The following is a 57,671-nucleotide window of genomic DNA, read 5'->3' on the forward strand; positions in this document are numbered from 1 at the left end:
GCGTTGTCCCCATCCGGCATCATGCTCGCGATCATCAAAAACCCGTTGATTATTGCTGTATTCCTGGCGCTCCCCTTTTCCTATTTTGGCTTCTTTTTGCCTGAAGTCATCGAAAAAACCGGGCGCTATTTTGCTAATCTCACATTACCCTTAGCACTCTTAACCATCGGCGCCACGCTCAATCTAAAGAGCCTGAAACACTCCTCCATTCAAGCATTTTGGGCAACAGCCACTAAGTTACTGATTCTTCCAGTACTACTTACTTACGGCGCCTGGCTGCTAGGCTTTAAAGGCCAGGATCTGGCATTGATGTTTGTTCTGTTTGGCTGCCCAACAGCAGCGGCCAGTTTTGTCATGGCAAAAGCCATGAAGGGGAACGCTCAACTGGCGGCCAATATAATATTAACGACCACTCTTGGCTCTATTTTTACGCTAAGCACTGGAATTTACCTGTTGAAAATGCTGGAGATTATTTAAAGATGTCTGCTTTGATACTTGATTACTTCAAAAAACAAAAGAAAAACAAGCTGATTAAGGTGATTGAGTCGGGCGACCTGACATCCCTCTCTAAACGCTTAAAAGCGCTTGATCCTGCAGTATTGGAGGCATCCGACAATATTCACCTGTCAGCCATAGAAGTGGCTATCAGGGCAGGTCAGGCGAAAGCAATGGAGCTTATTATTAGCGCCGGAGCTGATATAAAAAAACTCGCCTCAAGTCACGAACCATATCTATTGCTGGCCCTGCAACAAAAACAAAGCCTGGCATTAATTAGCGTACTGTTACAATCTGGCACGAACTCTGAACAGATCATTAATGAAACGGATACGCATGTCGTCACCGCCTGTTTCCGACATTGTTCCCCGGCAGAGCTAATATTGCATCTTGGTCGTTTCCTACAATATGGTATGGATCTGAACCAACCCGATTCTCATGGTTTGACCGCACTTGATCATGCTCTGAAAACAGAGAATAAAGAACTGCTGAATTTTCTGATTACCTCAGGTGCTCAGCCACCTGAGGTATGGCCGGAATCGCTACCCGATAACCTGCGCTCACATCTGCAACGCTGTGTTGATGATATCCGGATTCGGCAGATGTTTTTAGAGCAGTAGATTTTTTATCAAGCGCCTGGCAGCCTATCTGACCTAACGCTGCTCTATATACGTGCTGAAAAATGCCATTCGGAATCACCCATCACATTACGTACCGCCGACTTAATAGATTCTTCAATCGCCTCATCCTGCAATTCATAAAGCCCACACAAGCCTAACGCTTTACGCAAATCCACCTGCAAGCCTAGGTATTCCATCACCACGCGAGCACAACTCGGCGTTCGCACACCGCTGGCGGGTACGCCGATTCTCAAGCCATTCAAACGGCTGATACGGTTTTTATAATTGGGAATAAGAATAGTTTCAGTCACCTCATTGGTTGCCAGCGCTTCATAATCCATCATAAAGATGCGATCCGTCAAAAACAGCGCCGTTCCCAGATACTTGCTATGAAATACAGCTTCCCCTGCATTTTCTTTCAAACGCTCGGTACGTTGATAATAATATCCTTGATCGCGTTTTTCGATACAGATCAAGTTTCTCAGAATCATGCCCGGGCACGCCATCGACATATAATATTCAAAATAATAACCCAGATATTTTCCCATCTGAGACGAACCTGCATTGTTTAGCATCTGTAAATGACGATCTTCTATTCGCGGCTGTCCCGACGTAGTCACCACTCTTGGCCGCACCTGTATCAAACGCTCAAACTGAGCCGCAGGTAACAATAATTCATATTCCTCCACACCAAAAAAATCGCAGAGTTTCCGCATCGTTTTGGGCGATGGTTTATACCGCCCGCTGAGGTAACGGTTGAACTGCGTTCGGTTAAGAGCCAAACGACGGCACACGTCCGCAATCGAATCATAATAACTACAAAGTAATTTCAGGTTGCTGGATAGATCCTGATACATACATAAACCCATTGATATCGACGCTTGAGTATAGTGATGCTATATGGCGCACTGCAAGCAGCAAATAGCATCATAAACTGCATCGCTGCCTAATCGTTAGAGACTACTTAAGTGTGATTCAATGTCACACATAAATATAACTAAGGGCGCAGACCTAATGACAAACAGAATTGAGCACGATCTATTAGGCGATGAGACGCTTCCCGACAATGCCTGGTATGGTATTCAAACACTGCGTGCATTACGCAACTTCAATATAACCGGCGTGCCGATCCATCATTTTTACGATCTGATCAATACGCTGGCGATGGTCAAAGAGGCATCCGCCGAGGCCAATCATGAACTGGGGATTCTCAGCAGCAAAAAAACTAACGCGATACGCCAGGCCTGCATGCGCATCCGTGAGGGCGAATTACATAATCAATTTGTTGTCGATCTGATTCAGGGCGGCGCGGGCACGTCGACTAACATGAATGCCAACGAGGTTATCGCTAACCTGTCACTCTCCATCATGGGCCATGAAAAAGGCGAATATCAGTATTTACATCCTAATAATGACGTCAACAAATCACAATCGACCAATGATGCTTATCCAACAGCCGCACGCTTAGCCATTGTGTTAAGCACCCAAACACTGATTTACGCGCTGTCTTCAATCAAAAAAAGCTTAGAAAAAAAATCTGAAGAATTCTCAGGCATTCTGAAGATGGGACGCACACAACTGCAAGACGCTGTACCCATGACACTGGGACAGGAATTTAAAGCATTTGCCGTCACGCTGGGGGAAGACATCCAGCGCATAGAGGAAACCAGCAAACTCTTATGTGAAGTAAACCTGGGCGGCACAGCGATTGGCACCGGTATTAATACACATAAAGACTATGCAAAATCAGCTATCAGCCACCTCGCGCGTATATCATCATTACCTGTGGTTGCCGCAGAGCACCTAATAGAAGCCACGTCTGATATGGGCGCTTTTGTTAGCATGTCCAGTATCCAGAAACGCCTGGCTATTAAACTATCAAAAATATGTAATGACTTACGTCTTCTTTCCAGCGGACCACGCGCAGGATTCAATGAGATCAACTTGCCTGCGATGCAAGCCGGTTCATCAATAATGCCGGGGAAAGTGAACCCTGTGATTCCTGAAGCCGTTAACCAAACAGCTTTTCAAGTGATCGGTCATGATCTGACTGTTACAATGGCAGCAGAAGCAGGACAACTTCAACTCAACGCGATGGAGCCGGTCATCATTTATAATATTCTAAACTCCATGAAAATGCTGAGTTCTGCCATTTATATGCTGGATCATCGCTGTATACGAGGCATTACCGCTAACAAAGAACATTGTCACCATCAGGTAAAAGACAGCATCGGCATGATTACGGCGCTGGTACCTTATATCGGCTACGATAACGCTTCTCGCATAGCCCGTAATGCGTTGCTCAGTCGCTCAACCGTCGGCGAGCTGATTCTTAAAGAGAGTCTACTGGATGCCGCAACGCTGGATCGCCTGATGTCCCCGCAAGCAATGCTCAATCCAATGGAAACGCCGTATGAGGCTGCGATATGAATAAGCCCCGCGTTTTAATTATTTACACCGGTGGCACGATTGGTATGTGGCCATCACCCGATGGCTATGCACCTCAGGGAGGCTTTAGCGGATTACTGGAACAAAGACTCAACCAGGTCTCTATTTCCGCACTGCAACCTTTTGATATTATCGAGCTGGATAAGCTGATCGACAGTTCCAATATTGTGCCTGACGATTGGACAACTTTGGCCAAACTGATTATCCAGAATTATGACGAATATGACGGTTTTGTGGTATTACATGGTACAGACACCATGGCTTACACCGCCTCAGCTCTGTCTTTCATACTGGCAGGGCTAACCAAGCCGGTCATACTCACAGGCTCGCAGATCCCGCTGGCACAACCTCGTACGGATGCTACCAACAACCTGCTGAATGCAATTGAATTTGCCCGCGAGCCCAGCAATCAGGAAGTATGCATCTGCTTCGACAGCCAACTACTGCGGGGCAATCGTGCCAAAAAAGTGCATACATCCGCTCTGCGTGCCTTTGCATCCCCCAATTTTTCTTCACTGGGCCACTCCGGAATTCAGGTTGAACTCTACGCTACATCCGTACAGAGCTTAGATAAGAGCGATACTGACCATCATTTCAATATATCCGACTTTCAACAACCGACGCTTAGCCATCAGGTTGCTCAGCTGCACTTATACCCTGGTATCAGTGATGCTCAGCTGGATGCAGTGTTAGATAATGAAGCGACTCGGGGTGTTGTAATGCTAAGCTTTGGCGCAGGCAACCCTCCCGATAGCAACCAACATTTAATGACGTTATTGGATAAGGCAAACCAACGCGGCGTTGTTATCGTCAATCTGACGTTATGCCATTCGGGGCAGGTAATACAGGGCTCTTATGCAACGGGTGCTAAGCTGAATAAATTGGGGGTTATTCCTGGGTCAGACATGACGGTTGAAGCGGCTTTTACTAAACTGATTTTCTTATTAGCAACACAAACAGATATATCCCGCGTGAAAGCGTTGATGGCAACATCGCTGTGCGGAGAACTGACAAGCTAACCGTTTAAGCGGAGCGTATCCCAAGCCGTCGAATTTCAATAGCAGGGCAGCGGTCCATCACCACATCTAACCCTGCCGCTACAGCACGCTGAGCTGCCGACTGATTAATCACACCCAGCTGCATCCAAACAGCGCGGGCGCCAATGCTAATTGCCTCATCCACAACCTCCCCCGCCGCTTCAGAGTTACGGAATATATCCACCAAATCAACTGACTCATTGATCTCATGTAGGGACGCTACAATCGTTTGATCCAGAATTGACTGGCCTGCCTTAATCGGATTAACAGGGATAACCTGATATCCCTGACTCAATAAAAAAGCCATCACCCGGTAACTGGCACGCTCTGGTTTGGGGCTGGCACCGACTAATGCAATAACCCGACTATTTTCAAGTATGCGCTTAACTGTTTCTATCTCATTGATACGGCTCTCATTCATATAAGGTTCAATCACAGAAAGCCTCCTTATCTCCACAGACAGGGCACGCAGGGTCTTGCTTTAGTTTAAGCGAACGCCATTCCATATGTTTTGCATCCAGCAGCAACAGACGGCCCGTGAGCGTAGTACCAATATCAGCCAGTACTTTGAGCGCTTCCAATGCCTGCATCGATCCAATGATACCGACCAGAGGCGAGAGCACGCCTGATTCAGAACAGGTCAGGGTTTCATCTTCTCCTTCTTTGTACAAACATTGGTAACAGGGACTCCCTTCAACGCCTGGCTGGAACACGGCAATCTGACCTTCCATACGAATGGCAGCACCCGACACTAAAGGTTTTTTATGGGCCACACATGCCCGGTTAACCGCAAAGCGCGTAGAAAAGTTATCGGTACAATCGAGCACCAGATCAACGTCAGCAACCAGCGCCTGTAATGTTTCTTCATCCAACCGCTCAGCCCGCGTCACGATCCTGATATCGGGATTAATGTCGCGTAACATCTGTGCCGCCGAATCGACTTTATTCATGCCGATACGTGCGGTGGTATGTACAATCTGACGCTGCAAGTTGGACAGGTCTACCTGATCATCGTCCACTAGCACTAATTCACCGATACCAGCGGCGGCCAGATAAAGTCCAACAGGACTCCCCAAGCCTCCTAATCCTAAAATAAGAACCTTAGCGCCTAACCAGCGCTCCTGACCATCAATATCCACATCCGTGAGCATAATCTGGCGACTGTAGCGCAGTAGTTGTTCATCAGTCAGCATTGCTATTTCTCCAACATCCTAACGTTACCCGGTCGTTTCCGGCATAATCCTGGTAGGTAACCACGTCGCTATAACCTTCTTCTGAGAAGAGAGACCTTACCGCTGTTGCCTGTTGATAACCGTGCTCGAACAATAACCAGCCGCCCTCCGCCAGATACTGACATGATGCGGTAATAATATGCCGGATATCAGATAAGCCATCCTCGCCAGCAACTAAAGCACTGAGCGGTTCAAAGCGAACATCACCTTGCTGCAGATGTTCATCTGCCTGATCAATATAAGGAGGATTACTAACAATCATATCAAAACGGCCTTCAAGCGGTTCCAGCCAACTGCCCTGCACGAACGTCACATGAGCTAAACCGAGTCTGGTTTGATTGCGCTTAGCGAGCTCAACAGCACCAATAATACGATCACAGCCCCAGACATCCCAGGCAGATCGCTCGCTCGCCAGCGCCAAGGCAATAGCACCGGTTCCCGTGCCTAAATCAGCCACGCGTAATGGGATATTCGGAAGGAGGTTTAATGCCGTTTCTACCAGCACTTCAGTGTCGGCGCGAGGAATCAGCGTATCCGCAGATACCTCAAGATCCAGCGTCCAGAATGCCTGCATTCCCAGAATGTAAGCGACCGGCTCACCTCTTTGGCGACGTTCGAGACATTGATAAAAGCGCTGTACTTTCGCTTCGGTTAGCTCTTTTTCAGGCCAGGTCATTAGGTAACTGGAGGGTTTTTCCAATACATGGCATAAAAACAGCTCGGTATCCAAGCGTGGCGAATCACTAACGTCCTCAAGCCTTTGCGCTAACTTCAGCACCTCAGCAATTCGCATACTCTACTCTCCGGTTATTCTGACAAAGCGCCTAACAGCTCTGCCTGATATTCATGCATCAGCGGATTAATCACTTCTTCGAGCTTGCCTTCCATGATCTCATCCAGCTTGTAAAGCGTCAGGTTAATGCGATGATCAGTCACTCGCCCCTGTGGATAATTATAGGTACGGATACGTTCCGATCGATCGCCACTACCCACCAGACTCTTACGGGTCGTTGCTTGTTCTGCCTCATGCTTTTCCAACTCGGCCGCTTGCAGCCGTGACGCCAGCAATGCCATCGCTTTTGCACGGTTCTTATGTTGCGAGCGTTCTTCCTGACACTCGACAACCACCCCCGTCGGTATATGCGTCAAACGGATAGCTGAGTCTGTTTTGTTGATATGCTGCCCACCCGCACCTGAGGCACGATAGGTATCAACCCGCAAGTCAGATTTGTTAATCTGGATTTTTTCAACATCATCCAGTTCCGGCATGACGGCCACGGTGCAAGCCGAAGTATGAATACGGCCCTGTGATTCAGTTTCAGGCACACGCTGTACGCGATGCGCACCTGATTCAAATTTCATACGCGAGTAGACATCCTGACCAACGATGCGGGCAACCAGCTCTTTATAGCCACCGTGGTCGCCTTCATTACTACTGACCACTTCAATACGCCAACCCTGCACTTCCGCAAACTTAGAGTACATTCTGAAAAGATTTCCCGAGAAAATAGCCGCTTCATCGCCACCGGTACCAGCACGAATCTCAAGAAAAACGTTACTACCATCATTAGGATCTTTAGGTAACAGATGCACCTGAAGCTCTTCTTCAAGCGTAACGATACGCGCCTGAGCATCCAACCACTCATCTTTGGCCATCTCACGCATATCCGGATCGCTGTCTTGCATCATCAGCTGCGCTTCGTCAACATCACTCACTGCCTGCTGATAAGCAGCATATGCCTGAACCACAGGTTCCAGTTCAGAATACTCTTTAGAATAATCCCGAAATTTGTTTTGATCTGAAATAACACCCGCATCACTTAACAGTGCGGACAATTCTTCAAAGCGATCTGCCAGCTTATCCAGCTTGGCTTGAATAGACTCTTTCATGTATCAATTTTCGTCCGAATCAGACAACTGGAAAAGTGTTTGCGCCATAGTAACGACGTCAGATTGACCTTCGGCGCTCGCTTTTCTAAGTTGAATTGTGGGGTGGTGAAGTACTTTATTAGTTAAACGTCGTGCCATCTGGGTAAGCACTTCTTCTGGATCTGTACCTTTTCTAAGCTGTTTCAAGGCGGCTTCAACCTCCTTATCCCTTAGCGACTCATAATGCCCACGTAACTGAGTGACAGTATCAACGGCATCTAATGAGCGTAACCGGCGCATAAAATCATGCGCTCCGACTTCTATAATAGCTTCAGCTTCTTTTGCTGCGCTCTGTCGACTGCGCTGGTTTTCTTCAATCACTTCACGCAAATCATCAACCGTATATAAATACACATCATCCAAATCAGCAACTTGCGGTTCAATATCCCGGGGGACGGCAATATCAACCATAAAAATAGGACGATGTTTGCGTTTTTTCAATGCATTTTCGACAGCACCTTTACCAAGAATAGGCAGCTGGCTCGCTGTTGAAGAAATAATAATATCTGCTCGGGCCAATGCATCAGGAATATCACCCAAGATGATAGCCTTACCATTGAACGTTTCAGCCAAGTGTAAAGCACGGCTTAATGTCCGGTTAGCCACGGTAATATCGCTTACACCCGCGTTTACCAAATGCTGAGCAACCAGTTCAATGGTCTCACCCGCACCAATCAACAGCGCGCGACTGTCTTTAAGATCAGAAAATATATGCTGTGCTAAATTAACGGCAGCGTACGCCACTGACACTGGGTTTTCACCGATAGCCGTATCCGTACGGACTTTTTTAGCAACGGAGAAGGTCTGTTGAAATAAGCGCCCTAACTCAGCCCCGACAAAACCACATTCCTGCGAGACTGAATACGCGGACTTAAGCTGCCCGAGAATCTGAGGCTCGCCCAACACTAATGAATCGAGCCCACTGGCGACGCGCATCATATGCTTCGCCGCTGACTCATCCCAATACGCATAGGAACAGGCTTCCAACTCACTTAACTCAAGGCCATGATACTCCCCAAGCCACTCAAGCACGGCGCGCGTCCCCGGCAGATCGGTGGAGCAGTAGAGCTCCGTACGGTTACAGGTTGACAGAATGGCAATTTCTTTTAGCTGTGCGAAACCATGGGCCTGCTTAAGAGCATCCCCTAATTTATCCGGACTAAATGCCACCCGTTCGCGAACGGAAACAGAAGCCGTTTTATGATTAATGCCTAAAGCGAGAAGAGACATGGAACGATTAACTACACCAAACGACTAAACAAGCGGGCAATGATACACCCGTTTAATGCAAAACATAAAACTACCAGAGATTGAAAGTGTATTAAATGGAACCTATTACGGCTGTATTACACTAATCTGAGTATGCTTTAGCGCTGACAAGCCCTATCAATATTCACTTATACTGGTAATAGTAGTGACATCAGTGGTAATAATAATGACAACTGCTCGCGTGACATCAACCTTGGATCGATCATATATTGTGCTAAAAAAATTACTTTGCTTGATTGTTAGTACAGGAATACTGACAGGATGTGCTACATCGTTGGTTTCCAAAGAAACAGTGGCTCTCGCTCCTGCATGGGATAGCACGTATGTGGCGGGCGAATTAAACGGGGAATCACTTTACGATCTGTTAATTGCAGAACTGGCAGGACATCAACAACAGTACGACGTATCTCTTGAGAAGTACCTCAAACAAGCAGAACTGACGGGCGACCCTGGCATTATCAGACGCGCAGCACGCATTGCTCAATTCACCGAAAACCCTGATGCCCTCGAGAAAGCGGCACGCATCTGGATTCAGTACGAACCGGCAAGCAACGAGCCTCAGGCATTACTGGCGGGACTTCTGATTCATAGAAAAGAGTTTAAAGCAGCGCTGCCTTTCGTTAAAAAAACGTTTTCTACGGAAAATCATCAAATATTAGCGTTATTGAATGCCAGCGCGGGAAAAATTCCACCTGATGCAACACAGATGTATCTGGAGATGCTAATTCAGCAACTAAAAATCTCACCTAGATACGCTGATCTTTGGTTAACCCGTGGGATTTTTGAACGCCATCAGGCCAATCCAGAAGCTGCACTAAAGAGCTTTTCAAAAGCAATCAGATTCAATCCTGATGCAGAAATAGCAGTGCTCCAAAAGGCAGATCTACTGAAAGAGATGGGGCGCTACAATGACGCTCTCAAAATAACGTCCTCCTGGCTTAAAAATAATCCTGAGAACAAACAATTAATACTTATCAAAATCCAAACGCTCTATAAAGCGGACAAGTCCAAAAGCGCCACACAGGAAAGTTATAAGCTCATCTCTGATTTCAGCGAAGACGACCAACTGCACCTGTATCTTGCGCTGCTTGCCCTGGACTTTAATCGCCTGGACGACAGCAAGGCAATGCTTCAAACGCTTCTTAAGCGCACCGGAGACAGCGCTTTGTATTTTTACTTAGGCCTGATAGCAGAACAGAGCAACCAACCAGAACAAGCTATAGAGCATTACCTACAGGTCAATAGCGGCAGCAATATATTGCAATCGTATACAAGATCGATCGCCTTATTGAACGGTGCAACCAACGAGCAGAGAATTGCCGGCATCCTGGACCAGGCGATAGTAGATCACCCGGAACTCGGCCCTGATCTGGTGAACCTGCATGCAGACTGGCTCAGAAGCTCAAACTTAACGCAGAGCGCTATTCGACGCATCAGCGAAGGACTAGCAACCTACCCTGATAACCTGCCGCTTCGTTATTCCCGGGCAATGCTGCGTCCACCTGAGGACTTTTCGCAGTCTGAAGAAGACTTTCGTTTCATTCTGAAAAAAGATCCTGATAACGCCATGGCGCTTAACGCTCTTGGCTACACATTATCTCTATATACCCAACGTTATGATGAGGCCTACGCGCTACTTAACAAAGCGATTCAGATAAAGCCAGAGGACCCGGCCATCATGGACTCTATAGGCTGGGTTTTATTTAAGTTACAACGGCATGAAGAAGCGCTGAATTTTTTGAAAAAAGCGTATGAAATTTATCCGGATGCAGAGGTCGGCAGCCATCTTATTAGTGTTTTAATCACTTTAAATAAAAGAGATAAAGCCCAGGAAATTTTCGCAGAAATATCTTCTAAATTTCCCGATAACCCACATGTAACGACTGCGCAAAACGTCATAAACGCTCAAAAATAAATCAACGGACAACCATGAAAAAGTTAATCCTGCTACTAACATTCTCGCTTATTATTTCAGGCTGTAGTCTTTCGCCATCAATAGAGAAACCTGCACCCATTATTGAGAGCTGGCAAGAACATCAAGCAAATGTGACTAAAATAGAGCGCTGGGTCGCCACCGGAAAAATAGGCATTCGTACCGCCGAGGACTCGCAATCAGCCGCGTTGACATGGAAGCAAGATCAACAAGCTTATGATATCAGCTTAAAAGGACCTCTCGGCCAAGGCGGAGCAACTATTAGTGGTGATCAGCATTACGCCACGCTGGAAATACCGGGAGAGCAACCTCTGGCAGCAGGTTCGCCAGAAGAGTTATTAGAACTACGATTAGGCTGGCAACTACCCGTAAAAGAGGCCCAGTTTTGGATCAAAGGTATCCCTTCGCCCAACTCACCTTATGAAACTGTACTTTCTGACAACCTCTTAGCCAAACTGACTCAGCAAGGCTGGGAAATTGAATATCAGAATTACATCGAAACAGATAGCACCACCCTGCCAGGAAAGCTAACGCTAACGAGAGAAGCGTTAAAGCTGACATTTATTATCAATAGCTGGCGAAAAATTGATTAAAAAGCATACCATTTTCAATTTAACTTGACCGTTACGGCTGTTTTTAAGAGAATAGCGCACTCTTTTTGAGGGGAATAGCCTTCAGAGAACATACTGGGGTGTCGCCAAGTGGTAAGGCACTGGATTCTGATTCCAGCATCCGTAGGTTCGAATCCTGCCACCCCAACCAATTGCAATGAAGAATTCCCACTCAATAATGAATTCCAACGACGAACAGTCCACAAAGGTGCTCACCATGTCTGAAATGATGGTTTTCACTGGCAATGCAAACCCGGCGCTCGCGCTTAAAGTTGTCGAACGTCTCGACATACCGATGGGTAAAGCACACGTTGCTCGTTTTAGCGATGGTGAAGTCAGTGTCGAAATTCAGGAAAACGTCCGCGGTAGAGATGTTTTTATTATCCAATCTACCTGCGCACCGACCAATGACAACCTCATGGAATTGATTGTCCTGGCTGATGCCTTACGTCGCGCATCAGCTGCGCGTATTACCGCAGTTGTTCCTTATTTTGGCTACGCCCGACAGGATCGTCGTCCACGTTCTGCACGTGTTGCCATCACCGCCAAAGTGGTTGCCGATATGATGACAACGATTGGCGTCGATCGCGTTTTAACGGTTGACCTACACGCTGACCAGATACAGGGGTTTTTCTCCGTACCGGTAGACAACGTATACGGTTCCCCCGTACTGCTTGATGACATCATTGATCAGCATTACGAAAACCCGATGGTTGTTTCTCCCGATGTTGGCGGCGTAGTACGTGCCCGCGCTGTAGCAAAACAACTTGATTGTGACCTGGCGATTATCGACAAACGTCGTGAACGCGCCAACGAAGCACAAGTCATGAATATTATCGGTGATGTTAAAAACCGCACCTGTATTCTGGTTGATGACATGTGTGACACGGCTGGCACTTTGTGCAAAGCGGCACAAGCATTGAAAGAAAATGGCGCTGCACGTGTCGTTGCTTACGCCACTCACGCTGTACTGTCTGGCCCGGCAATCAACAACATTAATAATTCTATGCTGGATGAACTGGTGGTTACTGACACCATTCCTCTGACTAAAGACGCGCAGAACTGCACTAAGATTCGCCAGCTAACACTGGCACCTTTGCTAGCTGAAGCTGTTCGACGTGTCTGCAATGAAGAATCAATCAGTGCCATGTTCCGTTAATAGCGAAACCGTTAATAACTAAGCTTTTATTAACGAAACTGCTCATACGAAACACGGCCTGAAAGAAGCCCGCTACCGGGCAACACGAAGCTCTATAAAGAGCTATTTAAAATCACTTCAAAACCTTGGTCGCGTGGTTTTGGGGATTTTTACTAAATAGGTAATAAAATGTCTAAATTTGTAGTTGAAGCTATTGCTCGTGATGATCAGGGGAAAGGTGCGAGCCGCCGCCTGCGTCTCACAGGCCTGGTACCTGGTGTGGTTTACGGTGGTGAAACACCTGTTTCCATTTCTATGGTTAACAAAGATCTGGCCAAATTGATCACTGATGACTCTTTTTTCTCTTCTATCCTTACCCTTAAAATTGACGGTAAAGAAGAATTGGTTATCATCAAAGATTTACAGCGTCACCCTGCTAAGCCAGCGATTCTGCATGTTGATTTCCAGCGCGTTATCGAAACAAGCAAAATTAAAATCATCGTTCCTCTTCACTTTGCAAACTTTGAGCAATCAACAGCTTCTAAAGAATCTGGTAAATTTGCAGTTGAAAGCAACTCTGTTGAGATTCTATGTTTGCCAGCCAGCCTGCCTGAAACACTGACTGTTGACATGTCTGAAGTTGAAGGTGGCCAGACGCTTCATATGTCTGATATTGTGCTGCCAGAAGGCATTGAAATTGTTGCTCTGCGTCGCGGTGAAAAGCATAATCAAAGTATCGGTTATGTCTATTCTCCACGTAGCGCTAAATAAGCAGAAAAACGTTTTAGGACGCTAGTTCCGACATGAAAGACCCGATTCAGCTCATTGTCGGCCTGGGAAATCCAGGCAATCAATACGCTAAGACCCGTCATAATGTCGGGGCAGAGTTTGTCGAGCAGCTTGCTGCTCGACAACTCATTTCCCTGCAACCCGATCGAAAATTTTTCGGGTTATATGGCAAAACCAGTTTGAACAACCAGACTGTACATTTACTGATACCGACAACATTCATGAATTTGAGCGGCCAATCAGTAGCAGCACTTTCCAACTTCTATAAAATTCCTCCAGAAAGCATTCTTGTTGTTCATGATGAACTCGATCTACCTCCCGGCATTGCGCGCTTAAAAAAAGGCGGCGGACATGGCGGACACAACGGCCTGCGAGACATTATCAGCAAGCTGGGGAATAATAAGAATTTTTATAGACTACGCCTCGGCATCGGGCATCCGGGCCATGCAAGCGTAGTCGCTGACTATGTATTAAGTAAAGCCTCCGCCAGCGATCGAGACAAAACCCAGACAGCCATTGAAGAAGCCATCCACTATCTTCCTGATGCAGTCTGTGGCGAGTGGGCCAAAGCAATGAATAAACTCCACAGCTTTAAAGGCTAACGAAAGGTAATAAATTATGGGTTTTAAATGCGGAATCGTTGGCCTGCCAAACGTAGGCAAATCAACACTTTTTAACGCACTCACCAAAGCAGGCATAGATGCAGCTAACTTCCCTTTCTGCACAATAGAACCCAATTCGGGTGTTGTTCCTATGCCAGACACTCGTCTTGACCATCTCGCAGAGATCGTTAAGCCCGAACGAATCCTGCCGACAACAATGGACTTCGTGGATATTGCAGGCTTAGTGGCAGGTGCGTCAAAAGGCGAAGGACTCGGTAATAAATTTCTTGCCAACATCCGTGAAACCGATGCGATTGCACACGTGGTACGCTGCTTTGATAATGACAATGTCATACATGTTGCCAACAAGATCGATCCTATTGCTGATATTGAAATCATCAATATGGAACTGGCATTAGCCGATCTGGATTCTGTCGAGAAGCAATTATTTAAAGTCCAGAAACAAGCCAAGGGCGGCGACAAAGACTCTATTAAGGCTAAAGAACTACTGGAACGCCTTAAACCTCATCTCGAAGAAGGTCTTTCTGCACGCGAACTTGACTTTAGCCCTGAAGAACTAAAAATAATCAAAGCCTTCCATTTGATCAGCATCAAACCCATGATGTATATCGCCAATGTGGATGAAGATGGTTTTGAAGACAATCCTCATCTGAACAAGGTCATCGAATTCGCTACCGCTGAAGGCGCTCAGGTTGTTGCTATCTGCAATAAACTCGAAGCTGAAATTGCTGAACTCGATGACGATGAGAAAAACGAGTTCCTGCAAGATATCGGCATGGAAGAACCAGGGCTAGATCGCCTGATACGCGCCGGGTATGAGCTACTAGGCCTCCAAACCTACTTCACGGCGGGCGTCAAAGAAGTGCGTGCCTGGACCATCCCTATCGGCGCAACAGCGCCTCAGGCGGCGGGTGTGATTCATACTGACTTTGAAAAAGGCTTTATTCGCGCAGAAGTTATCCGCTATGAAGACTTCATCCAGTTCAAAGGCGAACAAGGTGCAAAAGACGCTGGAAAGTGGCGCCTCGAAGGTAAAGACTACGTACTGAGCGATGGCGACGTAGTACACTTTCGATTTAACGTATAGCAGCACATTATATGACAGACATCAAAGCCGGCTTTATTGCCGGCTTTTTCATATAAATCAACGCTATTTTAATTTTTAAGCTTTTACCTGTTGACACAATTTTAAAAAAAGAGAATAATGCGCGCCACGAATGACTACGGCGATGTAGCTCAGTTGGTTAGAGCAACGCATTCATAATGCGTGGGTCGCAGGTTCAAATCCCGCCATCGCCACCATTCGTAGAGATAGGGGTATAGCCAAGCGGTAAGGCAACGGGTTTTGATCCCGTCATGCGTAGGTTCAAATCCTGCTACCCCTACCATCTCTTTTGAATTCTTAATTTTGTACAATTGAGCAATTCACATCCTTCTACAGGGGTATCGCCAAGCGGTAAGGCACTGGATTCTGATTCCAGCATGCGTAGGTTCAAATCCTGCTACCCCTACCAACTCCCTCCTTTTTTCTGACAAACCCCCACAAAGCAGCTAGACTTTAAATAATTGTTTTATCGCATCACCGGCTTTTGCTGATAAGGGATTTTTTAAATGAAGGAAGCGATAACCACTTCAGACGCACTTTTACAGCGCCTATCCAATCAACGCCGTCAAAGACTCCGCAAAAATGTATACATACTTTTTTTAGGTCTACGAGCAGAAGAATCAGGCCCCATTATTTCTTTATTGCGTGGCGCCAGATTTGCACCTCGCGGTAGACAACTCAACACTGAAAGTGAGTTTTCAGAAGCCCTCAGCGAACGCTCCTGGGATGTGATCATCTGCGCATCCGAACATGAAGACTTCGCCATTAAACAGGCTATGCATCACTTAAAGCGCCTCGACAAAGACATTCCTGTTATTCAATTAGTACCTCACGCAAACAGCCACATTTTACTACAGGGCTTCAAAGCCAATATGCAGGCTGTTGTTCCTGTGGAGGAAAAAGAACTACTGCTGGCCACTATTCGCCGAGAGCTTGAGCATCTTGAGAATCGCAGACGCATGCGACAAGCGGAGTCGCTGTTAACAGAAGCAGAAAAGCGGGGCCACTTGCTAATGGAGTGCTCAACACTCGCTATTGCCTACTTTGATGCGGAACGCTTGCTACTGGCTAATAACGCCTTTGCTATGCTCTTTGGTTATGACGACGCTGAAAAGCTGGAAGGCAAATCAATTGACCAATTTGTCACCCAACAAGACACGAACGAACTCTACGAGCAGGTTCGCCACTTCGCTGAAAAAAACCTGACAGAGCTGATTTTTCAGCTAACAGGTCGTCGCGCAGACGACTCCAACTTTAAAGCCCAGATTGAACTTAAAGAGACACGCATAAACAGAAAATCCTGCGTACAAGTCATTGTGCGGCCGGGAAATCAACATCAAACGAAAAACTCATTTACTGAACACGACCCTATTACCGGGCTGTATAACTCAGAACTTTTACAACGTCGACTAGACGCAACGATCCAAGCAGCCCTGCCTGGAGGGAATGACTGTCATCTCTTTTACCTCAGCCTGAACAACTTTACACAGATTCGTTCTGAATATGGCAATGATAGTTGTGACCATATAGTACGAGATTTAACGGACATTCTGAAAGCACAGATAAATCCGGTACACACCAAGGGCAGACTCTCCGATGACTGCTTTGCAGTTATTTTTCAAGACCCACGTCCAGAGATGGCTGTTAGCGTTGCTGAGGACCTCTGTAAAGCGATTACGAAGCATACGTCGACTGTGAACAGTCTACATATCAACATCACCTGCTCTATCGGTATTACTACTATCACAGATACATCACCAGGAACGCCTGAGCTGATAGCGCGTGCGAAAACAGCCGCAGATACTGTTCGATCCAAACATAAAGATGGCGTCTTATTTTATACGCCTGACAGCCCCCCTTCTGAGCAGGCTGATAGCGAAGCACTTCAATCTCTGAGGAGCGCAATAGAACAACAACAATTCAAATTATTATTTCAACCGATCGTTCCATTGTCTTACAACAGTACAATCAACCACTATGAGGCGCTACTAAGACTCCTGGACGCCAATAGAAAGGAGCTCCTTCCGTCTCTATTTTTAGAGACTATGGAATCTGCAGAGTTGGGCGTTATCATGGATCGCTGGGTTATTCTTGACAGTATTCGCCACCTGCACGATGAGCTTAAAAAAAGCTGCAAACATCGGCTGTTTATCAGTGTAACCAAACAAACATGGAGGGATCCGGACATCCTTTCTTTGCTCTCTGAGCAATTAAGAAAATTCCGTATACCCGCCGATCATCTGGTATTCCAGATCAGCGAAAGCGACTGCGCCAGCAACCTTGCAGATGCCCGGGCATTTGCTGAAGGCCTGAAAAAACTACATTGCCTGATTTGTATCAAACATTACGGCTGCTCAAATAACGCCAACCACATCCTTCGTAAAATAGGCGCTGACTACGTAAAATTGGATGGATCTTTTGTTCAGGAACTAGGCAGCGCGCACGCGCTGGATGTTTCGTTTGAAGAGATGGCTGAAGAATTAAAATCACAAGGCAAAATAACCATCGCTCCTCTGGTCGAAGACACGAAAGTCATGAGCCGTTTATGGAAATCGGGGATTGGACTGATACAAGGCTATTATCTACAGCCGCCCAGAGAAAAAATGGATTACGATTTTTTCGACAACCAATAAAAATGCCAGCCAGGGAGACCTGGCTGGCATTTTTATCTAATTCTTTTTATCCAATTTGCCCATCTGACACAAATGCATATTTTTAAAGGATAGAGTCCCTATCTCTAAAGCCGATAAGATACAGGATACCGTCAAGCCCTAATGTCGATATAGCTTGCTTAGCGCTCTGTCGCACCAAAGGCTTGGCTCTGAAGGCAATCCCTAATCCGGCAATAGATAACATCGGCAAATCGTTCGCGCCGTCACCCACTGCTATGGTTTGCTCAAGACGCACTCCTTCACGTTCCGCTATTTCTCTAAGCAGCTCAGCCTTACGATTACCATTAACAATATCGCCTACCACTTCACCCGTGACAACACCCTCGCAGATGTCTAGCTGATTTGCATACACATAATCAAAGCCCAGCTGTTTCTGTAATTTTTCAGCGAAATAGGTAAAGCCTCCAGAGAGAATTGCCGTTTTAAAACCTAATGCTTTCAGATTAGACACCAGATTCTCTGCTCCTTCGGTCAAGGGTAAACGCTGCGCAACCGATTCCAGAACACTGGCATCCAGTCCTTTCAGCAATGCCACCCGACGCCGGAAGCTTTCGTTAAAATCCAGTTCTCCGCGCATGGCCGCTTCGGTAATGGCCGCCACTTGCTCACCAACGCCCGCTTCTTTGGCTAACTCATCTATTACTTCAGCCTCAATCAACGTGGAATCCATATCAAAGACCACCAGGCGCCGTGTTCTCCGGAAAATATTATCTTCCTGGAAGGCAATATCAACATCAAGATCGTTGGCGGCACGCAGAAACTCTTCCTGTAACAGGGAAGTATCAGCAAAAGCGCCTCGTACCGAAAACTCGACACACGCTTTTGTATGCGGCTGGATCTCCTCTTGTAAAGACAACCTTCCGGACAAGCGCGTAATCTTATCAATATTCAAATCATGGCGTGCTGCGATCTCAGCCACCGCCGCAATATGCTCAGCGGTAATTTTACGCGCCAGCAAGGTAATAATATGGCGTGGTTTTCCCTGACCCGCGACCCACTGCTCGTATTCATCTTCACCAATGGGCTGAAAACGAACTTTCATATCCATGGCATGTGTTTTAAACAACAAATCACGCAATATAGGTGATGACTCAGAGACCTGAGGCACTTCTATCAGGATACCCAGCGACAGGGTGTTATGAATAACAGCTTGGCCAATATCCAGGATATTGACCTGAAAGCCAGCCAGAATTGACGTTATAGTCGACGTCACTCCCGGTTTATCTTCACCGGAGATGGTCAGCAGGATAATCTCTTTCATCAGGTTTTTCCGTTCAGTTGAGCTTAGCTAACTATCATTGCAATTGATGTTAGGCGGATGATCGCAAAGGATATCCGCCTGTCATCACTCTCTTACTTTGGCTTATTCGCTGCGGCAGGATTTTTACTCTTTCTGCGACGCTTCTTAGCTTTTTTGCTTTTACCATCAGCACCCTTTGAAACAGCGGCTACCTCTCTTTCAGCAGCAGATAGCGGCGCTTTCTTATGCACCGAACCCTGATGCCCGGCTTGCGCTTTCGACTGACCACGGCCTTTACGTGCCCTGGGCTTAGCATCGGTACGCTCAGCAGCACCTTTTTCGACACCCGCACCAATCTTTCCCTCTGCCAGCAACTGACGTTGGCTGACTTTCGCTTTAACTTCACGACCGCTACTCAGCACCTCAACCAGCTCGAAATCAATTTTACGATCATCAAGATCTACTCGGGCTACCCGCACACTTAAACGATCACCAAGCTTGAAAACCTTACGGGTACGCTCTCCTACAAGGCGCTGTTTAGCAGCATCAAAGTGGTAGTAGTCACTCGGCAAACCGGTAATATGAAGCAGCCCTTCAATAAAGACCGATTCCAATTCAATAAACAGCCCAAAACCAGTGACTGCCGCTACGACACCATCGTAGTCATGCCCAACCTGATCCTGCATAAATTCGCATTTCAGCCAGGCCACAACATCACGCGTGGCATCATCTGCGCGTCTCTCAGTCATGGAACAATGCTCACCTAGCTGCAACACTTGCTCGATGGTATAGCGGTAACTAAAATCAGGATTAAGTGTAAAGCCTTCTGGGCGACGAATCGTAGACGCCTGCGAATCCGAATGAATCAAGGAACGGATAGCGCGATGCACCAAAAGATCCGGGTAACGTCGAATAGGTGATGTGAAATGTGTATACGCCGGATAGGCCAGCCCAAAATGCCCGTGATTTTCCGGGCTGTAGACGGCCTGAGACATTGAGCGAAGCATCATCGTTTGTATCACATGGCGATCAGGACGATCCTCGATCCATTCAGCCAACTGTTGATAATCTGATGGCTCTGGCTCATCACCACCTCCAAGATTAAGCCCAAGCTCACCCAAATAAGCCCTCAGGCTTTCTAAACGCCCGACCTTCGGACCATCATGAACACGATAGAGCGTCGGAATATCAGCACTGCTAAGAAAGCGAGCGGTCGCCACATTGGCACACAACATACATTCTTCAATTAGCTTATGTGCATCGTTACGTACCACGGGTACAATTTGATCAATTTTTCTATTTTCACCAAAAATGATACGGCTTTCTGTTGTATCAAAATCGATTGCCCCCCTCTTTTCCCGTGAGCTTCTTAGCGCAAAATAGAGGGAATATAAATGTTCCAAATGAGCAACCACATGTGAGTACTCACTTCGCAGGGCAACGCCGTCATCCGAAACAGGCTTCATCAACATCGCACCCACTTTGGTGTATGTCAGACGTGCCTGTGAGTTAATGATCGCCTCGAAAAACTGATAACCGGATAGCTCTCCGGCAGCACTGACTGTCATTTCACAGACCATCGCCAAGCGGTCAGTATTGGGGTTCAGCGAGCACAAGCCATTCGACAACAGTTCTGGCAACATAGGCACCACAAACTCAGGAAAGTAAACCGAGTTACCGCGCTTATGCGCTTCTTGGTCAAGCGGTGTTCCAGCCCTTACGTACCAGGACACATCGGCAATCGCGACCCACAAACGCCAGCCACCACCGGCTTGCTCTTCCGCATACACAGCATCATCGAAATCTCTGGCATCTTCACCATCGATGGTAACAAAAGGCAGGTGCCGTAAATCAATACGATTAAGCTTCGCTGACTCTTCTACTTCAGGCGTTAAATCGCCAATCTGCTCATGAACAGCAGCCGGCCATTCATCAGGAATATCGTAATTATAAATGGCGACCTTAATCTCCATACCTGCCGCCATGTGATCGCCAAGTACTTCGATGACCCGCCCCTGCGGCATATTACGTTTACCGGGTTGCTGAGTGAGTTCGACGACAACCAACTGATCATCTTCGTACACTAAGGTATTTTCCGGATCAGCAATGACCATCACCTGCTGGGTAATACGCTGATTCTCCGGACGCAGATGACCGAACCCTGCAGCACCCTTAAAACGACCCACCAGCTTGTGAGTACAGTGCTCCAGCACCTCAACAATTTTACCTTCACGACGTCCTTTGCGGTCTAATCCGATCTCTTGTACGATCACTCGATCGCCATCAAAAACCTGACGCATCTGACGTGGGCTGATAAACAAATCATTACCCTCTTCATCAGGTTTTACGAAACCGAAGCCATCACGATGGCCGATCACTCGTCCTGAAATCAGATCCATTTTCTTGATCAGGCCAAACTCATTCTTGCGGTTACTCATCAACTGACCATCGCGACACATCGCTTTAAGTCGACGCGATAACGCCTCTACCGAATCTTCATCAGCAACCTTTAACTCTGTACACAGCTGCCCATGACTGATTGGAGCCCCCCAACTATGCAGAAAATCAAGAATATATTCGCGGCTCGGCACCGGGTTCTGATATTTATCAGCTTCGCGCTGAGCTTCTGGGTCGTTCTGGGTCCAATCTTTACTCATGAGTATTTCCCCTCCAAGAGAACATCTATATTTTTACAGTATGGCGTATAAACAAATAAGCCGGCAAGATGCCGGCCTATTTTTGGTCGCATTAAGGAAGGTTGTCGATCGCTTCCTGATCTTCTTTAGGCGGGGGTATTAAATCTTCTTTACAGATGCCCATCATAATCAGAGCATTGGCTGCCACATAGATAGATGAATAAGTACCCACAGTCACACCTACCAAGAGCGCTATCGCAAAACCATGGATCATTTCGCCACCAAAAACAGCCAGCGCCACGAGGACTAATAACGTCGTGAGGGAGGTCATCAAGGTTCGGCTTAATGTTTGGCTTAGCGATATATTCATTATTTCCATAGGCAATTCATGACGTAACTTTCTAAAGTTTTCACGAATCCTGTCCGCCACCACGATAGTATCGTTCAACGAATAACCAATCACCGCCAGTATTGCGGCCAACACCGTCAGATCAAACTCGAACTGAAACAATGAGAAGAAGCCCACAACAATCAAAACATCGTGTATTAGTGCAACAACAGCACCAACCGAGAATTTCAACTGAAAGCGAAATGCTACGTACAGCATAATCATAAAGAGAGCCAGTAACAGGCCAAGACCGCCCTGCTCACGCAGTTCGTCACCTACCTGAGCCCCCACAAATTCGTTACGACGCAGTTCAATATTCTGCGTTTCACCTTGCTGCAACGCCGCCAGCACTTTATCACCCAACTTCGGATCATGAGCAGATCCAAGACGAATCATAATGTCATTTGAAGAACCAAAGGTTTGAACGGTGGCACCTTCAAAACCTGCACTTTGCAGCTGCAGACGAATATTATTAAGATCAGCCTCTTTCTCATAGCCAACTTCAACCAGACTGCCGCCGGTGAAATCAAGCCCAAAATTCAGGCCACGAACCGCGAGCGAACCGATCGACACTAACAATAAAATTATTGAAAATATCGTAGCCAACTTTCGCAAGCCCATGAAGTTGTAAGTTTTTACTTGATTAGACATCTTCATGTACCTCAGATGGACAGCGATTTAAGCTTACGGCCGCCATAGGTTAAATTAACCAACGCCCGCGTGACCAGAATCGCGGTAAACATTGACGTCAGAATACCGACCGATAATGTGATCGCAAACCCTTTCACCGGCCCCGTACCCATCGCAAACAAAATAACAGCGGCGATAAGCGTCGTAATATTGGCATCAAGAATGGTAGTAAAGGCTCGATCAAAGCCTGCACTAATAGCAGACTGCGGCGGAAGACCGTTTTTCAACTCTTCCTTAATACGCGCAAAGATCAACACGTTGGCATCTACCGCCATACCCACCGTCAGAACGATACCCGCAATGCCGGGCAAGGTTAACGTGGCCGACAGTAATGACATGACCGCCACCAGTAGCACTAAATTGACACACAGCGCGATATTGGCCAGCAATCCAAAGGTTCGATAAACCACCAGCATAAAGATCAGCACCAGCGCAAAACCGATTTGAACCGAGGTAACCCCCTGTTGAATATTTTCTGCACCGAGACTAGGCCCGACTGTGCGCTCTTCCACAAAATAGACAGGCGCAGCTAGCGCACCCGCTCGCAGTAAAAGAGCCAGCTCGGAGGATTCCCCCGCACCATCTAAACCGGTAATACGGAACTGATTACCCAGCACTGACTGAATAGTCGCCAGCGAGATGATTTTTTTCTCAATATAAGGAATACGTCGCTCGACCTGCACACCATCAACCGTTTCAACCAGAGTACGCGCCTTGTACTCAACAAACAGCACGGCCATACGGCGCTTAATCGCATTACGGGTGGTGCGCCCCATCAACTGGCCGCCTTTATTATCCAGCGTAATGGACACCTGTGGCTGACCATTTTCGTCAAACGTGGACTGCGCATTAGAAACGCTGGAGCCCGTGATGATGATATCTTTTTCCAACACGCCTTTACGGCCAGGCTCATTGCGGAATTCGTAGGTTTCGGTCAATCCGCGACTATCATCGGGTTTCGCTTCTAAGCGAAATTCCAGATTAGCCGTTTTACCGATAATACGTTTAGCGGCCGCCGTATCCTGCACACCAGGTAGCTGCACAACAATACGATTACGCCCCTGACGCTGCACCAAAGGCTCAGCCACACCCAACTCGTTGACACGATTACGCAGGGTCGTCAGATTCTGTTTGATGGCATAATCTTCAATCGCGCGGGTTGTCCTTTCGGTCAGCGTAATCGTTAGAAAATTAGCGTTTTCAACATCATCTGTCTGAAAAACAAATTCATTATAGTCTTTACGCAGTAGCACAGCGGCGCTATCACGTGTTGCCGCATCGGCAAATTTAACAGCCAGACTTCCGTCTTCACGGTGATCCACCGAACGATAGCGTAACTTATCTTCACGCAGCTTAACTTTAATTTCAGAAACATAGACATCAAGACGCTGAGCTACCGCCGTTGCCATGTCAACTTCCAATAAGAAGTGCACACCGCCACGCAGATCCAACCCTAGTTTCATAGGGCCTGCGCCGATATTCTCGAGCCATTCAGGCGTTGTCGGCGCAAGATTCAACGCAACAATATAATTTTCGCCCAGTACAGTACTGATAACCTTTTTAGCCCGTAATTGCGTTTCGCCATCGGCAAAACGAATCAGGCCACTTTTATCCACCAGCTCAGCCGCCTTAAAAGACAAGCCTTCGCGTGTTAGTGCAGAGGTCACTTTATCCATCAGAGGTTGATCTACCTGATGAATGTCACGATTCCCTGACAGCTGCACAGCATAATCTTCAGGATACAGATTGGGCGATGCGTATAAAGCACCAATCAGCAATATAAAGATGATAAGTAGATTTTTCCACAGAGGGTAGCGGTTGAGCATGGTGCCCGTTCCTTTATACAAACGAAAACGCCACTAGAAGAGTGGCGTTTCAGACAAACATAAGTATTAGATACTTTTCAGGGTGCCTTTAGGCAAAGCAGCTGCAACATGAACTTTCTGGAAAGTCATTTCTGTACCTTCACAGACTTCCAAAACAACATAGCTATCGTTCAGCTTAACGACTTTACCTAAGATACCACCAGCGGTGAGCACTTCATCACCTTTAGACAGATCATTGATCAGTGCTTTATGATCTTTGGCACGCTTAGCTTGTGGACGCCACATGAAAAAATAGAAGATTAAACCAAAGCCCAACAGAAAAATAATGTTGAAAAAACCCGGGTCCATTCCGCCTACAGCATCTGCTGCTTCAGCTGAGGAAATAAAGAAGCTCATTGTTACTCCTAACGTTATGATATTAAAATTAATTTTCGACCAACTATTCGACCAACTATTCGGCCAACTATTCGGCCAACTATTCGGCCAACTGTTCGGCTAACGAAGGTACTTCCATACCCCGGCTGCTGTAAAACTCTGCCACAAAGTCGCTCAATTTACCTTGTTCAATGGCCCCACGCAAACCAGCCATCAATGTCTGATAATAACGCAGATTATGAATGGTATTAAGTTGCGATCCCAGTATTTCCTTACACTTATCTAAATGATGCAGATAAGCGCGGCTGAAATTCTGACAGGTATAACAATCACAAGTTTCATCCAACGGGCGTATATCTGTTTTATTGGAGGCGTTTCTCAGTTTTACAACCCCTGTTGAAACAAACAGATGCGCGTTACGGGCATTGCGCGTAGGCATAACACAGTCGAACATATCGATACCACGACGCACCCCTTCCACCAGGTCTTCGGGTTTACCGACACCCATCAGATAACGCGGCTTATCTTCCGGCATTTTATAGGCCAGATGATCCAGCACCTTAACCATCTCATCTTTAGGCTCGCCCACCGACAAACCGCCAATCGCATAACCATCAAAGTCGATATCCGTCAATCCTGCCAACGACTCATCACGAAGGTTTTCATACATCCCTCCCTGAATAATGCCGAATAGCGCAGACGGGCTATCACCATGCGCATCTTTAGAACGTTTCGCCCAGCGCAGCGACAAACGCATCGACTCTGCCGCTTCCAGCTCAGTTGCCGGATAAGGAGTGCATTCATCAAAAATCATGACGACGTCAGAACCCAATTCACGCTGCACCTGCATCGACCGCTCTGGATCAATAAACACTTTTGAGCCATTAACCGGCGACTGGAACGTCACCCCCAGCTCGGTAATTTTGCGCATCTTGCCTAAACTAAACACCTGAAAACCACCGGAGTCAGTCAAAATAGGACCTTGCCACTGCATAAAGTCATGCAAATCACCGTGCAACTGAATAATTTCAGTGCCGGGACGCAGCATCAGGTGAAAGGTATTACCCAAAATCATGTGGGCACCAATAGCTTCAACATCTCGCGGCAACATCCCTTTCACCGTGCCGTAGGTACCAACCGGCATAAAGGCCGGGGTTTCAACAACACCCCGCGGAAAGGTCAAACGACCACGACGAGCTTTGCCCTCGGTCGCAATCTTTTCGAATTTCATAAAGCAGTTACGGCTCACAAAGCCTCCGTCATGTCTGTTTTACGGCTGATACACATCGCATCACCGTAACTAAAAAATCGATATCTTTCTTTAATCGCTACCTTATAAGCCTTCATCGTATGCGCATAGCCGGCAAAAGCACTCACCAGCATTAACAACGTCGACTCGGATAAATGAAAATTAGTAATCAACACATCGACACTTTTAAATTCATATCCCGGAAAAATAAAGATAGAACTATCACCAAAGAAAGGCTGAATTTCACCGCTTTGGCTGGCACTTTCAAGCGAACGTACACTAGTAGTACCCACCGCCACCACCCGACCGCCTCTGGCACGGGTCGCCTTTACCGCTGCACAGACCGACTCATCAACCTCAATGTACTCGGCATGCATAATATGATCTTCAATACGCTCTACTTTAACCGGCTGAAAAGTACCCGCGCCTACATGTAAGGTCACGAAGGCTTTTTCAATCCCTTTTTCATCCAGCTTAGCCAATAGCGCTTCATCAAAATGCAAACCCGCCGTAGGCGCGGCCACAGCACCGGGCTGGGAGTTATACACCGTCTGGTAGCGCTCGCGATCCTCAAGCTGATCTTCGCGTTTCATATAAGGCGGCAATGGCATATGGCCATGTGTTTCCAGCAGATCCAGCACCGACGTGTCGCCGGCAAACTCCAGCTCAAACAGGTTATCATGCCGGGCAACCATGGTCGCTTCCGTATCGCCTTCCAAAAACAACAGCGCGCCAGGCTTAGGCGAACGGCTGGACCGAACATGCGCCAAGACACGATGCTGATCCAAAATCCGCTCCACCAGCACCTCGATCTTGCCACCTGTGGCTTTTTCACCGAACAAGCGCGCAGGGATTACCCGGGTATTATTAAACACCACTAAATCGCCAGGGTGTAACAGATCCAGCACATCAGAAAAATGGCGATGCGCCAACTCGCCGGAATTACCCTCTAAACAGAGCAAACGGCTGGCCGAACGCTGTTCCAGCGGATAACTGGCAATCAGCTCCTCTGGCAACTCAAAATAAAAATCTTTTACCTGCATATCACTTCAAAAAATACGTTAAAGAGGCGCCGAATTGTACAGTAAAACTATTTTTTTTAGCATCTTTAAAAACATAAGGATTGACGTACAGCGAAAGCGGCATATAATACGCCCAGAATTTACGCTCACTTGGTTAGATTTTTAGATAAATTGAGCAGTAAAGGCGAAAAGCAAGACCAATGCCAGTGTGGTGGAATTGGTAGACACGACGGATTCAAAATCCGTTGCCGCAAGGTGTGCCGGTTCGAGTCCGGCCACTGGTACCATTTGTCTTGTTGATTTATAAGATGTTTTAAGAAATCGAGCCTTTTATTAGCCTCGATTTTTTTGTGTCTGCGATTTACTACTCTGTACCTTCTCGCCGTTACACCCTTCTTTTTTACTACCTTTTATTACTTTCCACCAAGCGCTTATTAGCACCTCCGGTCTATTTCTGGTTTTCTCCATGTGCGGATTATGTGCGCAAGGGAGTCCAACGAAATCCTTCAATATCCCACGTTATCATCCTGCGCCCTTGTTACATGAGCAGCTATGCCAATCACTTAGTTACATTGAGTAGCAGGTTTCTTGACGGTACTCCGGTCTTTTTCCGGTTGTATGAAGGGCGGTTTTCGACCCAGACTGTGCCAAAACTGGTCGTTCGCCGGATATAAAAAATCCCCGCATCAGACGGGGCTTTTGAGTCCATATTGGCTAGTTAAAGCGTCGCTTAAGCGCGCCCTTTGCGAACAAAACCGACTAACCCCAATCCGAAGCCAAACAGCCAAATAGTAGCGGACACAGGCACCGTGGCGCTCACAGTGGCGGCATCGGATGCGGTCAGACTTCGTACCGCTACGAAGTTACCAAATCCGCGTACATCGCCCAAAGAGCTGACACCGTCGGCCCGCATTTTCCAAGTACTATATCCGCGAGTACCGCGCGTCCAGTAATATCCCGCACCCACGTTAGTAAACTCCAAGAGAGGTCCCAGATCGCCATAGGCGCTGGTCAATGCCTCCCATTCGGATTTAGAGCTTAGCTGCCAAGTGCTATTTCCAGCATAGGTCAGGGAGCCAGCCCAATTGCTTGCTGACGTCCAGCTCCCAGCCCTTCCATTCGCTGTTGTGAAGTCCTGCATCCAGATTATATTGGTGTTAGTATCCAGTACTTCATCACCCGCATTCATTAATGTTAGAGACGCGTTTGCCGATGAGAACACTGAACACAGTAATAATATCCCTAATAATTTCGTCATAAATACTTCCTTTAGATCGGATAGGCATCGATGAGTGACCGATTTTTATTCCTGAAATACCTAATGCAAAGTATAAGCCAGATTTATAAAATAAATTAATTTCAAGTACTTAGTTATAATTTTGAATTTTATTTATGTCGTGATGTAAAAAATTCTGACACTAAGCACGTCAAAAAAAGCCCTGCAGGCTAAGCGCCCACTACCAAGACCGGTCAGCGACCGCGATGACGACTGGCGAGATCCGCTACTTCTTAATCTGTTTCCTTTATCTGGCAACCACAAATTATCTAGCGTGGCCTCTAAGAAATATCTACTGAATCAAAAAACAACCATCCTCCTTGGCTAAGGAGCCTGCGATTAAGTTTCTTTAGCTTAGTTACGGGCAGCATAAAGCGGCCATGCACGTCACAATTTTGTGCTTATTAGCATTTCCCTAAGAACACGGGATACCTCCCTTCCATCGGCAAAACCAACTCGACAGGAAAACACAGCGCAGCAAAGGTAAACTCTGCCTGCTTTTTCTTTGAATATCCCGTTACATATTTATAACCAGTAGCAGTCCCTCGTTCAAGGACTAGCTCAACACGTACACCATCAAGAATAGCCTCTACTTCGCTTACGATGTCATCCCCATTGAAGAACCATTCTCGCCTTGCTTCAGATATAATATATCTTTCCAGCTGCTCCTTTGAATCAAAACCCCGAGTAAGGGAGAAAGATCAATCTTTATCATTTTCACTCCCTACTCTCTCATTTTAGCCCGTTTTCTTTCATCAACAGCATAAGTAACCAGGATCTCAATTTCCACGAGCTCTCCTGTTTTCTCAAGCGCGACTGAGAGATCTGATACAAAACAGACCTACCCCCATTCCGATTCAACATATGAAAGCGGAGAAAGCGCACTTTCGCCAGCCAACATTTACCATGTCTTGCGTGCTAAGCTCCCTCAGATTGACGTCATTGCAAAACGTCAACCATCCGCTGAGATGCCAGCGATCGAAACCTATTGAGGATAAACAACATGCAAACAGAACAAGAATTGCGGATTGATCTGGCGGCGGCTTTCCGGCTTATCTATGAAATGGATATGCATGAGTCGGTCGCTAATCACCTCAGTGCGGCGGTGTCCGGGGATGGTAAACAATTCCTTATGAACCGTCGTTGGATGCACTTTGCGAATGTCACTGCCAGTAGCCTGCAGTTGCTTGATAGTGAAGACGCCAGCATTATGCAGACCGACGAAGCCCCTGATGTTTCTGCCTGGAGTATTCATGGCAATGTGCATAAGGCATTGCCAGAAGCCCGCGTTATTCTGCACGTGCATTCTACTTATGCTACCGCGTTGTCAACACTGAAAGATCCACGCATATTGCCGATCGATAACAATACCGCACGCTTCTACGAGCGCATCGCCTATGATACAAACTTCGGCGGCAATGCTATAACTGATGATGAGGGCCGCCGTATCATGAATACCTTTGCCGGTAAAAAAGCATTGATGATGGGCAACCATGGAATCAGCGTTATCGGTGAGACGGTCGCCGAAGCTTTTGAAGAACTGTATTACTTAGAAAAAGCCTGTAAAACGCTGGTGCTGGCTTATTCAACGGGGCAGCCACTCAATGTCCTACCCCATGAATTAGCCCGGGACACGGCAGAAAGTATGGATGAGTTTCGTGGTCAGTCATTCGCGCACTTTGAGCAGTTGAAAGGAATGCTCGATAAAAAGGGCAGCTCGTATCGGGAGTAAATCGAAGAGCGCCAATTGATCTCTGTCCCAATAACGAGTGAGCGTGTGTGATATCGTATGGTCTTCTGAAGAAACGGAGGCACATATGCTGGAACGCCTACAACGCCGATTGGGACTGCAGATTATACCGGGGGTATTTTTCACCTCGGCGGGTATAGCCGCGCTTTTCGTTGCCCTCGCGGTCCCGTTTGACAAAGTCGTTGCCGACAGTTTCGGGCTGCTCACCGGCTGGGTGGCTCATAACCTCGGCTGGTTCTACATTCTCTCTGTTAGCGCCCTATTGTTCTTCCTGATCAGCCTGGCATTCAGCCGCTATGGCAACATCCGCCTGGGAGCTGACGACAGCCGCCCCGATTACTCCAATCTCACCTGGTTCACCATGCTGTTCGCTGCCGGCATCGGCACAATATTGATGTTCTGGGGCGTGGCTGAACCGATTTCCCACTTCGCTAATCCGCCTTTTGATGGTGTGAAGCCGGGGTCGGAACAGGCGGCCAGCGATGCTATGACCATAGCACTTTACCACTTCGGCCTGCACACCTGGACCATCTTTGCCGTACCGGGGTTGGCTATGGCTTACTTTTCCTATCGGCACAACCTGCCCATGCGTATCAGTAGTCTGTTCTATCCAATCCTCGGGGAACGGGCGTTCGGCCCCTGGGGCTGGGCAGTAGATGTGATTGCCGTGCTGGGTACCCTGTTTGGTGTGGCAACTTCGCTGGGCCTCGGGACCCTGCAGCTCAACAGTGGCCTAAACTATCTGTTTGGTGTGCCTTCCACCGGACTGGTTCAGGTCATACTGATTGCAGTCATTACCAGCATCGCAGCCACCTCGGTGGCGCTAGGGCTAGACAAGGGAGTGCGCCGACTGTCCCAGCTCAACATCGTTCTGGCGATGGCATTGCTCGCGTTCGTTCTCACCGTGGGTCCCAGCGTATTCATTGCCGAGGGAACGGTCCAGAGCTTAGGTACTTATCTCAATGCGTTGCCTCGGTTGGCGTTCTGGACCGAAACCTTCAAGGACACCGACTGGCAACGCCAGTGGACACTGTTTTACTGGGCATGGACCATTTCCTGGGCACCCTATGTTGGGATCTTCATTGCCAGGATTTCCCGGGGGCGTACCATTCGCGAGTTCATCGCCGGCGTCCTGCTGGCGCCGACGGCCTTTACCCTGGTGTGGTTCGGAGTCTTTGGATTATCGGCTATTCAGATGGAGATGAGCGGCCAGATAGCACTCGCTGAGCAGGTGCAGCAGGATCCTTCCGTCGCCATTTTTGCATTCCTGGAAGCCCTCCCGCTTTCGGGCCTGTCCTCAGCTCTGAGCGTGATTATCATCGTAATTTTCTTTACTACCTCATCCGATTCCGCCTCATTGGTAATAGATATGATGACCCGGCGGGATGAACAGCCTTCTCTGGTGCGCCAACGCATCTTCTGGGCGGTAGCTCAGGGTGTGATCGCCGCCGCCCTGTTGCTGGCTGGCGGGCTCGACGCCCTGCAAAATGTGATTACCTCCCTTGGCCTGCCCTTCTGCTTTCTTCTGATTTTTATGGCAGTGGCGCTTTTCAGAGCGCTCCGCGCAGATGATAGGGGCTACAGTATGAATGAGCTGGTCCAGGGAAGAGCTTTCCCTGAAGTGGTAGCCCCCTCTGAAACCAAACAGGAGAACGACTATGTATCAGAAACTGCTGATCGCTATTGATCCCGAAGACGACGGTGAGGGCAAGTGTGCTCTGGCGACCGCCATAGGTCTGCTGCCTGAAGACGGTGAACTTCACCTTGCCAGCGTTTACAGTCCGGGCGGTGGCGAGTTTTTCCCGCTCGTTACCGCCGTCGCACCGGAGCAGAAGGAGGCCGAGGTTAGGGAGTCGCTTGATCTGCTTGTGCACAAATATTTACCTTTAAATCATAACGCGAGCCTGCATGTGGTGGCGGGTAGCCCCGGTGAAACACTGGTGGGCTTAGCGGGTCAGCTCTGTGTCGATCTGTTGATCCTGGTATCCCGTGGCAGTAGCGGTCACTGGCCCTTACGCCGGGCGACTGTGGAGTATGTTTCGGTGAATGCCCCCTGTCCCGTACTTGTGTTGCCGTCACTGGAGAAGGCTGGCCCTCAAACGACGGACGAAGAAGGCGACTAACCAGCCGAACAAGGCGATGGAAGTGACGCCATTCGCTAGCGCTCTGTTTTTTCCTGCTTGAGTAGGTTCAGCGAAACCTGACCCAACGGGATCAGTTAGATGAAAGGCAAATCAAGATAATAAGGACTTCAATTATGAAGAAATACGCGTCGATGGTTTTATTTGCATGGGTGATATTTCTGGCAAGTAATATCGGAGCAAAAGAGGTACAACTTGCCCCGGGAGAAACATACCGTCAAGGTGACCTTACCGTCACATGCGGCCAATCGCCAACAGAGACACCCTTGGCCCTCAACGACTGCCAGTATTGGGATGATTTTAATAATAAGTGCCTGTTTAAGAAAACCACTTACATGTATAAAAACCTCGAATGCGTTGAAGAATGCCAGCATTGGGATAAGTTCAACAGCACGTGCTCTTACCCGTCAAAATGCACCTTCTACCCATCCCATAAGACATTTGTGCGAACCACATGCGAAAAGTTTGACGACTTCAACAATACTTGTTTGAAAATGAAGGAGACGAAAATTGGACGGTAAGCGAAAAAGTTTCTGTGTAATGGAGGGGTGTCAAAATACGAAATGAGGTCGGACCCAGCCATATGCTTGTTGCTGTAGACAGCCCAATTCAAAATTACCGGAGCGCAACTCATGGAATCGGACCAAAATAAACTCGGTATCGCGAAATTCGCGGCCTTAAAAATGGTCGAATACAAGCCGCAATTTACAAACCTTTTACCAAAAAATATTACGCTTACGCTGTACCTAAAGGTGAAACTGAATGGCTAAAAGAGATCAATGCGTTTCTTGCCACCATGGAAGCAAACGGTCAACTTAGGATTTGTCTGAAAAATGGCTTATTCAGCGTATTTTCTCTAACCAAACCACAGATTAACCTTGGAAATAACGTCAATATCCACATTGCCGATCAAGCTTTGCAAACGCAAACGCGCCAGTACAAACGCATAGCTAGCCTCTGCCAAATCCCGACGCACGGTGAACATCTGCTGTTGAGCCTGCAATACATCAAGAGTGGTACGTGTACCGGCCTCTACACCCTTTTGTGACGAGACTATCCTGCGAGCCGCCGATTTTTCCGCACGGTCAAGCGCGTATATTTTAGCAATCCCGCTGGTGGCATCGCGATGCGCCCGTCTGATTTGTGTGACAATAGTGCGGCGCGCATCTTCCATTTTTTGCCTTATCTGCTCCCGTCTGGCGCGATTCCTTTCCACATCTGCACTCACGTAACCACCCGAATACAACGGCATGCTCAGCTGCACACCAATGGACTGGGTCCGATACACCGTGCTGCCATTTTGCGTCAGTTGCGACAGGTTATCGTTGCTACTGGTACCGAGTGAAGCCACCAAATCGACGGTTGGCAGATGACCCGCCAAAGATTTTTTCACGTCCTGATCAATCGCACTGACCTGCCAGCGCAATCCGATCAACTCCTGATTATTCTGCTCCCCCAGCGACACCCATCCCTCGACATGATCAGGCGCAGGAACGACCAGATTCATGTGCGCCAAATCGAGCGGCAGCAATTCGCCGACCGTACGCCCGGCCAGCGTTTCGAGTACCAGACGGGTATCCTCGATACGGTCCTTGATTTCCAGTTTTTTGACCTCGGCCATATCGAGTTTTGCCTGCGCATCATCTATATCAGTAAGCGTGCCGGAACCCGCCGTAAGGCCAAGCTTAGCGGCTTTTAGTTGCGCCTGCATTGCGATCAGTTGTGACTGTACAAGGCGCATCTGATCTTCCGAGAACAGTGCATCAAAGTAGGCACTTGCTACCTTGATAGATAATTCCTGAGTCGCACGTCCCACATCCGCTTCGGCTACCGTAACCTGCGCCTGCGCCTGATTCAGTCCGGCCCAGGCATCTGGTCTATAAAGGGGTTGTTTAAGGCTGAGAGTGTAGCTTTGGCTGTCATAAGCAAATTCCTCAACACTAGTTCCGGGCGTAGATCGGTTCGCCTGATTGGTACTCAGCGCACCTGACAGCGACAGGTTGGGCAGCAGATGCGAACGAGCCATCTTCTCTTCCTGCCGCCTAACGTCCGAACCCGCACGGGCCTCCAACAGGTTCGGACTTTGCCGCAGAGTGTCCTGATAGATGCTCAGCAAATCATCAGCGGCAAAGACAGGCAAAGCTAACAGACAAGTGCAACACAACAGCCACCGCATTATTATGTTTCCTTCATCGCAAAGTTCATCCGCTTAAGCAGCGGATCGAGCAGATAACGTAACATCGAACGTTCGCCTGTCTTAATCACGATATCGGCGGGCATACCTGCCTGCATCTGATGTTCGCCAAGCTTTTCCATACCATCGGGGGTCACTTCAAAACGCGCCAGATAATAAGGCTGATTGGTCATAGGGTCGACGATGATGTCGGCAGCTACAGAGCTGACACTACCCTCAATGGTCAGACTGGGAGCATCCATAAAACCCGAAAATCTCACATCAGCCGTTAACCCAAGGCGCACCCGGTCGATCAGATGTGGTGGCAGATGCGCTTCCAGCACCAACAATTCATCTCTGGGCACGATATCCATCAAACGACCGCCAGGAGCAATGACGCCACCCAAGGCCTGGTTGGCAATGCCCACCACAAAACCGGCCACCGGCGAGCGGATTGTTGTACGATCCAGTTCATCGCCGGCGGACTCGAATTGCTTGCCGCCGGCTTCAACTTCTCTTTTTACTTCAGCGAGTTGCGTATCTACCTCTTTGTATTCTTCCTGCTGCCGTTGCTCCTGACGCATATGCAATTCAGCGATCGTGCGTTGCGACGTGGCAATATTCGCACGCAAATCCCCGACGTCATTAGCAAGCTGCAATGTCATACGCTCCAGCTCCCACTGCTTATTTTTGGGTGCATAGCCTGCCGCTACCAAACCCTTGATTCCGGTTAACTCCTGCTCCACAAACGCCAACTGTCTAAGCTTACCTTCTACCGCGCCCTTGGCACCGGCAATACTTGCCTGTTGCCCCTGTATCGACTCCGAAACCGCACCCAACTCGCTCCTTAGCGCACCCAACCGACTGGCCAGCAATTGTGACTGTGTGTCTACATGCTGGCGCACCAGAGGATCGTCGTTATCCGCCAGATCAGCGTGCAACACCATTTCAAATTCTCCTGCCCTCTCAGCCAGCAGCCTGGCTTCCATCGCACGCAACCCAAGATAGCGCTGCCGGGCCATTTCAAACACCGCTCGACTGGCCGCATCGTTTAAGACCATCACCACTTCATCCGCCTTGACGAACTGTCCTTCCTTGACCAGTACCTTGTCGATAATGCCACCTGTCTGATGCTGCAGAGTCTTACGCTGGGTCTCCACGGTGACCATGCCCTGAACTGGCACACCTTCATCAAGGGGCGCTAATGCAGCCCACAACACAAAACCACCTAAACCAATCAATAGCCAGACCATGCCGCGGCGGATCGTCTGATCGACATCGGACGGCGCATCCTCACCCGTACCACCACCCATCAGTCGGATAAATTTTTCTTTCATAGTGAGCATGCCCATTATTCAGGTGCCTTATTTATGATCTGCTTGACGGCGGCCGGTGTCTGAGGTGTTGGCGTTCTCAGAGCTGCCAGCACCTCGGCTTTTGGACCAAACAATTTAACACCCCCCTCCTGCAGCACCAGTATCTTGTCCACCACGCTGACGATATTGGTCCGATGGGTAATGACGACCACCGTACTGCCCGCCGTCTTCATCGCTTTCACTGCGCCAACCAGGGCAACCTCGCCCTGCTCATCAAGATTGGAGTTCGGCTCATCGAGTACAATCAGCACCGGATCGCAATACATAGCGCGGGCCAGACCGATGCGTTGCCGCTGCCCGCCGGAGAGGAAACCGCCCGCTTCACCGATCGGCGTGTCGTACCCCTGAGGAAAATGCAGAATCATGTCATGCACACCTGCCCGCTGTGCCGCGTTGACTACCTGAACCGAGTCAACCTCGCCAAAGCGAGCGATATTCTCTGCGATAGTACCCTCGAACAATTCGATATCCTGCGGCAAATAGCCGATGTATTGACCCAGTTCCAGCTTGTTCCAACTGTATATATCAGCGCCATCGAGGCGAACCTTGCCCATCGCCGCCGGCCATACGCCCACGAGTAATCGGGCGAGGCTGGACTTACCTGAGGCACTGGATCCGATCACCGCTACCACGTCGCCCTGCCCAATCGCCACATTGATGCCCTTGAGCACCACCGCCTGCGTACCGGGCACCAGAGCGGTCACGTTCTCCACCACAATCACGCCCTTAGGCGCAGGCAATACCATAGGATCATCCCTGACAGGGAATTTTTCCAGCAACTGTTCCAGTCGCGCGTAAGCCGAACGGGAAGAGACGAACCCTTTCCAAGAGCCAATCGCCAGTTCCACGGGTGCCAGGGCACGGCCCATCAGAATGGAGGCGGCAATCATAGCTCCGGGCGAAATAATGTCATCGATGGCCAACCACGCGCCCACGCCCAAAATCAGTGACTGCAGCGCAATGCGCACAAATTTAGTCAAGGCGCTGATACGTCCGGCACGATTGCTGGCTAACTGCTGATACTCGATGCTTTCTTTATGTCTGGCATACCAACGCTGCCGCAAACCGGGCAGCATACCCATCGCCTCAATAACTTCGGCATTTTTAAGACTGTTGTTGGCCGAGTTGGCCGCCTGCATGGCAGCCTTATTGGCTTCTTCCAACGGCTTTTGTGTGAGTTTTTCGGTAAGAAAGGTCAAGGAAACCAGTAACAGCGCCCCCACCAGTGCCAGCAACGCCAGTAGCGGATGCAGCAAGGCAATTACCAGTAGAAAAATGGGCGCCCAAGGCGCGTCAAAAAAGGCAAACAGACCGTTGCCGGTCAGAAACTGCCGGACATTGTTCAGATCGTTAAGCGACTGCCCCGGATTACCGCCCGCCTTCTTCAGGATGGATTCAAAACTCGCAACAAACACCCTGTTTTTGAGCGAGTCATCAAGCTGCGAGCTGGCACGCACCAGTAATTCAGAACGTATCCATTCAAGCCCGGCCATCACAATATACAAAAATAACATCAGCAACGTGAGCATCAGCAGCGTTGAAGCATTGCGGCTTGCCAGCACACGGTCGTACACCTGCATCATGTAGAGTGCAGGCACCAGCATCAGCATATTGATGAAAAAACTGAAGACACCGGTAGCAATGAAAATGCGCCGCATTCCCAGCAGCGTATTCTTTAATTCGGAAGTTCCTGAAATTTTACTTTTATTCATTCAGTTCGATCATTAACAATTACTCTACAACAAGATTATACCGGACGGAAAAAAGCAACGAACCTCGAAAGGCCCGCTGCCTGGCTTTAAGTTTTTACAAAAACTAAGCCATAATCAGACTCTGGGTACCAATCAGATCAAGCGACACGCCCTCAAGGGTTGCGACCACTTCAAAGTCATTTCCTAAACCATCAGCGTTAACCGAAACAAACGTATCCGTGCCGTCGCTATCAAATTTAATAAAGTCGTTTTCCTGTCCAGTAGTGAAACCGAGCAACATGGCACTGAAGTCCAGATAATCCTCACCTACAGCAAAATCAGTGATGGCGTTAGTACCTGCATCAGGACCGAATTGGAATGTGTCAGCCCCTAAACCGCCGGTTAACAGGTTGCTCCCTGCACCACCGTCCAACGTGTCATTTCCTGCACCACCGTCCAGTGTGTCGTCACCATCACCGGTAGTGATTATGTCGTGGCCACTGCCCGTAGTGATATCAAATTGTTCGACGCTCGAATAGGTAATGATATTCGCAGAGCCATCACCAAACTTGCCTGCATAGGTTCCGTCGCCCGCCAGCGTGCCGCTGTTCATGCTCGTTGACATCGCGGACAGATCTATAATGAGCTCGTCATATCCGAGACCCGCTGTTACCGTATCTGAACCACCGGAAACCGTGATGACATCGTCGCCCGCACCCGAAGTGATGGTGTCGATACCTGTACCGGTCGTAATGTTGTCCTGGCCACTACCGGTAGTTACTGTATTAGCCCCGTCACCCGCGGAGATGTAGTTGGTGCTTTCACTGCCACTCATTGCGGTTATCGTATCGATACCACTGCCGCTGGTAATCTCGTTGCTACCCGTTCCAGCCGTTATCGTGTTGGCGCCTTCGCCCCCTACGATAGTGTTATCCCCGTTGCCCACGGTGATTGTATCGATGCCGTCGCCAGCAGTAATATCGTTGTTACCACCGCCAGCCGTGATGGTGTTGGCCCCGTCTCCCGCTTCGATAGTGTTAGTACCGTTACCAACGGCGATCGTATCAGCGCCAAGACCAGCCGTGATATTGTTGACGCTCGCCGCCACACCGCCAGCCGTGATAGTGTTGGCCCCGTCTCCCGCCGTAATATTGTTGCTACCATCGCCAACAACGATCGTATCAGCGCCGAGTCCGGCGGAAATGATGTTGTCGCCAGCGCCGGCCGCGATCGTATTAGCCCCTTCTCCCGCAGCAATCGTCCAATTATCTACAGCAACCGCGATCGTATCAGCAGCACCGTCACCGTCTATTGTTAGTCCAACTGTATCTATTACTATAGCCATTTTGATTTCCTTTAGCGGAGACAGCCAGGAGATACACTATCCCCCATGCCGCATGCGCGATTCTTATTACATTATTTACAAAATCCAATTCGCTGAACAATTGAGCTTTCTATGCCGAAAGCTCCTTCGCAACCATTTGAAATCAAGTCTGTAGCTCTAACGCGAATTAAACAGGAACTAAACGCCAACCTGATTAAATCAATTAAAATTTTCTCTAAAATTACTCAAATGTTAATCACCTTTAACTTTTCAGTTCAGCCCCCCTTTTCCTTACAAATCGAAAGGGAACATATAGTTAGGAGGTAATATATCTATATAAGCACAAGTCATGCCAAGATAATAAAATTGAGTCATTTTAATCGAATACCTCCACTCCATGCGTTAGAGCACTTAACAAATGTAAAAAAACCTGACACTTTTAAGCCATTTGGTCGCTATTCCTGGTAATAACGACCAAATAATCTCGATTTATTAAGACTTTTGTGTCTTTAGTGAGTTTTAACTGAGTAAAATGTAAAAAAACCTGACATTATTATGTTTTATCCGGTCACTACGCCTTTTTACAACGACTAAAACCGTCGCTATTAATTAACACTTTCATGCTTTAAGCGATTTTTTTTAAGAAAACTGTAAAATAACCTGACTCTATTCTGGTGTGACTGGCTACTAAACCACGATACTTATCAACGCCATGTAGCTGAAAAATATTTTTGCCAATATTGATGATAAAACTGAAGGCACCGGTAGCCATGAAAATGTGAGAATTCTCAGCAGCATATTCTTTAATTCGGTAGAGTCTGCAGATTTATTATCCCAGACGTAAAAAGGCAACGAGCCCCGAAAGACCCGCTGCCTGGTTTTAACTTTAAGCTTTAAGCAAAAACTAGCCCAGAAACAGACTAGCGCTATCAGTCAGATCAACCGATTGGCCCCCAAGGATTGCCACCTCTTCAAAGTCGTCTCCTTCGCCATCAGCGTTAACCCAAACAACCGTATCTACACCGTCTGTTGTAAATTGAATAAAGTCGCTTTGAACATCACCAGTAGTGAAACCGAGTAACATGGCACTGAAGTCCAGAGAATCTTCACCTACAGCAAAATCAGTGATGGTGTTAGTACCTGCATCAGGACCGAACTGGAATGTGTCAGCTCCCAAACCGCCGGTTAACAGATTACTCCCTGCACCACCGTCCAACGTGTCATTTCCTGCACCTCCATCCAACGTGTCGTCACCATCACCGGTGGTGATTATGTCGTGGCCACTACCCGTAGTGATATCAAATGCTTCGACACTCGAATAGGTAGTGATATTCGCAGAACCATCACCAAACTTACCTTCATAGGTTCCGTCGCCTGCCATCGCGCCGCTGTTCATGTTCGTTGACATCTCGGACAGATCTATGACGAGCGTGTCATTTCCAGAACCTGCTGTCACCGTATCTAAACCACCGGTAACCGTGATCACATCGTCGCCCGCGCCCGCGGTGATGGTGTCATTACCAGAACCTGTAGTGATATTGTCTTGGCCACTACCGGTGATGATCTGGTTGTCCCCGTCACCCGCCTCGATAGTGTTGGTGCTTTCACTGCCACTCATCGCAGTAATCATGTCGATACCACTGCCGCTGGTAATAGTGTTGCTACCCGTTCCAGCCGTGATCGTGTTGGCGCCGTCTCCCGCTTCGATATTGTTGGTACCGTTACCAACGGTGATAGTATCAGCGCCAATTCCGGTCGTGATAGTGTTGAAGCTCGCCGCCACACCACCAGCCGTGATCGTGTTGGCACCGTCTCCCGCTGCGATATTGTTGCTGCCATCACCAACGGTGATAGTGTCAGCGCCAATTTCAGCAGTAATGACATTATCGCCATCACCGGCCGAGATCGTGTTGGCACCGGCTCCCGCATCGATCGCCCAATTATCTGAAGCAACGGTGATCGTATCAGCCGCACCGTCACCGTCTACTGTGAAATTAACTGTATCTACAACTATAGCCATTTTGATTTCCTTTAGCGGAGACAGCCATGAGATATATTAACTCCCATGCCGCATACACTGTTCTTATTACATTATTTACAAAATCCAATTCGCTGAACAAGTGAACCTTCTATGCCAAAAGCTGCTTCGCAACCATTTGAAATCAAGTCTGTAGTCCTAACGCGAATTAAACAGAAACCAAATGCCAACCTGATTAAATCAATTAAAAATTACTCAAATTTTAATCACCTTTTAACTTTTTACTTCAGCCCCCTTTTCCTTATAAATCATAGGGGAATCATATAGTTGACAAGTGATATATCTATAAAAGCATAAGTCATGCCAAGATAATAAAATTGAGTTATTTCAATCGAATGAACCCACCAATGCGTTCGGACACTTGGAAATGTAAAAAAATCTGACACTTATAGCCTGTCTGGACACTATTCCTGGCAATAACGACTAAATAATCTCGATTCATTAAGACTTTTGTGTCTTTAGTGATTTTTAATTAAGTAAAATGTAAAAAAACCTGACATTAGTATGGTTTATTCGCTCACTACGCTTTTTTCACAACGGCTAAAACCGTCGCTACTAATTAACACTTTCATGCTTTAAGCGATTTTTTAAGAAAACGGTAAAATAACCTGACGTTATTCTAGTGCGCCTGGCGACTAAAACTCGTTATAACTACGCCATTGCAGACTCTTTCTGCATCGTATTTTGAATAATCATAGCAGAGCATATATCTATTAATGCCAGGTGTGTCAGCTCTCAGCAGACCTACTACTAAACCAGCTCTTATATTAAAAAAAAGCAGCCTTTGCGGCTGCTTTTATCTTCTTATTCCCTAACATGATATTCAGTCATTTTCCCGACTTCGACAATCGGCTGAGTAGACACTCGATATAATCGTAAGCGCTACCGCCCTTTTCCGGTTGAACTACGGTCTTTTAGCGCTCTCTTTTTCACTGCCTCTTAGTACATTTAATCAAGAAAGTGTGAACCCTTCACTTCGCGCCTGTGTCAATAACAGACGCATGAGCACATAATCTCCATCGTGCTCGAGGTAACCCGCAATAACCGAGAAACAACATAATGAAAATCACACCAGAAGACTATGCTATTTTGGAGAGTGCGATTAAACGCACTATTACCCGCACGGGTCTCAGCTTGGACAATTATACCTCTCTTGGATTAACCGCCAAACGCTACCGATGGGACATGCTGGAACAGTCACAAATAAAGGTAGGAGACGGCATCAACATTGACGGAGATGTGAATATTTATGCTTATGCCAACAATAATCATATTGATACTGCCCTACGCAAAATAACCAAAACGAGGTAATGAGGCACGCACGCCTCGAAATTAATCACGCAAACCCTTTAAAATACTCTCTGCAACATCCACTCTAACTTTGCCAGCAGCAACCAATTCCTTAGCTACTTGACCAACCTCATCCCCTACTGCTCCAGCCATGACAGCGATATTTTTAGCATGTAGTGCCATGTGACCTTTTTGAATACCGGTAGTAGCCAGCGCTTTAAGTGCTGCGAAATTTTGAGCAAGACCAACAGCAGCAATGGTGCGGGCAAGTCGCTCTGCGGTGGTTACACCTAAGATTTTCAAAGCTATTTGAGCGGTAGGATGCGAACGCGTCGCGCCACCTATAAGACCGACAGCTAATGGTAGCTCTATAGTACCGGTCAGGTTACCTTGTCCGTCTACTTCCCACTGAGTAAGGGCACGGTACTGTCCAGAACGAGCGGCATAGGCATGTGCTCCCGCTTCGACGGCACGTGTGTCATTACCCGTAGCAAGTACAACTGAGCTAATACCATTCATCACTCCCTTATTGTGAGTCGCCGCTCGGTAAGGATCAATATCAGCAAAATCATAAGCCGCCAACATACCGTCGCGCACGTCGACACCACCGATTTCTTCTAACGACCAGGTAGCTCTGGCACGCGCTAAACGGTGATCTGCCAAATTAGACAATATCCGCAGGTAAGTCCGCCCTCCCGTCCATTGGGCAATAAAAGGGGCGACCGCTTCTGCCATAGAGTTCACAGCATTCGCCCCCATCGCATCACGCGTATCGACAATAAGGTGTGTAATAACCATAGGGCCTGTTCGACCTTGTAGAATCCGCACCTCAATATCACGATAACCACCACCATGCTTCAGTAGTACTGGATCGGTTTCGTCACACAACGCCTTGATCTTTTCCTTATGTTCTAAAATTTGTAACCTTGCAAATTCCGGATTTGAAACCCCCACCAGCTGGACCTGAGCAATCATCTGCGATCCGGACATCGCCGTAAAAAAACCGCCGGTACTTCTACATTGCTTTGCTGCATTACAAACCGCAGCCACGACGGATGACTCTTCTGTCGCCATAGGCACCAAAACATCTTCTCCGTCCACCAGCATATTCGTTGCCACACCAAGAGGGATATTCATTGTACCTATAACATTTTCAATCATGGAATCAGCGACAGATATATCCAGATTGCCGGTATTACTAAGATGTGAGATCGCACTGGGTTCAAGACCAACGGCTTCCGCAACTTTTGCTAACCGCTGCTCTGGTAGCAGCTTATGGAAACCTGATATACGTGATGTTTTTGTAGTCATTATTTAATCTCCTGAATTAAGAGTAGACCTACTGGACAATGCGCTCAGGCAACCAGGTCACAATGTCGGGGAATACGATGAATAAAATCAGCGCAAGCATTTGCAAAATAAGAAAAGGAATGATGGATCTATACACGGTTCCCATACCAATACCGGCGGGCAGTACTCCCTTGATATAGAAAAGGGTGTAGCCGAATGGAGGGGTGATGTAGGCCATTTGTGCGGTTATCAAAAACAGAATACCGAACCATATAGGATCAAAGCCAAGCAGCTTGATAATGGGTAAGAAAACAGGAACGCACAGTAAGATAATTCCGATCTCATCAAGAAATAGCCCTAGAAATACGAGCACGAACATCATCGCTAACAATATCAACCAGCGACTGACCTCTAAGCCCTGAATAAATGCCAGCAGAGAATCAGCACCACCGGTTCCGGTAAAGATAGCCACAAAAATTTTTGCACCTATGGTAATCCACATAATCATGGCGGTTACACGTAAGGTATCAATGGACGCGGCCTGGAGATTTTTAAAGGTCAGTTCACGCTGAATAGCAGCAGAAACAATCGCACCTATAACACCCACCGCCGCAGCCTCTGTTGGCGTAGCGATCCCTGTATAGATACTGCCAAGAACAGAGAAGACAATTAGCGTAGGTAAAATTAACGCCTTAAGCGATCCTAGTTTTTCTAAAAAACTCGTGTCATCGTGCTCAGGTCTAGGGGCAACACTAGGTTTTGTTACCGAACGAATAACGATATAACTAATATAAAAACCCGCTAAAATTAATCCGGGGACAATCCCACCCGCAAACATTTTACCGACAGACACCTGTGCAGTCGCCGCATAAACAATCGTAATAATAGAGGGAGGAATTAAGATTCCGAGCGTACCACCCGCGCAGATTGTCCCTAAAGCAAGGTGCTTGTCATAGCCTCTATTGAGCATAGAAGGTAATGCTAGAATCCCCATCGCTGCCACAGCTGCGCCCACGATACCTGTCATAGCAGCCATAATCGTACAGATAGCGACTGTCCCGACAGCAAGCCCACCCGGTAACCGGCGAAACCATAGCTCCATTGCACGGTAAAGCGCATCGATAATCCCAGAGCGTTGCAGAATACTAGCCATCAATACATAAAGAGGAATAGCTAATAGAATATCCGACATCATGGCATCAAGCGTTTGTAACACCGTCAGCACCAACGCATCGACACCCCACAATAAAACCGTGAACACAACAGCCAAGGTCGATAGCACGAAGGCTAAAGGCATACCGCTTAGCAAGAGTAGTAACAAGGACACAAACATCATTGATAAAACGACTGTTGAGCTCATAACTTGACGTCCCTACCCAGAGCACGGAAGCCTGCCAGTATCGTTTCAGCGAGTGCTTGCAATAAGAGCAACAAAAAGGCGGCAGGAATGACCATCTTGATAGGCCAAACTGCAGGATTCCACGCCGTAAATGACGTTTCACCACTGTTATAAGCATTAATAGCTATCGGCACGCTCTGATAGATAAAAATAACACTCACGATGGCAATCAAGGGGTAGGTGACACAATCTACCGTGCCGGCCATACGCGGAGAAAGTTTACTGTGTAATATATCGACATTGACATGACCCGCCGTATGCAACAAGTGAGGACCTGCAAACATGAAATACGGACCAAACAACAGCACTGCAAGCTCCATTGCCCAGATAGTCGGCGCATCAAAAAAGTATCGGACAACGACTTCGTAACCAATGACAGCCACCATGATAAAAACAAGTACCGATGCTACACACGCCATCCAGCGACTCACAGCCGTAATGAAACGACAATAATTGATGAGTACTAGCATAAAAAATTCCAGGAAATAAACTGAAGCCTGACATCGCCAGGCTGGTTTCATTTAAAAAGAGTATTACTCGTCGATTAACCCGAGTTCTTTCATAAAGGCAATCTGGCTATCAAGAATCTCAGTGGCGAGAGGATTATCACCCGCCGCTTTACGCCATGCGAGCATAGCCGTGGGACGACCTTTCGCGATGAGATCAGGGCTAAGGTGAATAATTTCTACCCCCTGCTCTTGGAATTTATTAAGCGATTCGGCATCCTGCGCAAGTATATGTTGACGCAGAGCGGAGGAGACTTCCCTGGCAGCCACTTCTAGTGTCGCCTTATAAGAATCAGGAAGTTTATTATACGCCGCCTGGTTAGCAACATAGCTAGTGGCTGTCGTTGGCTGATGGAAACCAGGAACAACTACATATTTAGCAACTTCACCCAAACCGGCTTCCAGATTAGCCGTTAAGTCACCCCTATCCGCAAAATCAATCACACCTTTTTCAAGCGCCTGATAAACTTCGGCTGTCGGTAACGTGGTAGTAGCTACGCCAAACTCTCCCATGACAGTACTAGCCAAACCAACAAACCGTCCTTTTTTCCCTTGCAGGTCATCCAATGAGTGAATAGGAAACTTAGAATGGATAGGTTCCTGCCCATAAATAGTGGGAGCAATATAGAACAAGCCAGCTTGTGAATAGGCTTTGCGAGCGAAGTCTAATCCTCCCTTTTCATAAAACCATGATTCATATTGGTCTGATTCAGGAAAGCCGAAAGGAATCGTACTGGTAAACGCAAATGCTGGAATAGAACCCGCTTCATAACCATCAAAGGTCTTCATCATTTGAAAAGCACCCGCTCTTACTGCCTCGAATGCTTGAGCGGAAGGCGCTAATTGGCCACCTGCAAATAATCGTATTTTAAACTTCCCGTTTGTCAAATCAGAGACACGTTGAACGAACTTTTTCTCATATTCGAAGGGCGTAGTACCCGCATCCCATAATGCTTGCATACGCCAATTGACAGTCGGTAACTCTTCGGCATATGCCTGTTGTGTAAACGGAATAGCTGATACTAAAACACCTGCAAAAAGTGTTTTAATAAAACTACGGCGATAGTTGTTGTTAGTCCGCAATTTCATATCTTTCTCCATATATAGGCACTAAAAATTACTGTGATAGTAATCAAGCGCCTTTTTTATTTTTAGATAATTGATCAGCAGTGAAGCTCACCAAAAAAACTTTACAAAAGCCCACAATGCTTAGGTTGCTTAACGTCAATTCTAACCGGCAATCCAAACACCCTGTGTTTAATGTTCAGTAAAAAGCGTATTTAAAATTAATGTAATAGTGTAAGGCAAACAAGGTACAATTCTTATAATTGTACCTAATACTGTCACTTTTTATATATGGGTACAATTTGGAGTAAAACATGAAAATCCGTGAGTCACTTGCCCAAAAAATCACCAATAACTTCATCCAACAAATAGAAAGCGGACAATTAACGACGGGGACCCGGCTCCCATCAATCAGAAATACAGCCGAAAGTTTCGGCGTTTCTAAAAATACTATTTCTGATGCCTACGACCGCTTAGTGGCTATCGGCTATATACGTCCTCGTAGAGGCTCAGGGTTTTATGTAGAAGCTGCACAGCCCTCACTTCCAACAATCAAACCCGAGCACTTTACCGAAGCAGTCGATCTGGTTTCCCTTTTACGAGAACAGCTAAATCAACACTATGAAGTCAGAGCCGGTGATGGACGCCTACCGGCGAGTTGGATGGAAAGCACTGACTTCCTTAAATACTTCAAATCAAGTTATTCCAAAAAAGAGCAGCAAGATGAATTTGAATATGGCCAACCTCAAGGACTACTGAGTTTAAGAGAGGATATTGCAAGAACCATGATAGATAGAGCAATTACTGTGCATCCTGATCAAATTTTAATGACGTTCGGTGCCAATCATGCCCTTGATCTTATCATTCGCCATTTCGTCAATGCAGGCGAATCTGTCATCGTTGAAATACCTGGGTACTACCCCCTTTTTGGTAAATTACGTCTACAACGCGCCAATATCATAGGAGTAAAAAGAACAATACACGGCTTAGACTTAGCAGAGCTGGAACAAAAAGTGAGGCAACACAGACCCAGACTGCTTTTTGTTCAGCCGATGGCCCACAACCCAACGGGTACCTCAATGTCCTTGCAAAACATGCACGGATTACTTCGGATAGCAGAAAAGTATGAGCTAACAGTTATAGAAGACGACCCCTTCGGAGACATCTTGCCTAGATCAACCCCTCACCTTGCTTCTCTTGATGCGCTAAATCGAGTCATCTATATAGGCACCTTCTCAAAAACACTTTCAGCCAGTCTTAGGTGTGGATATATTGCCGCAAATGAAGCCGTCATCCGCTCGTTAACTGACATAAAAATGCTTACCGTAGTAAACAGCTCCAGCATCATAGAGCGTATGATTCACGAAATGATTGTTCGAGGCCGATATCGCAGACACATGACACGACTAAGAGACAAAGTAGCAAAAACCAGCGCAGAAGCTGTTTCAGCACTTAGACAAATCGGACTCGATTGTCTTCAGCCATCTACAGGGGGATATTATATTTGGTGCACACTACCGGATCATGTGGACGGGAAAATACTGGCAAGTAAAGCATCAACCCAAGGGATATTTTTGGCACCTAGCCATCTATTCTCACTACCCGATAATGAAGTTGAATCCGCACTTCGAATCAATATCGCACACGCAAAACATCCTAGGCTGTTACAGTTTCTAGGCGATGAAATCGCAGAGAAAAACAAACAATAAACAACTAATTATTTGTTAATATGAGAATTTACCAGTGGGCCGCAGACCACTGACGTGCCAGAGTTTGTGATTCCTGGACTTGCAAGGCAGTCATCTTATTGCTAATAAGCTCTCTGTTATGAGCCGTCACCTCATACCCGTTTGCGGCAGCAATATCCCACCACATATACGCTTGAATATAATTCTGCGGAACACCTTGGCCATTGCCGTACATCATCCCGATATTATATTGGGCATTAAGCTGCCCTTGCTCTGCGGCGACTGTATACCATTTCAACGCGGCTTTATAATCCTGCGGGATACCTTGGCCATTGTAGTACATCCCTCCGAGATTATTTTGCGCATTTATTTCTCCCTGATCGGCAGCAGCGGTATACCATTTCAGCGCGGCTTTATAATCCTGTTGTACACCTTGGCCGCTGTAGTACATCCCTCCAAGATGATATTGAGCATTTACCTGTCCTTGCTCGGCTGCGGCTCGATACCATTTCAGCGCGGCTTTATGATCTTGCGCAACACCGTAACCAAAGCCGTACATCACCCCGAGATTGTATTGAGCTTTTATATCTCCTTGCCCGGCAGCGACGCTGTACCATTTCAGCGCGGTTTTATAATTCTGCGAGACACCCTGGCCGTAGTAATACAACACTCCGAGCTCATTTTGAGCCTTTATATCTCCTTGCCCGGCAGCAACGCTGTACCATTTCAGCGCGGTCTTATAATCCTGCGAGACACCATAGCCGTTGTAGTACATCACCCCGAGATTATATTGAGCACTTACATCTCCTTGCTCGGCAAGCGGCCCCCATTCCGCTAAGGCAGCAGTAAAGTCTCCCTGTTGCGCGGCGGCTAATCCATTTTGTAAATCAGCAGCGTGGGTCAGTGTCCCGACAGCAAGAATCAACAGAGATGACACCATGGCAAGTGTGCGAGATAGGAGCATAATTTTGTTCCTGTTTGAAAATTTACACTGAAAACACTAGACGTTTTAATAAAGAGTATTTATTTGGTTTTAAGCAACCACAGAAGGTTGTTGAAGAACTCTGTCAGGCGGCGCTAACGCGCCCTGGCAAAGCCGAACTGGCATTGGATAGTTCGGCAAAAGTCGATCTAACGGTCCTCCTGCAAACAGACGCATTATGATGAAAGCTTCAAACTAGAGTAGCACGAAAATGAACATAATATGAATGAGAAGTCTGAATGATTATATAAAGGACATTACCTGTTTAATGTATTAGCTCCGCACGACCTAATCTCACGACTGTGTATGATCAAGTCAGCATAGATACATCAGACGTAAATCGGCTCCTTTCGAAATATATTGGCTGAAAAGGCCGTTGAAGCTTTCACTCAAGCCACGCTGACAATATTCATACGGATGAGCGACGGGCAGCAGTATAATCAAGGCAGTCATTGCAGATTTCGCAATACAGTAATGAATATATATCAATATACGCAAGACTATATCTTCGCTAGAATTACCACCATAAATGATGCTCACGATGTTACATTGCTTACCAGCCTGCTTAGCAATAAGTGACCGTAGCGCTAAATCAATCTTCGTAAGTACTAAATTAAACGGATCTACCAGGGAACTATCAGATATGTCTAACAACTATTTCAATACACTGCCTCTGCGCGAACAGCTTGCTCAACTGGCTAAATGCCGTTTTATGGATATTTCTGAGTTTCCAGATGGCGTTTCTGCCTTGAAAGGCAAGAAAATGGTTGTTATCGGTTGCGGTGCACAGGGCCTGGCTCAGGGTATGAACCTGCGTGACAGTGGTTGTGATGTTTCCTACACACTGCGTGCTGCTGCGATTGCGGAAAAGCGTCAGTCCTGGAAAAATGCGACTGAAAATGGTTTCGTTGTAGGTACGTACGAAGAGCTTATTCCCACGGCTGATATCGTATTAAACCTGACACCTGATAAGCAGCACACGCCTGTTGTAACCGCGATTATGCCTTTGATGAAACATGGCGCTTGCCTGTCTTACTCTCACGGTTTCAACATCGTTGAAGAAGGTATGAAAATCCGTGAAGACTTGACTGTCATCATGGTTGCACCTAAGTGCCCGGGTTCTGAAGTACGTAACGAATACGTTCGTGGCTTCGGTGTACCGACGCTGATTGCTGTGCATGAAGCTAACGACCCTAAAGGCGAAGGCCTGGCTTTGGCTAAAGCTTACGCGGTAGGTACGGGCGGTCATAAAGCCGGCGTTCTGATGTCTTCTTTCATCGCTGAAGTTAAATCTGACCTGATGGGTGAGCAGACTATTCTGTGCGGTATGCTGCAGACCGGTTCGCTGTTGTGCTTCGACAAAATGATTGAAGAAGGCATCGACGCAGGTTACGCCTCTAAGCTGATTCAGTTTGGTTGGGAAACGGTCACTGAAGCATTGAAATACGGCGGCGTGACTAACATGCTGGACCGTTTATCTAACCCGGCTAAAATCAAAGCATTTGATCTGTCAGAAGAACTGAAACTGATTATGCGTCCGCTGTACAACAAGCATCAGGATGACATCATCGACGGTACTTTTTCCCGCACTATGATGGCAGATTGGGCTAACGACGACGTTAACCTGCTGGGCTGGCGTGCAGAAACGGCTGAAACGGCCTTCGAAAAGACTCCTGCTGGTGATGTTGAGATTTCTGAACAGGAATACTTCGACCACGGCATCCTGATGGTTGCTATGGTTAAAGCAGGCGTTGAGCTGGCTTTCGAAACAATGACGGCTGCCGGTATCGTTGCTGATTCTGCTTACTACGAGTCTCTGCACGAAACTCCACTGATCGCTAATACCATTGCACGTAAAAAACTCTATGAAATGAACGCCACTATCTCTGATACGGCTGAATACGGTTGCTACCTTTACAACCATGCATGTCTGCCACTGCTGGCTGATTTCATGAAAGGCATCAAAACTGATGTAATCGGTAAAGGTCAGGACTTGGCTGATACTGGCGTAGATAACGCTCGTCTGATCGAAGTGAACGCTGCTCTGCGTAGCCACCCGGTTGAAGCGATCGGTAGTGTTCTGCGTGGCCACATGGCTGACATGAAAAAAATCGTTTAATTGATACACATACCTGCCTATCTTTACAGGTAGACGAAGGCCAGGATGCATATCCTGGCCTTTTTTTTGAACTTCAGAAATAATATCGGGCACTAACGGCTCAGGAAAATCTGCATGACTATTCGCCTGGAAAACCTGACGGTTAAATTTGACGAACGCTTTCAGCTTAATACCATCAACTGGGAGTTAGCACCCAATCAACATTGGGTTATCACGGGCACTAACGGCTCAGGAAAGTCCGCCTTAGCCGCCGTTTTGGCGAGCGTGGGTGAATCTATATCCGGGACGATTGAAGGCTTGCCTGCCAAGGTCGGGCTGGTATCGTTTGAGGCGCAAGCAGAGCTGATTGCCGCCGAACTGAAAAAAGATGATGCCGATATTATGGATGTAATCTCTGTAGGTACGCCTGTCAGAGACATTTTAAATGCCGCTGCATCTAATACTCAATTGCTCAACGAACTGGTTGAAAAATTTGCGCTGACAGATACGCTGGAGCGGTCATTCAGAACCTTATCCACAGGCGAATCACGTAAAGTTATGCTGATTCGGGCACTCGCGAGCCAACCCGATTTATTAGTACTGGATGAACCGTTCGACGGCCTCGACGCCAATACACTCGTGATGCTGCAGCAATATCTTGCCTCTTTGATCGAAACAATCCCGATGGTGATGGTCCTGAATCGCTTTGATGAGTTCCCGGACTTCATCACGCATATTGCCTATATGGACCACGGCGAGCTAAAGCATCAGATTAATCGCGATGACGAAAAAGCCTATGCCGAGCTGTACCAACTGCTGCATCTTAAAACCAGTAATCTACAGATACCGGCAGCCGATCCGGACACAGTAATACCGCGTCTGGATCCAGAGCAGCCGTTAGTCCGTCTGAATAACATCACGATTAAATACGCTGATCATAAGGTGATTGATAGCCTCGACTGGACCATTCAGCCCAACCAGCACTGGCAGCTTAGCGGCCCTAATGGCAGCGGAAAAACTGCGCTGCTTTCACTGATTACCGGTGATCACCCGCAGTGCTATGTTAACAATGTTTTTGTTTTCGGTTTTCAACGCGGTAGCGGTGAAAGCATCTGGCAGATCAAACAGTTTATCGGTTATGTTTCCACCGCATTACAGTGGGAATACCGGGTTGGCACAGGGCTGCGTAACGTGATCATCTCGGGTTTCTACGACAGTATCGGCCTGTACAGTAAGTACACAGACCGCCAACGTGAGATTGCCAATCAATGGCTGGCACTGCTTGGCATGAGTGAGCGTGCCGATCAGCCATTTAACAAGCTGTCTTACGGTGATCAGCGCTTATTGCTGATTGCACGGGCGATGGTAAAGCACCCTCCTCTGCTGATATTAGATGAACCCTGCTTAGGCCTGGATGATATGAACCGTCAGCTGGTACTGGCGCTGATAGAGAAAATCTGCGCGGATAGTGAAACCTCGGTTATCTATGTTAATCATCATCCGGAAGACCAGATTAAAGGCATAGATAATTATCTCGCGCTGGAGAAACACTAATCTGCTCCAGACTGCTTTCTCCCGACTTAACAACTCACAAGCATTGTCGATAAGATCGTTAATGCTTAAAGTCGTCCTTGAGCGTTTTAAGGGTGTGCGTCAGCTCTTCAAATACGAGCTGACGCAGCCAGATATGAGCCACATCTTTCCTATAACGTTCGTGCCACACGATAGAGTAAGTAAAACCGCTCTGCTGCATCGGAAAAGGAAGTATCTTAAGCTGATAATGCTGCGCACAACTTTGCGCCAGTCCAAAAGGAATCGTTAAGATCAGATCGCTCTGAGCCACCAGCGCCAGTGCTGCAACAAAGTGCGGTACGCGTAAAACGATTCGTCGCGTCAACCCTTTCTCTTCCAACAGATAATCAATAACACCCTTGCGGGCGCCGCCCATCGTAATCAGTGCATGCGGCTGCTTTGCATACGTTTCCAGGTCAAACCCTGTCTGAGCCAGCGGGTGTGCGGCACTCATCACACAGACAAACTGATCATCACCGATGCCACGACCATGCACGGCGGCCGGAGGATCGGTCACCGTACAGATCGCCAGATCGATACTTTCCTGATCAAGCTGCTGCAACAAACTCTCTTGCCAGGGGACAATTTCAAGATTAACCAGCGGCGCCTCCTTTCTCAGGCGCGTAATGACCGAAGGCAGCAACACCTGCGTTCCATAATCAGTGGTCGCCAGCCTGAAGTTATTGGTTGCCTGTGCCGCAACAAATTGCGGTGGCTCGATAAGCAAACTTATATCTTGCAGCGAATGATGTAACTGCAATGCCAGCGCTTCGGCCCGCGGTGTGGGTGCCAGGCCTTTGGGCGTACGTGTAAATAGCGGATCATTAAACAATTGACGCAAACGCGCCAGATTACGACTGATAGCCGGCTGTGTCAGATTCAAACGCCCGGCGGCACGCGTAACGCTGCGCTCTTCCAGCAGTACTTGAAAGACCGGTAGTAAATTAAGATCGGCGCTAGACAAACGAGACAGATTCACGGCACATTACCAATAATCATGATGGATATTTTAATAATGCATTGGATGCATGAAGATATCAAGAATAGAGTAGTGTTCATAATCTGACATTGCATAACTAAAATTACATGACAAGAGGTAGCAATATGTACATTGAAACCAATCGTGAAATCCATCTCAAAAACCGCCCTGTAGGTATTCCTACCAAAGAGGATTTCAGCGTCGTCACCGTACCGGTAGCGGTTCTGAAAGCAGGTGAAGTGCTGGTTAAAAACCTGTGGATGTCTGTCGATCCCTATATGCGTGGCCGTATGCTGGAACGCGAAAGCTACATCGCTCCTTTCGTGCTGAATGAAGTATTGAGTGGCGGCGCGATTGGTGAAGTGGTTGAGTCGAATAATCCTGCATTCCCTGTGGGCAGCAAGGTTGCCAACATGAGCGGCTGGCGTGAGTATTTCACCACTTCCGGTGCTGATTTACAGCCTTTACCCGATACCGGAATGCAAGATCAGGCCTTTTTAGGGGTACTCGGTATGCCGGGTATGACTGCATTTACCGGGCTCACCAAAATTGCACAGCTCAAAGAAGGCGATACGGTATTTGTATCAGCCGCCTCTGGTGCAGTCGGTGCGATTGTCTGCCAAATAGCGAAGCTGAAAGGCTGTTATGTAGCCGGTAGCGTGGGCTCTGATGCAAAAGCCCGCTATCTACGTGAAGAGCTTGGCGTAGATGCCGTTGTTAATTACAAAACAACCGAAAACTTACAACAAAGCATCGCACAAGCCTGCCCTAATGGCATTGATGTTTACTTTGAAAGTGTCGGTGGCGCTCATCTGGAAGCCGTTCTGAACCTGATGAACGAACATGGCCGCATTGCCGTATGCGGTATGATTGACCAGTACAATGCCACTTCTGCCAGTGCGGGCCCCTCTAACTTGTCACAACTGATCATCAAAAAGCTAACCATGCAGGGCTTTATTATATTCGACCACTGGGATGGCTATCCTGCGTTTGTTGAACAAATGACGCAGTGGATTCAGCAAGGAAAAATCAGCGCTAAAGAAACGGTATACAACGGCATTGAACAAGCCCCCGATGCATTCATAGGCTTATTTACGGGACAGAATACCGGAAAAATGCTGGTTAAACTGGACTGATACGAGCAATATCAATTTCCATAAAGGGCTTCTCAACACACGTTTAACACGAAGATTTTATACGCCCATTTTTTATTAGAACATGGGCTTAATTAACAGCGACACCTAAAAGGAACCATCAATATGAACATTCTTTTTGTACTCACGTCTCATGACGCACTCGGTGATACGGGCAACAAAACAGGTTTCTGGATTGAAGAGTTTGCCGCCCCTTATTATACGTTTGCAGATGCCGGCGCTCATATCACGTTAGCCTCACCTGCCGGTGGACAGCCACCGATCGATCCGACCAGCGCTCTGGAAGATTTTCAGACAGATGATACCCGTCGTTTTGATCAGGATAGCGAACTTCAACAAAAGCTCGCTAATACAATCAAGCTGACGGATATCAGTGCTGATGATTACGATGCGGTATTCTACCCGGGTGGACATGGCCCTTTGTGGGATCTGACTAACGACCAAGCGTCTATCAAACTGATAGAAACTTTTTCTCAACAAGGTAAGCCTGTTTCTGCTGTTTGCCATGCGCCGAGCGTGTTGCTGAATGTCAAAGATGCGCAGGGCGAGCCACTGGTCAAAGGCAAAAAAGTTACTGGATTCAGTAATACCGAAGAAGCAGCGGTTGGCTTAACAGAAATTGTTCCGTTCCTGCTGGAAGATGAATTGAAACAACGTGGTGGTCTCTACAGCCAGGGCGCTGACTGGGCATCTTATATTGTGCAGGATGGACGGCTGATCACAGGTCAGAACCCGGGATCGTCTGCGGCGGTAGCCGAAGCGGTGCTGGCTGAATTAAAGTAAGAAGCTGAATTAAAGTAAGAAGCTGATATGGAGCCTATAAGGTTCCATATCAGTCGTTTGAAAATAAGCGTAGGGCTATGGGTTTAAGGCTTACTGATGAGCTTAGGGCTACTGAGCCGTCCAGCCACCTTCGACCGGCAAGGTAATGCCTGTGATGGAAGTGGCACCGTCACTGCACAAAAATACTGCAACAGCGGCAACTTCTTCAACCGTCACAAATTTCTTGGTCGGCTGAGCTTTTAGCATCACATCCTGCTTTACCTGTTCTTCTGTGATACCACGGACTTTTGCCGTATCAGCTACCTGTTTTTCAACCAGAGGAGTCCACACATAACCCGGCGCAATCGCATTAACAGTAGTACCGAACTCAGCCAATTCCAATGCAGTCGTTTTAGTCAGACCAGCAATGCCGTGCTTGGCGGCAACATAAGCTGATTTAAAGGGAGAGGCGACCAAGGCATGTGCAGACGCGGTATTAATAATACGTCCCCAGCCCCGTTGTTTCATGCCAGGAATAACGGCTTTCGTTGAATGAAATGCTGCCGTCAGGTTAATTGCGATAATCGCGTCCCATTTATCTTCAGGGAAATCTTCAACCGGCGATACAAACTGGATGCCTGCGTTATTGACCAGAATATCCACTGAACCTAAAGCGTTTTCTGCTTCGGTAATCATGCCTGTAATTTCATCAGACTTAAGCATGTTGGCAGAGGAAAATAATGCTTTCACCCCAAAATCAGCTTCAATTGATACGCGAATGGCTTCATTATCTTCTGGTTTACCTAAGCCATTAATCATTACATTGGCACCTTCCTTCGCTAAAGCACGCGCAATAGCCAAACCAATCCCAGAAGTCGATCCTGTAATAACCGCATTTTTACCTGTCAGCATCATCCGTTATCCTTTTAATATGATTATATTCAGAGCTATATTGGTGCTTCAAAAAGCATAAAACTCAGCTCAATGTGGCCATGACATTAACACATTTTTTGCAGCGCACAAAACCTCACAAAGTCGTATACCACGAGCAGCAGCCATTATTGATCAGGTAACAAACTCACCTTTCTATATCAGGAACAAGGTACCTAATCCGAGAAATGTAACGAAGCCTACAACATCAGTCACGGTGGTTAGAATAACGGAACCGGAAAGCGCCGGATCAATTTTCATTTTATCCAGTATGACCGGAATCAGTACACCGGAAAAAGCAGCAGCCAGAATATTAAGCGCGATAGCTACCGCTATGACAACGCCGATCATCAGATCGGAGAACCAATAAGCAACGATTCCGCCTATCGCCAATGCCCATAAAACACCGTTAAAGCCACCAACCGCCAACTCTTTAAGCAGCAAGGGCGTTAAGTTGCCTTTGGATATCTGGCCCAGGGCAATCCCCCGAATAATCAATGTCAGGGTCTGGCTTCCTGCGATACCGCCCATAGATGCGACAATCGGCATCAATACCGCTAATGCGACGACTTGTTGCAACGTTGCTTCAAACAATCCAATCGCCCACGATGCAAGAAACGCCGTGAGCAGATTAATACCCAGCCAGGTAGCACGGCGCATAGAGCTTTTCCATACAGGAGAAAACAGGTCTTCGTCTTCGGATAAACCGGCTCGTGCCATATTTTCGGACTCGTGGTTTTCTCTAAGGATCTGAAAACCATCCTTGATGGTCATCCGGCCAATCAGCATCCCTTTGCTATCGACAATCGGTAAAAGCACATAATCAGACTTTTCTTGTATATCCGCACTCTCTTCAAGGC

Annotated in this window: 48 protein-coding genes and 5 tRNA genes (2 of these 53 running past the window's edge); 26 read left to right on the forward strand and 27 right to left on the reverse strand. The window is 47.5% G+C overall.

Annotated elements, in window-relative coordinates:
- Both Nant_RS08330 and Nant_RS08335 read left to right on the forward strand, forming a co-directional pair.
- Positions 1-477, forward strand: partial view of an AEC family transporter gene (locus Nant_RS08330; RefSeq protein WP_054341180.1) — the end only. 480 nt of this gene lie to the left of the window's left edge; the window shows 477 of its 957 coding nt (coding positions 481-957); its start codon lies off the left edge, out of view; it ends in the stop codon at positions 475-477.
- A 2-nt stretch (positions 478-479) separates the two neighbouring features.
- Entirely contained in the window at positions 480-1,115 is a 636-nt protein-coding gene (locus tag Nant_RS08335; protein WP_054341181.1) for a hypothetical protein, read from the forward strand.
- A gap of 44 nt (positions 1,116-1,159) precedes the next feature.
- Here Nant_RS08335 and Nant_RS08340 read toward each other — a convergent pair whose 3' ends face one another.
- Positions 1,160-1,972 (reverse strand): helix-turn-helix domain-containing protein, encoded by an 813-nt coding sequence (locus Nant_RS08340; protein WP_054341182.1) that lies wholly within the window; start codon positions 1,970-1,972, stop codon positions 1,160-1,162.
- Positions 1,973-2,129: 157 nt separating this feature from the next.
- Between Nant_RS08340 and Nant_RS08345 the strand changes: the two genes are divergently transcribed.
- Positions 2,130-3,545, forward strand: coding sequence for an aspartate ammonia-lyase (locus Nant_RS08345; protein WP_054341183.1), 1,416 nt, complete (start codon positions 2,130-2,132; stop codon positions 3,543-3,545).
- Entirely contained in the window at positions 3,542-4,582 is a 1,041-nt protein-coding gene (locus Nant_RS08350) for a type I asparaginase (RefSeq protein ID WP_054341184.1), read from the forward strand. The genes Nant_RS08345 and Nant_RS08350 overlap by 4 nt, the downstream gene beginning before the upstream one ends.
- 4 nt (positions 4,583-4,586) lie before the next feature.
- Here the strand turns inward: Nant_RS08350 and Nant_RS08355 are convergent, their stop codons facing one another.
- The 5 genes from Nant_RS08355 to hemA are packed head-to-tail and all read right to left on the reverse strand — an operon-like array spanning position 4,587 to position 8,991.
- Positions 4,587-5,036, reverse strand: coding sequence for a CoA-binding protein (locus tag Nant_RS08355; RefSeq protein WP_425319953.1), 450 nt, complete (start codon positions 5,034-5,036; stop codon positions 4,587-4,589).
- A complete protein-coding gene (locus Nant_RS08360; protein ID WP_054341185.1) occupies positions 5,029-5,793 on the reverse strand; it encodes a HesA/MoeB/ThiF family protein in 765 nt (254 codons plus the stop codon). The genes Nant_RS08355 and Nant_RS08360 overlap by 8 nt, the downstream gene beginning before the upstream one ends.
- The gene (gene prmC / locus Nant_RS08365) at positions 5,783-6,625 is read right to left on the reverse strand and encodes a peptide chain release factor N(5)-glutamine methyltransferase (RefSeq protein WP_054341186.1); all 843 of its coding nucleotides are present in this window, start codon (positions 6,623-6,625) and stop codon (positions 5,783-5,785) included. Before prmC ends, Nant_RS08360 begins: the two co-directional genes overlap by 11 nt.
- Before the next feature lie 14 nt (positions 6,626-6,639).
- The gene (gene prfA / locus Nant_RS08370; RefSeq protein ID WP_054341187.1) at positions 6,640-7,722 is read right to left on the reverse strand and encodes a peptide chain release factor 1; all 1,083 of its coding nucleotides are present in this window, start codon (positions 7,720-7,722) and stop codon (positions 6,640-6,642) included.
- A 3-nt stretch (positions 7,723-7,725) separates the two neighbouring features.
- Positions 7,726-8,991 carry a glutamyl-tRNA reductase gene (gene hemA / locus Nant_RS08375; RefSeq protein ID WP_054341188.1) on the reverse strand — a complete coding sequence of 422 codons (1,266 nt, stop codon included), beginning with the start codon at positions 8,989-8,991 and terminating at the stop codon, positions 7,726-7,728.
- A 205-nt stretch (positions 8,992-9,196) separates the two neighbouring features.
- Between hemA and Nant_RS08380 the strand changes: the two genes are divergently transcribed.
- The 11 genes from Nant_RS08380 to Nant_RS08430 all read left to right on the forward strand — a co-directional run bounded on the left by Nant_RS08380 (position 9,197) and on the right by Nant_RS08430 (position 17,862).
- Positions 9,197-10,945 (forward strand): tetratricopeptide repeat protein, encoded by a 1,749-nt coding sequence (locus Nant_RS08380; RefSeq protein ID WP_054341189.1) that lies wholly within the window; start codon positions 9,197-9,199, stop codon positions 10,943-10,945.
- A gap of 14 nt (positions 10,946-10,959) precedes the next feature.
- Positions 10,960-11,556, forward strand: coding sequence for a lipoprotein insertase outer membrane protein LolB (gene lolB, locus Nant_RS08385; protein ID WP_054341190.1), 597 nt, complete (start codon positions 10,960-10,962; stop codon positions 11,554-11,556).
- Between the two features lie 94 nt (positions 11,557-11,650).
- Positions 11,651-11,725 (forward strand) — tRNA-Gln (locus Nant_RS08390).
- A 66-nt stretch (positions 11,726-11,791) separates the two neighbouring features.
- A complete protein-coding gene (locus Nant_RS08395) occupies positions 11,792-12,733 on the forward strand; it encodes a ribose-phosphate pyrophosphokinase (protein WP_054341191.1) in 942 nt (313 codons plus the stop codon).
- 168 nt (positions 12,734-12,901) lie between these two features.
- Positions 12,902-13,483: a 50S ribosomal protein L25/general stress protein Ctc gene (locus tag Nant_RS08400; protein WP_054341192.1), complete on the forward strand. Its 582-nt coding sequence runs from the start codon at positions 12,902-12,904 to the stop codon at positions 13,481-13,483.
- A gap of 32 nt (positions 13,484-13,515) precedes the next feature.
- Positions 13,516-14,103 (forward strand): aminoacyl-tRNA hydrolase, encoded by a 588-nt coding sequence (pth, locus tag Nant_RS08405; RefSeq protein ID WP_054341193.1) that lies wholly within the window; start codon positions 13,516-13,518, stop codon positions 14,101-14,103.
- 16 nt (positions 14,104-14,119) lie between these two features.
- Positions 14,120-15,211, forward strand: coding sequence for a redox-regulated ATPase YchF (ychF, locus tag Nant_RS08410; protein WP_054341194.1), 1,092 nt, complete (start codon positions 14,120-14,122; stop codon positions 15,209-15,211).
- A gap of 138 nt (positions 15,212-15,349) precedes the next feature.
- Positions 15,350-15,426 (forward strand) — tRNA-Met (locus Nant_RS08415).
- 11 nt (positions 15,427-15,437) lie between these two features.
- Positions 15,438-15,512: transfer RNA gene (locus Nant_RS08420), tRNA-Gln, on the forward strand.
- 51 nt (positions 15,513-15,563) lie between these two features.
- Positions 15,564-15,638 (forward strand) — tRNA-Gln (locus Nant_RS08425).
- 97 nt (positions 15,639-15,735) lie between these two features.
- A complete protein-coding gene (locus Nant_RS08430; protein WP_054341195.1) occupies positions 15,736-17,862 on the forward strand; it encodes an EAL domain-containing protein in 2,127 nt (708 codons plus the stop codon).
- Positions 17,863-17,944: 82 nt separating this feature from the next.
- On the opposite strand, the gene serB is transcribed toward Nant_RS08430, so the two are convergent.
- The 7 genes from serB to queA all read right to left on the reverse strand — a co-directional run bounded on the left by serB (position 17,945) and on the right by queA (position 27,348).
- Positions 17,945-19,162 carry a phosphoserine phosphatase SerB gene (gene serB / locus Nant_RS08435; protein WP_054341196.1) on the reverse strand — a complete coding sequence of 406 codons (1,218 nt, stop codon included), beginning with the start codon at positions 19,160-19,162 and terminating at the stop codon, positions 17,945-17,947.
- Between the two features lie 92 nt (positions 19,163-19,254).
- Positions 19,255-21,798, reverse strand: a complete 2,544-nt coding sequence (gene rnr / locus Nant_RS08440) for a ribonuclease R (RefSeq protein WP_054341197.1) — start codon at positions 21,796-21,798, stop codon at positions 19,255-19,257.
- Positions 21,799-21,889: 91 nt separating this feature from the next.
- Positions 21,890-22,816: a protein translocase subunit SecF gene (gene secF / locus Nant_RS08445; RefSeq protein ID WP_054341198.1), complete on the reverse strand. Its 927-nt coding sequence runs from the start codon at positions 22,814-22,816 to the stop codon at positions 21,890-21,892.
- Between the two features lie 11 nt (positions 22,817-22,827).
- Positions 22,828-24,681 (reverse strand): protein translocase subunit SecD, encoded by a 1,854-nt coding sequence (gene secD, locus Nant_RS08450; protein WP_054341199.1) that lies wholly within the window; start codon positions 24,679-24,681, stop codon positions 22,828-22,830.
- 66 nt (positions 24,682-24,747) lie between these two features.
- On the reverse strand, positions 24,748-25,077 hold the full coding sequence (yajC, locus tag Nant_RS08455; protein ID WP_054341200.1) for a preprotein translocase subunit YajC: 330 nt from the start codon (positions 25,075-25,077) through the stop codon (positions 24,748-24,750).
- Positions 25,078-25,156: 79 nt separating this feature from the next.
- Entirely contained in the window at positions 25,157-26,287 is a 1,131-nt protein-coding gene (tgt, locus tag Nant_RS08460; RefSeq protein WP_054341246.1) for a tRNA guanosine(34) transglycosylase Tgt, read from the reverse strand.
- Between the two features lie 14 nt (positions 26,288-26,301).
- Positions 26,302-27,348, reverse strand: coding sequence for a tRNA preQ1(34) S-adenosylmethionine ribosyltransferase-isomerase QueA (gene queA, locus Nant_RS08465; RefSeq protein ID WP_054341201.1), 1,047 nt, complete (start codon positions 27,346-27,348; stop codon positions 26,302-26,304).
- A gap of 181 nt (positions 27,349-27,529) precedes the next feature.
- Here queA and Nant_RS08470 point away from each other — a divergent pair.
- Positions 27,530-27,614 (forward strand) — tRNA-Leu (locus Nant_RS08470).
- Positions 27,615-28,057: 443 nt separating this feature from the next.
- Here the strand turns inward: Nant_RS08470 and Nant_RS08475 are convergent.
- Positions 28,058-28,585 carry an Lcl C-terminal domain-containing protein gene (locus Nant_RS08475; RefSeq protein WP_054341202.1) on the reverse strand — a complete coding sequence of 176 codons (528 nt, stop codon included), beginning with the start codon at positions 28,583-28,585 and terminating at the stop codon, positions 28,058-28,060.
- A gap of 1,021 nt (positions 28,586-29,606) precedes the next feature.
- On the opposite strand from Nant_RS08475, the gene Nant_RS08480 reads away from it, so the two are divergent.
- From Nant_RS08480 to Nant_RS08490, 3 genes are all read left to right on the forward strand, one after another.
- Positions 29,607-30,335: a class II aldolase/adducin family protein gene (locus Nant_RS08480; RefSeq protein WP_054341203.1), complete on the forward strand. Its 729-nt coding sequence runs from the start codon at positions 29,607-29,609 to the stop codon at positions 30,333-30,335.
- An 85-nt stretch (positions 30,336-30,420) separates the two neighbouring features.
- Positions 30,421-32,040, forward strand: coding sequence for a BCCT family transporter (locus Nant_RS08485; protein WP_054341204.1), 1,620 nt, complete (start codon positions 30,421-30,423; stop codon positions 32,038-32,040).
- On the forward strand, positions 32,012-32,476 hold the full coding sequence (locus tag Nant_RS08490) for a universal stress protein (RefSeq protein ID WP_054341205.1): 465 nt from the start codon (positions 32,012-32,014) through the stop codon (positions 32,474-32,476). The genes Nant_RS08485 and Nant_RS08490 overlap by 29 nt, the downstream gene beginning before the upstream one ends.
- An 874-nt stretch (positions 32,477-33,350) precedes the next feature.
- On the opposite strand, the gene Nant_RS08500 is transcribed toward Nant_RS08490, so the two are convergent.
- The 5 genes from Nant_RS08500 to Nant_RS08525 all read right to left on the reverse strand — a co-directional run bounded on the left by Nant_RS08500 (position 33,351) and on the right by Nant_RS08525 (position 41,078).
- Positions 33,351-34,670, reverse strand: coding sequence for a TolC family outer membrane protein (locus Nant_RS08500; RefSeq protein WP_054341207.1), 1,320 nt, complete (start codon positions 34,668-34,670; stop codon positions 33,351-33,353).
- A gap of 2 nt (positions 34,671-34,672) precedes the next feature.
- Positions 34,673-36,019 carry an HlyD family type I secretion periplasmic adaptor subunit gene (locus tag Nant_RS08505; protein WP_054341208.1) on the reverse strand — a complete coding sequence of 449 codons (1,347 nt, stop codon included), beginning with the start codon at positions 36,017-36,019 and terminating at the stop codon, positions 34,673-34,675.
- Entirely contained in the window at positions 36,019-37,755 is a 1,737-nt protein-coding gene (locus tag Nant_RS08510; RefSeq protein ID WP_179078942.1) for a type I secretion system permease/ATPase, read from the reverse strand. The genes Nant_RS08505 and Nant_RS08510 overlap by 1 nt, the downstream gene beginning before the upstream one ends.
- Positions 37,756-37,858: 103 nt before the next feature.
- Entirely contained in the window at positions 37,859-39,079 is a 1,221-nt protein-coding gene (locus Nant_RS08515; RefSeq protein ID WP_054341209.1) for a calcium-binding protein, read from the reverse strand.
- 883 nt (positions 39,080-39,962) lie between these two features.
- Positions 39,963-41,078, reverse strand: a complete 1,116-nt coding sequence (locus tag Nant_RS08525) for a calcium-binding protein (protein WP_054341211.1) — start codon at positions 41,076-41,078, stop codon at positions 39,963-39,965.
- Positions 41,079-42,155: 1,077 nt separating this feature from the next.
- On the opposite strand from Nant_RS08525, the gene Nant_RS08530 reads away from it, so the two are divergent.
- A complete protein-coding gene (locus Nant_RS08530) occupies positions 42,156-42,407 on the forward strand; it encodes a hypothetical protein (RefSeq protein ID WP_054341212.1) in 252 nt (83 codons plus the stop codon).
- Between the two features lie 21 nt (positions 42,408-42,428).
- Here the strand turns inward: Nant_RS08530 and Nant_RS08535 are convergent, their stop codons facing one another.
- The 4 genes from Nant_RS08535 to dctP all read right to left on the reverse strand — a co-directional run bounded on the left by Nant_RS08535 (position 42,429) and on the right by dctP (position 46,670).
- The gene (locus tag Nant_RS08535) at positions 42,429-43,697 is read right to left on the reverse strand and encodes a hydroxymethylglutaryl-CoA reductase, degradative (RefSeq protein ID WP_054341213.1); all 1,269 of its coding nucleotides are present in this window, start codon (positions 43,695-43,697) and stop codon (positions 42,429-42,431) included.
- A gap of 28 nt (positions 43,698-43,725) precedes the next feature.
- Positions 43,726-45,036: a TRAP transporter large permease gene (locus tag Nant_RS08540; protein WP_054341214.1), complete on the reverse strand. Its 1,311-nt coding sequence runs from the start codon at positions 45,034-45,036 to the stop codon at positions 43,726-43,728.
- Positions 45,033-45,545 carry a TRAP transporter small permease subunit gene (locus tag Nant_RS08545; RefSeq protein ID WP_054341215.1) on the reverse strand — a complete coding sequence of 171 codons (513 nt, stop codon included), beginning with the start codon at positions 45,543-45,545 and terminating at the stop codon, positions 45,033-45,035. The genes Nant_RS08540 and Nant_RS08545 overlap by 4 nt, the downstream gene beginning before the upstream one ends.
- A 63-nt stretch (positions 45,546-45,608) precedes the next feature.
- Positions 45,609-46,670: a TRAP transporter substrate-binding protein DctP gene (gene dctP, locus Nant_RS08550; RefSeq protein ID WP_143773575.1), complete on the reverse strand. Its 1,062-nt coding sequence runs from the start codon at positions 46,668-46,670 to the stop codon at positions 45,609-45,611.
- 290 nt (positions 46,671-46,960) lie between these two features.
- Here dctP and Nant_RS08555 point away from each other — a divergent pair, with 290 nt between their 5' ends.
- Positions 46,961-48,355, forward strand: coding sequence for an aminotransferase-like domain-containing protein (locus Nant_RS08555; RefSeq protein WP_054341217.1), 1,395 nt, complete (start codon positions 46,961-46,963; stop codon positions 48,353-48,355).
- Between the two features lie 28 nt (positions 48,356-48,383).
- On the opposite strand, the gene Nant_RS08560 is transcribed toward Nant_RS08555, so the two are convergent.
- The gene (locus tag Nant_RS08560) at positions 48,384-49,298 is read right to left on the reverse strand and encodes a tetratricopeptide repeat protein (RefSeq protein WP_054341218.1); all 915 of its coding nucleotides are present in this window, start codon (positions 49,296-49,298) and stop codon (positions 48,384-48,386) included.
- Positions 49,299-49,312: 14 nt separating this feature from the next.
- Here Nant_RS08560 and Nant_RS08565 point away from each other — a divergent pair, with 14 nt between their 5' ends.
- The 3 genes from Nant_RS08565 (at position 49,313) to modF (ending at position 52,968) form a co-directional block, all read left to right on the forward strand.
- A complete protein-coding gene (locus Nant_RS08565; protein WP_054341219.1) occupies positions 49,313-49,498 on the forward strand; it encodes a hypothetical protein in 186 nt (61 codons plus the stop codon).
- Positions 49,499-49,959: 461 nt separating this feature from the next.
- Positions 49,960-51,435: a ketol-acid reductoisomerase gene (gene ilvC, locus Nant_RS08575; protein ID WP_054341221.1), complete on the forward strand. Its 1,476-nt coding sequence runs from the start codon at positions 49,960-49,962 to the stop codon at positions 51,433-51,435.
- 114 nt (positions 51,436-51,549) lie between these two features.
- Positions 51,550-52,968 (forward strand): molybdate ABC transporter ATP-binding protein ModF, encoded by a 1,419-nt coding sequence (gene modF, locus Nant_RS08580; RefSeq protein ID WP_054341222.1) that lies wholly within the window; start codon positions 51,550-51,552, stop codon positions 52,966-52,968.
- A gap of 58 nt (positions 52,969-53,026) precedes the next feature.
- Here the strand turns inward: modF and Nant_RS08585 are convergent, their stop codons facing one another.
- Positions 53,027-53,965 carry a LysR family transcriptional regulator gene (locus tag Nant_RS08585; RefSeq protein WP_054341223.1) on the reverse strand — a complete coding sequence of 313 codons (939 nt, stop codon included), beginning with the start codon at positions 53,963-53,965 and terminating at the stop codon, positions 53,027-53,029.
- Between the two features lie 125 nt (positions 53,966-54,090).
- Between Nant_RS08585 and Nant_RS08590 the strand changes: the two genes are divergently transcribed.
- Together Nant_RS08590 and Nant_RS08595 are read left to right on the forward strand one after the other, a co-directional pair.
- A complete protein-coding gene (locus Nant_RS08590) occupies positions 54,091-55,101 on the forward strand; it encodes an NADP-dependent oxidoreductase (protein WP_054341224.1) in 1,011 nt (336 codons plus the stop codon).
- Positions 55,102-55,224: 123 nt separating this feature from the next.
- Positions 55,225-55,902, forward strand: coding sequence for a type 1 glutamine amidotransferase domain-containing protein (locus Nant_RS08595; RefSeq protein ID WP_054341225.1), 678 nt, complete (start codon positions 55,225-55,227; stop codon positions 55,900-55,902).
- A gap of 108 nt (positions 55,903-56,010) precedes the next feature.
- Here Nant_RS08595 and Nant_RS08600 read toward each other — a convergent pair whose 3' ends face one another.
- A complete protein-coding gene (locus tag Nant_RS08600) occupies positions 56,011-56,796 on the reverse strand; it encodes a 3-hydroxybutyrate dehydrogenase (RefSeq protein WP_054341226.1) in 786 nt (261 codons plus the stop codon).
- Between the two features lie 171 nt (positions 56,797-56,967).
- On the reverse strand, positions 56,968-57,671 hold the 3' portion of the coding sequence (locus Nant_RS08605; RefSeq protein WP_054341227.1) for a magnesium transporter. Its footprint extends 643 nt past the window's final position; only the last 704 of its 1,347 coding nucleotides appear in the window; its start codon lies beyond the right edge, outside the window; the stop codon is at positions 56,968-56,970.

The organism is Neptunomonas antarctica, assembly GCF_001305295.1.
GTDB lineage: Bacteria > Pseudomonadota > Gammaproteobacteria > Pseudomonadales > Balneatricaceae > Neptunomonas > Neptunomonas antarctica.

Coding starts and splice junctions, on each gene's coding strand:
- Nant_RS08335 (WP_054341181.1), top strand. CDS start 480: ATGTCTGCTTTGATACTTGATTACTTCAAAAAACAAAAGAAAAACAAG.
- Nant_RS08340 (WP_054341182.1), bottom strand. CDS start 1,972: ATGTATCAGGATCTATCCAGCAACCTGAAATTACTTTGTAGTTATTAT.
- Nant_RS08345 (WP_054341183.1), top strand. CDS start 2,130: ATGACAAACAGAATTGAGCACGATCTATTAGGCGATGAGACGCTTCCC.
- Nant_RS08350 (WP_054341184.1), top strand. CDS start 3,542: ATGAATAAGCCCCGCGTTTTAATTATTTACACCGGTGGCACGATTGGT.
- Nant_RS08360 (WP_054341185.1), bottom strand. CDS start 5,793: ATGCTGACTGATGAACAACTACTGCGCTACAGTCGCCAGATTATGCTC.
- prmC (WP_054341186.1), bottom strand. CDS start 6,625: ATGCGAATTGCTGAGGTGCTGAAGTTAGCGCAAAGGCTTGAGGACGTT.
- prfA (WP_054341187.1), bottom strand. CDS start 7,722: ATGAAAGAGTCTATTCAAGCCAAGCTGGATAAGCTGGCAGATCGCTTT.
- hemA (WP_054341188.1), bottom strand. CDS start 8,991: ATGTCTCTTCTCGCTTTAGGCATTAATCATAAAACGGCTTCTGTTTCC.
- Nant_RS08380 (WP_054341189.1), top strand. CDS start 9,197: ATGACAACTGCTCGCGTGACATCAACCTTGGATCGATCATATATTGTG.
- lolB (WP_054341190.1), top strand. CDS start 10,960: ATGAAAAAGTTAATCCTGCTACTAACATTCTCGCTTATTATTTCAGGC.
- Nant_RS08395 (WP_054341191.1), top strand. CDS start 11,792: ATGTCTGAAATGATGGTTTTCACTGGCAATGCAAACCCGGCGCTCGCG.
- Nant_RS08400 (WP_054341192.1), top strand. CDS start 12,902: ATGTCTAAATTTGTAGTTGAAGCTATTGCTCGTGATGATCAGGGGAAA.
- pth (WP_054341193.1), top strand. CDS start 13,516: ATGAAAGACCCGATTCAGCTCATTGTCGGCCTGGGAAATCCAGGCAAT.
- ychF (WP_054341194.1), top strand. CDS start 14,120: ATGGGTTTTAAATGCGGAATCGTTGGCCTGCCAAACGTAGGCAAATCA.
- Nant_RS08430 (WP_054341195.1), top strand. CDS start 15,736: ATGAAGGAAGCGATAACCACTTCAGACGCACTTTTACAGCGCCTATCC.
- serB (WP_054341196.1), bottom strand. CDS start 19,162: ATGAAAGAGATTATCCTGCTGACCATCTCCGGTGAAGATAAACCGGGA.
- rnr (WP_054341197.1), bottom strand. CDS start 21,798: ATGAGTAAAGATTGGACCCAGAACGACCCAGAAGCTCAGCGCGAAGCT.
- secF (WP_054341198.1), bottom strand. CDS start 22,816: ATGTCTAATCAAGTAAAAACTTACAACTTCATGGGCTTGCGAAAGTTG.
- secD (WP_054341199.1), bottom strand. CDS start 24,681: ATGCTCAACCGCTACCCTCTGTGGAAAAATCTACTTATCATCTTTATA.
- yajC (WP_054341200.1), bottom strand. CDS start 25,077: ATGAGCTTCTTTATTTCCTCAGCTGAAGCAGCAGATGCTGTAGGCGGA.
- tgt (WP_054341246.1), bottom strand. CDS start 26,287: ATGAAATTCGAAAAGATTGCGACCGAGGGCAAAGCTCGTCGTGGTCGT.
- queA (WP_054341201.1), bottom strand. CDS start 27,348: ATGCAGGTAAAAGATTTTTATTTTGAGTTGCCAGAGGAGCTGATTGCC.
- Nant_RS08475 (WP_054341202.1), bottom strand. CDS start 28,585: ATGACGAAATTATTAGGGATATTATTACTGTGTTCAGTGTTCTCATCG.
- Nant_RS08480 (WP_054341203.1), top strand. CDS start 29,607: ATGCAAACAGAACAAGAATTGCGGATTGATCTGGCGGCGGCTTTCCGG.
- Nant_RS08485 (WP_054341204.1), top strand. CDS start 30,421: ATGCTGGAACGCCTACAACGCCGATTGGGACTGCAGATTATACCGGGG.
- Nant_RS08490 (WP_054341205.1), top strand. CDS start 32,012: ATGTATCAGAAACTGCTGATCGCTATTGATCCCGAAGACGACGGTGAG.
- Nant_RS08500 (WP_054341207.1), bottom strand. CDS start 34,670: ATGCGGTGGCTGTTGTGTTGCACTTGTCTGTTAGCTTTGCCTGTCTTT.
- Nant_RS08505 (WP_054341208.1), bottom strand. CDS start 36,019: ATGGGCATGCTCACTATGAAAGAAAAATTTATCCGACTGATGGGTGGT.
- Nant_RS08510 (WP_179078942.1), bottom strand. CDS start 37,755: ATGAATAAAAGTAAAATTTCAGGAACTTCCGAATTAAAGAATACGCTG.
- Nant_RS08515 (WP_054341209.1), bottom strand. CDS start 39,079: ATGGCTATAGTAATAGATACAGTTGGACTAACAATAGACGGTGACGGT.
- Nant_RS08525 (WP_054341211.1), bottom strand. CDS start 41,078: ATGGCTATAGTTGTAGATACAGTTAATTTCACAGTAGACGGTGACGGT.
- Nant_RS08530 (WP_054341212.1), top strand. CDS start 42,156: ATGAAAATCACACCAGAAGACTATGCTATTTTGGAGAGTGCGATTAAA.
- Nant_RS08535 (WP_054341213.1), bottom strand. CDS start 43,697: ATGACTACAAAAACATCACGTATATCAGGTTTCCATAAGCTGCTACCA.
- Nant_RS08540 (WP_054341214.1), bottom strand. CDS start 45,036: ATGAGCTCAACAGTCGTTTTATCAATGATGTTTGTGTCCTTGTTACTA.
- Nant_RS08545 (WP_054341215.1), bottom strand. CDS start 45,545: ATGCTAGTACTCATCAATTATTGTCGTTTCATTACGGCTGTGAGTCGC.
- dctP (WP_143773575.1), bottom strand. CDS start 46,670: ATGAAATTGCGGACTAACAACAACTATCGCCGTAGTTTTATTAAAACA.
- Nant_RS08555 (WP_054341217.1), top strand. CDS start 46,961: ATGAAAATCCGTGAGTCACTTGCCCAAAAAATCACCAATAACTTCATC.
- Nant_RS08560 (WP_054341218.1), bottom strand. CDS start 49,298: ATGCTCCTATCTCGCACACTTGCCATGGTGTCATCTCTGTTGATTCTT.
- ilvC (WP_054341221.1), top strand. CDS start 49,960: ATGTCTAACAACTATTTCAATACACTGCCTCTGCGCGAACAGCTTGCT.
- modF (WP_054341222.1), top strand. CDS start 51,550: ATGACTATTCGCCTGGAAAACCTGACGGTTAAATTTGACGAACGCTTT.
- Nant_RS08590 (WP_054341224.1), top strand. CDS start 54,091: ATGTACATTGAAACCAATCGTGAAATCCATCTCAAAAACCGCCCTGTA.
- Nant_RS08595 (WP_054341225.1), top strand. CDS start 55,225: ATGAACATTCTTTTTGTACTCACGTCTCATGACGCACTCGGTGATACG.
- Nant_RS08600 (WP_054341226.1), bottom strand. CDS start 56,796: ATGATGCTGACAGGTAAAAATGCGGTTATTACAGGATCGACTTCTGGG.